Annotated in this window: 50 protein-coding genes (1 of these 50 running past the window's edge); 24 read left to right on the top strand and 26 right to left on the bottom strand. The window is 44.7% G+C overall.

Annotation, left to right across the window (positions count from 1 at the left end):
• The 4 genes in view from QUB37_RS18815 to QUB37_RS18800 are tightly spaced (at most 35 nt apart) and all read right to left on the bottom strand, a layout consistent with a single transcriptional unit that may run on beyond the window.
• Nucleotides 1–1,200: the 5' portion of a SpoIIE family protein phosphatase gene (locus QUB37_RS18815; protein ID WP_333164810.1), read on the bottom strand. Its footprint begins 891 nt before the window's first position; 1,200 of the gene's 2,091 nt are visible here — the first part of the coding sequence; its start codon is at nt 1,198–1,200; its stop codon lies off the left edge, out of view.
• Nucleotides 1,197–2,189 (bottom strand): ABC transporter substrate-binding protein, encoded by a 993-nt coding sequence (locus QUB37_RS18810; protein WP_333164807.1) that lies wholly within the window; start codon nt 2,187–2,189, stop codon nt 1,197–1,199. Before QUB37_RS18810 ends, QUB37_RS18815 begins: the two co-directional genes overlap by 4 nt.
• Entirely contained in the window at nt 2,186–3,178 is a 993-nt protein-coding gene (locus tag QUB37_RS18805) for an ABC transporter substrate-binding protein (RefSeq protein WP_333164804.1), read from the bottom strand. The genes QUB37_RS18810 and QUB37_RS18805 overlap by 4 nt, the downstream gene beginning before the upstream one ends.
• Nucleotides 3,179–3,213: 35 nt before the next feature.
• On the bottom strand, nt 3,214–3,435 hold the full coding sequence (locus tag QUB37_RS18800; protein WP_333164802.1) for a hypothetical protein: 222 nt from the start codon (nt 3,433–3,435) through the stop codon (nt 3,214–3,216).
• A 265-nt stretch (nt 3,436–3,700) separates the two neighbouring features.
• Here QUB37_RS18800 and QUB37_RS18795 point away from each other — a divergent pair, with 265 nt between their 5' ends.
• The 4 genes from QUB37_RS18795 (at nt 3,701) to QUB37_RS18780 (ending at nt 8,199) form a co-directional block, all read left to right on the top strand.
• Nucleotides 3,701–5,272 carry an NAD(P)H-quinone oxidoreductase subunit N gene (locus QUB37_RS18795; protein ID WP_333164818.1) on the top strand — a complete coding sequence of 524 codons (1,572 nt, stop codon included), beginning with the start codon at nt 3,701–3,703 and terminating at the stop codon, nt 5,270–5,272.
• 152 nt (nt 5,273–5,424) lie between these two features.
• Nucleotides 5,425–6,030 carry a Uma2 family endonuclease gene (locus QUB37_RS18790; RefSeq protein ID WP_333164800.1) on the top strand — a complete coding sequence of 202 codons (606 nt, stop codon included), beginning with the start codon at nt 5,425–5,427 and terminating at the stop codon, nt 6,028–6,030.
• 140 nt (nt 6,031–6,170) lie between these two features.
• Entirely contained in the window at nt 6,171–7,781 is a 1,611-nt protein-coding gene (locus tag QUB37_RS18785; RefSeq protein WP_333164798.1) for a cyclic peptide export ABC transporter, read from the top strand.
• On the top strand, nt 7,771–8,199 hold the full coding sequence (locus QUB37_RS18780) for a GNAT family N-acetyltransferase (RefSeq protein ID WP_333164796.1): 429 nt from the start codon (nt 7,771–7,773) through the stop codon (nt 8,197–8,199). The genes QUB37_RS18785 and QUB37_RS18780 overlap by 11 nt, the downstream gene beginning before the upstream one ends.
• A 2-nt stretch (nt 8,200–8,201) precedes the next feature.
• Here QUB37_RS18780 and QUB37_RS18775 read toward each other — a convergent pair whose 3' ends face one another.
• Both QUB37_RS18775 and QUB37_RS18770 read right to left on the bottom strand, forming a co-directional pair.
• Complete coding sequence (locus QUB37_RS18775; RefSeq protein WP_333164794.1) at nt 8,202–8,561, bottom strand: Spx/MgsR family RNA polymerase-binding regulatory protein; 360 nt, start codon at nt 8,559–8,561, stop codon at nt 8,202–8,204.
• Between the two features lie 78 nt (nt 8,562–8,639).
• The gene (locus QUB37_RS18770; protein WP_333164792.1) at nt 8,640–9,083 is read right to left on the bottom strand and encodes a DUF4332 domain-containing protein; all 444 of its coding nucleotides are present in this window, start codon (nt 9,081–9,083) and stop codon (nt 8,640–8,642) included.
• A gap of 396 nt (nt 9,084–9,479) precedes the next feature.
• Here QUB37_RS18770 and QUB37_RS18765 point away from each other — a divergent pair, with 396 nt between their 5' ends.
• From QUB37_RS18765 to QUB37_RS18745, 5 genes are all read left to right on the top strand, one after another.
• On the top strand, nt 9,480–10,868 hold the full coding sequence (locus tag QUB37_RS18765) for an aminopeptidase P family protein (RefSeq protein ID WP_333164789.1): 1,389 nt from the start codon (nt 9,480–9,482) through the stop codon (nt 10,866–10,868).
• A 186-nt stretch (nt 10,869–11,054) separates the two neighbouring features.
• Nucleotides 11,055–12,617, top strand: coding sequence for an adenylate/guanylate cyclase domain-containing protein (locus QUB37_RS18760; RefSeq protein WP_445300037.1), 1,563 nt, complete (start codon nt 11,055–11,057; stop codon nt 12,615–12,617).
• A gap of 208 nt (nt 12,618–12,825) precedes the next feature.
• Nucleotides 12,826–13,812, top strand: a complete 987-nt coding sequence (locus QUB37_RS18755; protein ID WP_172185941.1) for a GntR family transcriptional regulator — start codon at nt 12,826–12,828, stop codon at nt 13,810–13,812.
• Nucleotides 13,813–13,974: 162 nt separating this feature from the next.
• Nucleotides 13,975–14,649 carry a nitroreductase family protein gene (locus tag QUB37_RS18750; protein ID WP_333164784.1) on the top strand — a complete coding sequence of 225 codons (675 nt, stop codon included), beginning with the start codon at nt 13,975–13,977 and terminating at the stop codon, nt 14,647–14,649.
• Between the two features lie 159 nt (nt 14,650–14,808).
• Nucleotides 14,809–16,698 (top strand): hypothetical protein, encoded by a 1,890-nt coding sequence (locus QUB37_RS18745; RefSeq protein ID WP_333164782.1) that lies wholly within the window; start codon nt 14,809–14,811, stop codon nt 16,696–16,698.
• A 59-nt stretch (nt 16,699–16,757) separates the two neighbouring features.
• Here the strand turns inward: QUB37_RS18745 and QUB37_RS18740 are convergent, their stop codons facing one another.
• Together QUB37_RS18740 and QUB37_RS18735 are read right to left on the bottom strand one after the other, a co-directional pair.
• Complete coding sequence (locus QUB37_RS18740) at nt 16,758–17,396, bottom strand: Uma2 family endonuclease (protein ID WP_333164779.1); 639 nt, start codon at nt 17,394–17,396, stop codon at nt 16,758–16,760.
• Between the two features lie 214 nt (nt 17,397–17,610).
• Nucleotides 17,611–18,390: an ABC transporter permease gene (locus tag QUB37_RS18735; protein ID WP_333164777.1), complete on the bottom strand. Its 780-nt coding sequence runs from the start codon at nt 18,388–18,390 to the stop codon at nt 17,611–17,613.
• Between the two features lie 127 nt (nt 18,391–18,517).
• Here QUB37_RS18735 and QUB37_RS18730 point away from each other — a divergent pair, with 127 nt between their 5' ends.
• Nucleotides 18,518–19,675: a DegT/DnrJ/EryC1/StrS family aminotransferase gene (locus tag QUB37_RS18730; protein ID WP_333164775.1), complete on the top strand. Its 1,158-nt coding sequence runs from the start codon at nt 18,518–18,520 to the stop codon at nt 19,673–19,675.
• 424 nt (nt 19,676–20,099) lie between these two features.
• Nucleotides 20,100–21,776, top strand: a complete 1,677-nt coding sequence (locus tag QUB37_RS18725) for an AarF/ABC1/UbiB kinase family protein (protein ID WP_333164773.1) — start codon at nt 20,100–20,102, stop codon at nt 21,774–21,776.
• Here QUB37_RS18725 and QUB37_RS18720 read toward each other — a convergent pair whose 3' ends face one another.
• Nucleotides 21,777–21,968 carry a hypothetical protein gene (locus QUB37_RS18720; protein WP_333164771.1) on the bottom strand — a complete coding sequence of 64 codons (192 nt, stop codon included), beginning with the start codon at nt 21,966–21,968 and terminating at the stop codon, nt 21,777–21,779.
• Nucleotides 21,969–22,004: 36 nt separating this feature from the next.
• On the opposite strand from QUB37_RS18720, the gene QUB37_RS18715 reads away from it, so the two are divergent.
• Nucleotides 22,005–22,379 (top strand): hypothetical protein, encoded by a 375-nt coding sequence (locus QUB37_RS18715; RefSeq protein WP_333041041.1) that lies wholly within the window; start codon nt 22,005–22,007, stop codon nt 22,377–22,379.
• A gap of 191 nt (nt 22,380–22,570) precedes the next feature.
• A complete protein-coding gene (locus QUB37_RS18710; RefSeq protein WP_333164769.1) occupies nt 22,571–23,521 on the top strand; it encodes an NAD-dependent epimerase/dehydratase family protein in 951 nt (316 codons plus the stop codon).
• Nucleotides 23,522–23,648: 127 nt separating this feature from the next.
• On the opposite strand, the gene QUB37_RS18705 is transcribed toward QUB37_RS18710, so the two are convergent.
• The 11 genes from QUB37_RS18705 to galE form a co-directional block, all read right to left on the bottom strand.
• Nucleotides 23,649–25,547, bottom strand: coding sequence for an Npun_R2821/Npun_R2822 family protein (locus QUB37_RS18705; RefSeq protein WP_333164766.1), 1,899 nt, complete (start codon nt 25,545–25,547; stop codon nt 23,649–23,651).
• Nucleotides 25,548–25,773: 226 nt separating this feature from the next.
• A complete protein-coding gene (locus QUB37_RS18700) occupies nt 25,774–26,646 on the bottom strand; it encodes an Npun_R2821/Npun_R2822 family protein (RefSeq protein WP_333164764.1) in 873 nt (290 codons plus the stop codon).
• The gene (locus QUB37_RS18695) at nt 26,643–27,617 is read right to left on the bottom strand and encodes an Npun_R2821/Npun_R2822 family protein (protein ID WP_333164763.1); all 975 of its coding nucleotides are present in this window, start codon (nt 27,615–27,617) and stop codon (nt 26,643–26,645) included. Before QUB37_RS18695 ends, QUB37_RS18700 begins: the two co-directional genes overlap by 4 nt.
• 123 nt (nt 27,618–27,740) lie before the next feature.
• Nucleotides 27,741–28,841: a formylglycine-generating enzyme family protein gene (locus QUB37_RS18690; protein ID WP_333164761.1), complete on the bottom strand. Its 1,101-nt coding sequence runs from the start codon at nt 28,839–28,841 to the stop codon at nt 27,741–27,743.
• 11 nt (nt 28,842–28,852) lie between these two features.
• Nucleotides 28,853–29,803: a glycosyltransferase family 10 domain-containing protein gene (locus QUB37_RS18685; RefSeq protein WP_333164759.1), complete on the bottom strand. Its 951-nt coding sequence runs from the start codon at nt 29,801–29,803 to the stop codon at nt 28,853–28,855.
• Nucleotides 29,804–29,916: 113 nt separating this feature from the next.
• On the bottom strand, nt 29,917–31,116 hold the full coding sequence (locus tag QUB37_RS18680) for a glycosyltransferase family 4 protein (protein ID WP_333164757.1): 1,200 nt from the start codon (nt 31,114–31,116) through the stop codon (nt 29,917–29,919).
• 96 nt (nt 31,117–31,212) lie between these two features.
• Nucleotides 31,213–33,216, bottom strand: a complete 2,004-nt coding sequence (locus QUB37_RS18675; RefSeq protein WP_333164755.1) for an ABC transporter ATP-binding protein — start codon at nt 33,214–33,216, stop codon at nt 31,213–31,215.
• A gap of 92 nt (nt 33,217–33,308) precedes the next feature.
• Entirely contained in the window at nt 33,309–34,460 is a 1,152-nt protein-coding gene (locus QUB37_RS18670; RefSeq protein ID WP_333164752.1) for a glycosyltransferase family 4 protein, read from the bottom strand.
• A 280-nt stretch (nt 34,461–34,740) separates the two neighbouring features.
• Complete coding sequence (locus QUB37_RS18665) at nt 34,741–35,559, bottom strand: hypothetical protein (protein ID WP_333164750.1); 819 nt, start codon at nt 35,557–35,559, stop codon at nt 34,741–34,743.
• 9 nt (nt 35,560–35,568) lie between these two features.
• Complete coding sequence (locus QUB37_RS18660) at nt 35,569–36,444, bottom strand: hypothetical protein (RefSeq protein ID WP_333164748.1); 876 nt, start codon at nt 36,442–36,444, stop codon at nt 35,569–35,571.
• Nucleotides 36,410–37,408 (bottom strand): UDP-glucose 4-epimerase GalE, encoded by a 999-nt coding sequence (gene galE / locus QUB37_RS18655; protein WP_333164746.1) that lies wholly within the window; start codon nt 37,406–37,408, stop codon nt 36,410–36,412. The genes QUB37_RS18660 and galE overlap by 35 nt, the downstream gene beginning before the upstream one ends.
• 661 nt (nt 37,409–38,069) lie before the next feature.
• On the opposite strand from galE, the gene gloB reads away from it, so the two are divergent.
• Entirely contained in the window at nt 38,070–38,843 is a 774-nt protein-coding gene (gloB, locus tag QUB37_RS18650) for a hydroxyacylglutathione hydrolase (protein ID WP_333164743.1), read from the top strand.
• Between the two features lie 2 nt (nt 38,844–38,845).
• Here the strand turns inward: gloB and QUB37_RS18645 are convergent, their stop codons facing one another.
• Nucleotides 38,846–39,685 (bottom strand): glycosyltransferase, encoded by an 840-nt coding sequence (locus tag QUB37_RS18645; RefSeq protein ID WP_333164739.1) that lies wholly within the window; start codon nt 39,683–39,685, stop codon nt 38,846–38,848.
• Between the two features lie 508 nt (nt 39,686–40,193).
• Here QUB37_RS18645 and QUB37_RS18640 point away from each other — a divergent pair.
• From QUB37_RS18640 to QUB37_RS18625, 4 genes are all read left to right on the top strand, one after another.
• Nucleotides 40,194–40,403, top strand: coding sequence for a hypothetical protein (locus QUB37_RS18640; RefSeq protein ID WP_333164736.1), 210 nt, complete (start codon nt 40,194–40,196; stop codon nt 40,401–40,403).
• 21 nt (nt 40,404–40,424) lie between these two features.
• A complete protein-coding gene (locus QUB37_RS18635; protein ID WP_333164733.1) occupies nt 40,425–45,521 on the top strand; it encodes a PAS domain-containing protein in 5,097 nt (1,698 codons plus the stop codon).
• 273 nt (nt 45,522–45,794) lie between these two features.
• Entirely contained in the window at nt 45,795–46,253 is a 459-nt protein-coding gene (gene rplI / locus QUB37_RS18630; RefSeq protein ID WP_333164731.1) for a 50S ribosomal protein L9, read from the top strand.
• 340 nt (nt 46,254–46,593) lie between these two features.
• A complete protein-coding gene (locus tag QUB37_RS18625) occupies nt 46,594–49,206 on the top strand; it encodes a replicative DNA helicase (protein WP_333164729.1) in 2,613 nt (870 codons plus the stop codon).
• Between the two features lie 91 nt (nt 49,207–49,297).
• On the opposite strand, the gene QUB37_RS18620 is transcribed toward QUB37_RS18625, so the two are convergent.
• A complete protein-coding gene (locus QUB37_RS18620) occupies nt 49,298–49,885 on the bottom strand; it encodes an FKBP-type peptidyl-prolyl cis-trans isomerase (RefSeq protein ID WP_333164727.1) in 588 nt (195 codons plus the stop codon).
• Between the two features lie 279 nt (nt 49,886–50,164).
• The gene (locus tag QUB37_RS18615) at nt 50,165–50,491 is read right to left on the bottom strand and encodes a phasin family protein (protein ID WP_242723321.1); all 327 of its coding nucleotides are present in this window, start codon (nt 50,489–50,491) and stop codon (nt 50,165–50,167) included.
• Between the two features lie 215 nt (nt 50,492–50,706).
• Between QUB37_RS18615 and QUB37_RS18610 the strand changes: the two genes are divergently transcribed.
• The 4 genes from QUB37_RS18610 to QUB37_RS18595 all read left to right on the top strand — a co-directional run bounded on the left by QUB37_RS18610 (nt 50,707) and on the right by QUB37_RS18595 (nt 53,641).
• On the top strand, nt 50,707–51,063 hold the full coding sequence (locus QUB37_RS18610; protein ID WP_333164725.1) for a zinc ribbon domain-containing protein: 357 nt from the start codon (nt 50,707–50,709) through the stop codon (nt 51,061–51,063).
• Nucleotides 51,064–51,135: 72 nt separating this feature from the next.
• On the top strand, nt 51,136–52,101 hold the full coding sequence (locus tag QUB37_RS18605; RefSeq protein ID WP_333164723.1) for a BadF/BadG/BcrA/BcrD ATPase family protein: 966 nt from the start codon (nt 51,136–51,138) through the stop codon (nt 52,099–52,101).
• A 378-nt stretch (nt 52,102–52,479) separates the two neighbouring features.
• A complete protein-coding gene (locus tag QUB37_RS18600) occupies nt 52,480–53,136 on the top strand; it encodes a hypothetical protein (protein WP_333164721.1) in 657 nt (218 codons plus the stop codon).
• 103 nt (nt 53,137–53,239) lie between these two features.
• On the top strand, nt 53,240–53,641 hold the full coding sequence (locus tag QUB37_RS18595) for an MgtC/SapB family protein (protein WP_333164719.1): 402 nt from the start codon (nt 53,240–53,242) through the stop codon (nt 53,639–53,641).
• A gap of 724 nt (nt 53,642–54,365) precedes the next feature.
• Here the strand turns inward: QUB37_RS18595 and QUB37_RS18590 are convergent.
• Nucleotides 54,366–54,578: a hypothetical protein gene (locus tag QUB37_RS18590; RefSeq protein ID WP_333164717.1), complete on the bottom strand. Its 213-nt coding sequence runs from the start codon at nt 54,576–54,578 to the stop codon at nt 54,366–54,368.
• Nucleotides 54,579–54,628: 50 nt separating this feature from the next.
• A complete protein-coding gene (locus QUB37_RS18585) occupies nt 54,629–54,859 on the bottom strand; it encodes a hypothetical protein (protein ID WP_333164715.1) in 231 nt (76 codons plus the stop codon).
• A gap of 126 nt (nt 54,860–54,985) precedes the next feature.
• On the opposite strand from QUB37_RS18585, the gene QUB37_RS18580 reads away from it, so the two are divergent.
• Nucleotides 54,986–55,153 (top strand): hypothetical protein, encoded by a 168-nt coding sequence (locus QUB37_RS18580; RefSeq protein WP_333164713.1) that lies wholly within the window; start codon nt 54,986–54,988, stop codon nt 55,151–55,153.
• A gap of 80 nt (nt 55,154–55,233) precedes the next feature.
• Nucleotides 55,234–56,985, top strand: a complete 1,752-nt coding sequence (locus tag QUB37_RS18575) for a hypothetical protein (RefSeq protein ID WP_333164710.1) — start codon at nt 55,234–55,236, stop codon at nt 56,983–56,985.
• Nucleotides 56,986–57,323: 338 nt separating this feature from the next.
• Here the strand turns inward: QUB37_RS18575 and QUB37_RS18570 are convergent, their stop codons facing one another.
• Nucleotides 57,324–57,590 (bottom strand): hypothetical protein, encoded by a 267-nt coding sequence (locus tag QUB37_RS18570; RefSeq protein WP_333164707.1) that lies wholly within the window; start codon nt 57,588–57,590, stop codon nt 57,324–57,326.
• Between the last annotated feature and the right edge of the window lie 81 nt (nt 57,591–57,671).

Here is a 57,671-nt window from a genome sequence, read left to right as displayed (position 1 = left end):
GGTTTCAAAGGATTCTTGGATTTGCCTCGCCATGCTGTTGAAGGATCGTGCCAGCAGACCGATTTCGTCTCGCGATCGCATCTTCACACGCATATCTAAGTTACCCGCCGTAAACTGGGCAACCGCTTGGGTGAGGTAAATCACAGGCTTTGTTAATAGTTGTGCGATCGCAAAAGCGATGATAGTTACAATTGTGGCGATGATTGCTAATAAAAGAAGTGCATCACGTATTTGTTTTTCTACAGGTGCTAGGGCAACGGCAATGGGCTGTGCAAAAAGGACTGACCAAGGTTTATATTTCAGGCGGGCGATCGCTAAGAGGCTCAACTCATTATTACCCGTAGCTGCCAATCGTGTGGTTAAATAGGGCTGTTTAGTGTCTAATGCTTGCTTGAGGTCGGGCAAATTGATTGCAAGTTCTTTCGTTAGAGTTTTAGGCAAACGCCCTTCGCGTTGCAGTTTAGCTACAACATTGGGTGACAAAGGCACAATAGATTTGAAAAGGAGTTCAGGTCTAGTGCTATGTGCCAGATGAATATAGTGCTCATCTAAAAGAACTGCTAAGGATTTCGCACGTGCGTGTTCAGTTCCCCGACTCACCAACTGCTGAACAGATGTGGCATTGTATGTCACCCGCAATACACCCAATATATTTCCATTCGCATCGCGAACAGGACTGCTAAAGAAGAGCGTAACGAGGTTGGGAATTGTCGGCGATTGTCTAATACTAGAAACAAAAGATAGTTGAGTTTTGAGCGGTTCTTGGAAGTAATCTTGACCGGATTCATCTCGTCCAACATCCGGTGTATTTGTATCGAGTACATTCCGTCCCTTTAAGTTGAGCAAGGCATAGGAGATAATATTAAGCATATCTTTGCGACTGAGCCGAATTAAGGTTTCAGTCGCTAACATCTCTTGGGGACTACCATTTCGCCGTTCTGGAGGTAGGCCCAGATAGGCTGCCAAACCTGGTAAAATCGCTTCTACGCGCACGGCATTGAGATTCGCATCGATAAACCCATCTATTCTGTTAGCGGTTTCGTTAGCCTGTGCATATAGGGCTTGTCGTGCGTTGTCGGTCAAGGCATTTTCAGTTGTATGTTTGTCGATAAATGCTAACAGCAGCAATGGAATTAGAGCAACGACGAGAAACGAGACGATTAACTTTGTACGAATGCTGTTGAAAAACGAGCGCTTCATGGTTTCAGACTAGGAGGGGGGGTTAAGAAAGAAGAATTGAACAAGGTTTCTAGATTGGGAAGGCGCGTCACATTGCCAGCGCGAATAAAAAAGTCGGCATATTTCTTGGCGGTTTTGTAGATATAATTAGGACTGTCTGATTGAAAAAACTTTTGATTTTCTGCAAGATCACTGAGGTTTATTCCGTCGAAAGAGATTGTATTGCTGGGAATATTCAACGCTTTGCTCACGAGATCGTTTCCTTCGGGAATATTTGCTTCCCAATATGACAAGGCTTGAAACCAGCCTCGCACAAAGGCGCGAATATCTTCGGGGCGATCGCGTATCGCCTCACCCCGAAACGCGATCAAATCCACAATTAAGCCTGGGGTTTGCTTGCTTGTAAACAAAATTTTTGCCCCTAATTGTAATGCTTCAGAAAGATGCGGTTCCCAAGTGTGCCCTGCTTGGATAGCATTGTTTTGTAAGCGATTGGGAACTTCTAAACCATCAACTTTAACCAGTCTAACATCATCGCTCGTCAGCTTAGAGATTTTCAACATCTCAGTAACGAAGACTTCGCTAAAGCCGCCTAGATTTGCACCAAGCTTTTTTCCTTTCAAGTTAAGAATTTTTTTAATGTTTGATTGCGCGACTACCACATCTGCACCAGTCGATTCATCCACAACCATCACAGCTTGGATATCAGGATTTGTGGCACTCAAGATTATAAAATCTCCCAAGGTTAATCCGATCCCATCATACTTCCCTGCACTGAAATCTGCTTGTTGTAATTGTAAGTAGTCTACATAGCTGAGTTCCACGTCTACCCCTTGCGCTTTGAAGAATCCTTTCTCTTGAGCAATGATGCCAGGTCTATGGCCAACAAAAGAGATAAAACTTACTTTCAGGGGAGGACGTTTTACTTTTAGAGATTGCGGAGAATGACAAGCAAGCAGCAGCCAGCAGGTAATAATAATAAAGATGCTGTTGAAAAAGTATCGCTTCATGGTTTCAGACGAGGAGGGGGGGCTAAGAAAGAAGAATTGAACAAATTTTCTAGATTGGGAAGGCGCGTCACATTGCCAGCGCGAATAAAAAAGTCGGCATATTTCTTGGCTGTTTTGTAGATATAATTAGGACTGTCTGATTGAAAGAATTTTTGATTCTCGGCAAAGTCAGTAAGATTTATTCCGTCGAAAGAGATTGTATTGCTGGGAATATTGAACGCTTTGCTCGCGATCTGGTTTCCTTCGGGAATATTGGCTTCCCAATATGACAAGCCTTGAAGCCAGCCTCGCACAAAGGCGCGAATATCTTCGGGGCGATCGCGTATCACCTCACCCCGAAACGCGATCAAATCCACAATTAAGCCTGGGGTTTGTTTGCTTGTAAACAGGATATGCGCCCCTAATTTTAATGCTTCAGAAAGATGCGGTTCCCAAGTATGTCCTGCTTGGATAGAATTGTTTTGTAAGCGATTGGGAACTTCTAAAGCCTCGACTTTAACCAGCCTAACATCATCGCTCGTCAGTTGAGAGGTTTTCAACATCTCAGTAACGAAAACTTCGCTAAAGCTGCCTAGATGTGTACCAAGCTTTTTTCCTTTCAAGCTAGGGATTGTTTTAATATCCGATTGCGCGACTACCACATCTGCACCTGTCGATTCATCCAAAACCATCACAGCTTGGATATCAGGATTTGTGGCACTCAAGATTATAAAATCGCCCAAAGTCAATCCGATCCCATCATACTTCCCTGCACTGAAATCCGCGTCTTGGAATTGTGAGTAGTCTACATAGCTGAGCTCCACGTCTACCCCTTGCGCTTTGAAAAATCCTTTCTCTTGAGCAATGATGAGAGGTGTATAGCCAACAAAAGGTACACAAGATACTTTCAGGGGAGGGCGTTTTACTTTTAGGGATTCCGGGGAATGACAAGCAAACAGCAGGCAGCCGATAATAATAAATATACAGATGTAATTGAGTAGTTTAGACATACTATGTAAAGCATTCCTGGTGTAGAAAAGGGGACTCATATTTTCTTGAGTCCGATCGACCTAAGTGCATCCTCCGCAATCGCCGCTAAACCTGTTCCGGTGGCGATATCTAGAACAAGCTTAAGCTTGCCCGATCGCACTTTTGCCAACTCTACTAACCGAGTTGCAGCCTGTTTGTGACATTCATTATCGTAGTCGGGGCGGTTGTTGAAGTCATTGAGAATCTGCTGTTTGTAGGCACTTAGCGAGTCAGTCATGCCGAATTACTGGTTTAACTTTCTACATTGTGCCAGTTATGGTCGATCGCGACTCTCGTCGGAGGTGACATCAGTCAGCAATCTCTACAATGCCCGCAAATCTATGCAAAACCGCTACCGAGTATCAACTCTCCGGCAACAAACATCTGTCCAACTGGGATCGCGAAGCTGTAATCCGCTACAATCTGTGTTTGGTAAAGAATTTTTACAAGTTCACAGCCCATTACAGCCTTTGCGGCTTGTACTACCCAACCTGCCTGAAAATATGGATTTTGCTACTCTTGCTGCCCAGCTAAATGCTGGAACTATCTTGCCAGAGGGAATTGTCATCATCACCCTCTTGGTGGTTCTCGTCGGCGATTTAATCGTAGGCCGCAGTTCCTCGGCTTGGACTCCCTACGTTGCCGTTGCGGGTTTGTTGGCCGCCGTCGCTGCCTTGTGTTTGCAGTGGGATAACACGGATACCATCTCGTTTCTGGGCGGTTTTAACAGCGATGCCTTGAGTTTAGTGTTTCGCGGAATTATCGCTTTGAGTACGGCTGTCACTATTTTGATATCCGTCCGCTATGTACTGCAAACGGGTACTGCTTTAGCGGAATTTATCGGCATTTTGCTGACCGCTACTTTGGGGGGAATGTTCCTCAGCGGCGCTGATGAATTGGTGATGATTTTTATTTCGTTGGAAACTCTGAGTATCTCGTCTTATTTGCTGACGGGTTACACAAAACGCGACCCGCGTTCCAATGAAGCTGCTTTGAAATATTTGTTAATTGGGTCGTCTTCTTCGGCGGTGTTTCTCTACGGGCTTTCGCTGCTGTACGGGTTGTCTGGCGGCGAAACTAAGCTGAGTGCGATCGCGGCTAACCTTTCTACGGTGAATGAAGGTCAATCTCTCGGTTTGGTGATTGCTTTGGTTTTTGCGATCGCCGGAATCGCCTTCAAAATCTCTGCGGTTCCTTTCCACCAGTGGACTCCTGACGTTTACGAAGGTTCTCCTACACCCGTTGTTGCCTTTCTTTCTGTCGGTTCCAAAGCAGCCGGTTTTGCCCTAGCAATCCGCTTGTTAACAAGTGCTTTCCCCGCACTTATCGAACAGTGGCAGTTCGTGTTCACGGCCTTAGCCATTCTCAGCATGGTGTTGGGAAATGTGGTTGCCCTCGCCCAGACTAGCATGAAGCGGCTTTTGGCTTATTCGTCGATCGCCCAAGCCGGTTTTGTAATGCTGGGTTTGATTGCAGGAACAGAAGCCGGTTACTCCAGCATGATATTTTATATGTTGGTTTACCTGTTTATGAACTTGGGTGCTTTCGCCTGCATCATCCTGTTCTCGCTGCGGACTGGAACCGACCAAATTAGCGAATACTCAGGTTTGTACCAAAAAGACCCGTTGTTAACTTTAGCTTTAAGTATTTGCCTGCTTTCTCTCGGTGGAATTCCCCCCCTGGCTGGATTTTTCGGCAAAATCTATCTGTTCTGGGCTGGCTGGCAAGCAGGACTTTACGGCTTAGTTATTCTGGGATTAATTACCAGCGTAGTTTCGATTTACTACTACATCCGCGTTGTCAAGATGATGGTAGTAAAAGAACCTCAAGAAATGTCAGACGCGGTAAAAAATTATCCCGAAATTCGCTGGAACCTTCAGGGAATGCGGCCTTTGCAAGTCAGCGTTGTACTCACTTTGGTGGCGACAACATTGGCGGGAATTTTGTCGAACCCTTTGTTTAATTTGGCTAATGATGCTATTACCAAAACTCCCATGTTGCAGTCGGCATTGAGTCATGTGCAACCTGTTGCGGGTGCGAAAATAGAATCGAATTTGTTGTCTCGGCGGGATTAATTTTTCCTGGTTTTGAAATAGTGGAAAACGCCTGACTCTTTGAAGTTGGGCGTTTTTTTGTGTTGTGATATACTGTTAATTATGATTTTTGACCGCAAATATAGGCAGATAAACGCAGATAAACGCAGATAAAAGTTAGTACAGAGGCAACAATGTTAGTACAAAGTAAGGCAAAGTTTTATACTCCAGATGAGTACCGGGAGTTAGAGGAAACTGCTGAGTTTAGAAATGAATACCGCGATGGAGAAATTGTACAAATGAGTGGTGGTAGTATTAATCACAGCCGGATTATCCGAAATTTGAGTAGAGTCTTGGGAAATTTGCTTGAGGGGCAGCCCTATGAGCTTTTTCACAACGATTTGCGGTTGTGGATTCCTCGGTACCGACGGGGAACTTACCCGGATGTGATGGTGATTGAAGGGGAGCCAGTTTTTACCGAGGGACGCAGTGATGAGATCCTCAATCCGATGCTCATCGTGGAAGTGCTTTCTAAGTCTACCAAAGATTTTGATCGAGAGGATAAGTTTCGGTTTTATCGCTCTATCCCGGAATTCCGTGAATATGTGTTAGTCAATCAATCAGAGTTTTTAGTCGCACAATATATTAAAACAGAATCAAATGAATGGTTGTTTCGGGAATATGAGGGAGAGACAGCAACAGTTTCTTTTGCTTCCTTGGGAGTGCAAATGTCGATGAGCGAGATATATGCAAAAGTAGTATTTGAAACCCAGGAAACGGAAGTACAAGAAGAAAATTAATGCTATTGGGGGATGCGAATATCAAGAGACTCGACTGCTGAATCAAATTTATTCAGTAGTAATCGAGATTGTTACCAAGAAGTCGGGGATTTCGTTGGTTTGCACGTGAGTTTCCAAATTTAAATTAAGAGTAAAATTAGATGAATGTAATTTGGTTACTGTTAAAGGCTTCTTGGTTAAATGTTTCCATCGCCATACTCACAGGCTTAATCAGCGGCGGTTGCAGCGCTATGTTAATTTCCCTAATTAATCGTGCAATCAGCGACAATTCCAATGGAAATTTAGTCTGGTATTTTGCGGGATTAGCAATCTTGGCTCTTTTGAGTGGCTTTGTATCCCAATTTTTGTTAATCTACCTTTCTCAAGAAGCTGTTTACAATTTGCGACTGAGTTTGAGCCGTGGCATTTTGTCTACTCCTTTGCGGAACTTGGAAGAGTTGGGTGCTAACCGCTTGCTGGCCACTCTGACTGATGATGTGGGAACGCTTTCTAATACTATATTTTTGATTCCTTTTCTTTGTGTTGATATCGCCGTTGTTGTCGGCTGCTTAACTTATTTAAGCACGATTTCGGGTACGGTTTTTGTTGTTGTATTTGGTTTCCTGGTGCTGATGATTGGCACGGTGCAATTGTTGCTCAGCAAAATGCGAAGATTTTTCGATTTAGCCAGAGAAGAACAAGATATATTGTTTAAGCATTTTCGCAGTATTACTGATGGAATTAAGGAACTAAAACTGCATTCCTTACGCCGCCAAGAGTTTTTTACGGAAGAATTGCAGGTGAGTGCTGATGCTTCCCGCAATTATAACGTGACTGCTTTGAATACTGGTGCAGTTGCGATTGGAGTGGGTCAGTTGCTATTTTTTATGCTGATGGGTTTGCTGCTGTTTGCTTTACCCAAATTTGTGCCAGTTTCTACACCTGTTTTGTCAGCTTATATTCTGACAAGTACCTATTTAATGTCTCCATTTCAGAACATTTTGCAAAGGTTGCCGGCGATTTTTCGTGCTAATACTTCTGTGGAAAAAATAGAGAGAATGGGATTGGCTTTGGCGAGTCAAGCTGAGATAAATTCAACGGTTAAACCGATTAAAACTGCTGAGTGGGATACGCTGGAGTTAAATCAAGTAATTCACAGCTATCCCGGAGAAAAAGAAGACAGCAATTTTATTTTGGGCGAGCTGAATTTGAAGTTTCATCCGGGTCAATTGGTGTTTATAATTGGCGGTAACGGCAGCGGTAAGTCTACTTTAGCTAAGTTGATCACGGGTTTGTACATTCCTGAATCGGGAGAAATTCTCCTAGATGGTCAGCCAATTACTGATGAGAATCGTGAGTGGTACAGGCAGAATTTTTCGGCGATTTTTTCTGAATTTTATCTGTTTGAAAGGCTTTTGGGGATGACTTATCACGATTTGGATAAGCAGGCTGCTGAATATTTGCGAGAGTTTCATTTGGAAAATAAAGTTCAGGTGAAAGATGGAGTTTTGTCAACTACGGCTTTGTCTCAGGGACAGCGAAAGCGGCTGGCTTTGCTGACGGCGTATTTGGAAGATAGACCGATTTATTTGTTTGATGAATGGGCTTCGGATCAAGACCCGTTTTTTCGAGATATTTTTTACAAGCAGTTGCTACCGGAGTTGAAGCGGCGGGGGAAAACGGTTTTTGTAATTAGTCACGACGATCGCTATTTTGATTTAGCCGATCGCGCAATTAAACTAGATTACGGTAAAGTAGAGTATGACCGATAAAATGGATAACTACCGAATTGTCGAAACTTTGACCGAAAGCCAGGTTTCTGACTTGATGGATTTGTACAAAAACGAGTTTTGGAGCGACAAGCGGACGCGGGAGGATGTTGTGAAAATGCTGGCTGCTACTGATGTTATCATTGGTTTTGTCGATGAGAGCGATCGGCTAATTGCTTTTACTCGCGTTATCACCGATTTCGTATACAGAGCGATGATTTTTGATGTCATTATCAAGCCGACGCACAGAAAGATGGGACTGGGTGCGAAGCTGATGGATGCAGTTTTAAATCATCCAGAATTGCAAGCTGTCGAGAACTTTGCTCTTAACTGTTTGCCAAAGATGATGCCGTTTTACGAGCGTTGGGGTTTCACAGATGATGTGGGCGAGATGAAGTTTATGCGGCGAACAACAGGCTGAGCTCAGCCCCTTGAAAGCCCCAATTTTTCTCTAATTACGTCTTCTTTGAAACCTACTAAAACAGCCGTTCCATCTTTAACGAAAAGAGGACGTTTCAGCAGCATCGCATCCTTAGCAAAAGCATCTACCCACTCTTCGCTAGTCCAATTTTTCTTGTCCTCGCCCAAAGCGCGGTAAGATTGACCGGAAGTATTTCGCATGGGTTGAAAACCCAAAGCAGTTACCCAGCTTTGGATTGTTTCGCGAGTCGGCGGCTGTTCTTTTGTGTTAATGAACTCGTAATTAACATCGCTATCTTTGAGCCACTGGAAAGCTTTTTTGCAGGTTCCGCAGTTGGGGATTCCGTAAAGTTGAATTGACATAATAATGATTGTTGACTGTTGACTGTTGACTGTTGACTGTTGACTGTTGGCTAATAACAACTGACAACTAACTAATGACTAATGACTACTGACTAATCTAGCTTGTTGAACCCATTTTTGCACGCGATCGACTGAAGGAGTCAAGTCATTGCGCTGCATTGTCGCTACGTGCAGCCTTAAAACTTGTTGGTGCAATCTCTCCACGGGCATTTGAGCCAATTGAGCCGGAGAAGCAACGCCTGCGTGCAGTAACAGCCCGCAATACTGACACCCTACACTCGGAATTCGAGCCAAATTTGCCATCGCTACCCATTTATTAACATATTGAATGTTAATCTGTAATTGATTGGCTAGCAACACTTTCGCCGCCTGCGTTTTCGTCTGGCGAATTAGTTGTCCGGTTGTGGTGATGCTGCACTCTTCCAGTTGAGATTGGTTTTCCTTGCTCAATCCCGGTAAATGTGCGATCGGCCAGTCGCGTACTTGCACAGAAGTTTGAGGAGCTTTATGAGAAATTTTCATGTTTTTTCTGTTAATTTTACTTATACTTTAAAGTCTCATATATCAAACAGTCAATAGAGGATATCGCTCACGTCACCCAATCAACAAAAACCCGACCAAGGAATTTGACTAATTGCGGGTGTTGTGATATTTATGCTAATTGCCTGCAAAGTAGCACTTTCAGCCTATTTTTTCTGCCTGTGGAGCAGGCTTACTGCTTAACCAAATCATCCAGGCGATGACGACAATGACTATAAAAAATACAGCCTATAAATGCTAGCACAAAAGAAGTTACCGATGAGAATTTTAGCCAAACTGCCTGCCAAGTTTGCAGTCAGAATTTTAGTTATTTAATGCTGAGAATGAAAAAACTTGCGGCTGACTGCAAACCAAACTCAAAATTATAGGTTTTTACCCATGACAATTACACGAGGTTATAATTTGTCAACTAATACTTTACAGCAACGGCGGCAAAAACTGGCCGATTTAATTAATTTTCCGGTAATTCTCTGGTCGGGGCGCAGCATTCCCCGCAATTATCCGGCACTTACTTATCCCTTTCGTGCCAGCAGTCACTTTCTATATTTTGCTGGTTTGCCCTTAGAAAATGCTGCCATTCGCTTAGAATCGGGCAAATTAGAATTGTTCTTAGATGACGCACCTGCTAGTAGCACTCTTTGGCACGGAGAAATGCCGAAAAGAGCAGAAATTGCCGAACTAATTGGGGCTGATGCTGCTTTCCCAATGGCCGAATTGAAATCGCGATCTACAAATGCAGCAACGATCGCAATTCAGGATTCTTGGACTCAGTTGCAACAGTCTCAAATTCTCGCTCGCCCTCTGACACCGCCCAAATCCCCAACCGGAATCGATCTAGAATTAACTAAGGCGATTATATCTCTTCGCCTGAGCCACGATGCAGGCAGTTTGGCCGAATTGCGTCAAGCTGCCGCTGTCACTGTAGAAGCTCATAAAGCGGGAATGGCGGCAACCCGAAATGCTCAAATTGAAGCCGGGGTGCGGGCTGCAATGGAAAGTGTCATCATCTCGGAAAATATGACCTATGCCTATCCTAGTATCGTGACTGTGCATGGAGAAGTTCTGCACAGCGAACATTATCACAATTCCCTACAAGCAGGAGATTTGTTATTAGCAGATGTTGGTGCGGAAACATCAACGGGATGGGCGGCTGATGTGACTCGCACTTGGCCTGTTTCTGGAAAGTTTTCTCCGACTCAAAGAGCGATTTATGATGTAGTTTTGGCAGCACACGATACTTGTATTGATAAAATTAGTCCGGGGGTGGAATATCAAGATATTCACCTGTTAGCTGCTAGAATTATGGCGGAAGGATTGGTTGAGTTAGGTATCTTGCGGGGCAATGTTGAAGATTTGGTAGAAATGGATGCTCATGCGCTATTTTTTGTACATGGTATCGGACATCTAATTGGTTTAGATGTTCACGATATGGAAGATTTAGGAGATTTGGCTGGCTATGAAGAAGGAAGAACGAGAAGCAGCCGGTTTGGGTTGGGGTTTTTGCGGCTGAATCGAGTTTTGCGTGCGGGAATGCTGGTATCGATCGAACCGGGATTTTATCAAGTTCCGGCTATCTTAAATAACCCAGAAAACCGCGCCAAATATGAAGATTTCGTAAACTGGGAAGAGTTGGAAAAATTTGCCGATGTGCGAGGGATACGCATAGAAGATGATATACTTGTCATCGATGAGGGTAGAGAAGTATTGACAGGGAAATTGCCCACACAAGCTCCGGAGATTGAGGAGTTAGTTGCGGTAAATACGTAAGTTGAGCCGAGTTCGATCGCACATACGCAGTTTTATCAGGTGTGAAAAAAGATAAAGATGAATAAAGGTTGGCCAAGAAATCTTTCGATAGTAGTTAAAAAACTGCTCTCGCAAGTCAGAAAATTCGTAGCACTGATACTTCCACGTCCACGCATTGTTCGCAAACCTGTATCCTCGCCGCCGCCGATGCAAGCTGCACCTTTGCCCAGCGACGAAGAAGAGAGGCTAGAAGCACTTCACCGCTACAACGTTCTCGACACAGAAGCCGAAGCAGCTTTTGATGACCTAACAGCTTTAGCATCTTATATTTGTGGCACTCCTATTGCTTTAGTAAGCTTAATAGATTCTAACCGACAGTGGTTTAAATCCAAAGTCGGTCTGGAAGCGCCAGAAACTCCGAGAGAGTTAGCTTTTTGCGCCCACGCTATTTTAAATCCCAACGAATTGCTAGTTGTACCCAATGCTCTAGATGACAATCGCTTTGTCGGCAATCCGCTAGTAACTTCCGATCCCAATATTCGGTTTTATGCTGGAGCCCCGCTAGTAACTCCTGACGGTTATCCGATCGGCACTTTGTGCGCGATAGATACAGTTCCTCGTAATCTCACCCCAGAACAGCTAGAAGCGCTGCGGACTTTAGGACGGCAAATTATTAACCAAATGGAGTTGCGAATCAATCTGACTAAATTAAAGCGCGCACAGATCAAGAACAAACAAGTAGAAGAAAAACTGCGTTCTACCGACGAGCAAATTGTCAATTTTTTAGAAGGAATGAGCGATGCTTTTTTTGCTTTCGACACCCAGTGGCGATTTACTTACATCAATTACAAAGCATCGCAATTTTTGAAGCGATCGCAGGAAGAACTTTATGGTAAAAATTTTTGGGAAGAGTTTCCCGAATTCAGAAATTCTGATTTTTATAAAGAGTATCATGAAGCTGTAGCCAAACAAATTGGAGTGGCTTTTGAAAAATATTATCGTCCCTTAAAAGTGTGGTTGGAAGTCCGGGTTTTTCCTTCTCACGACGGCATTTCTGTGTTTTTTCATGACATAACTAAGCGCAGGCAGATGGAATCTGCACTCAGGAAAGAACAGAAAAAAACTGAAAGTTTACTGCTAAATATTTTGCCAGAACCGATCGCCGACAGGTTGAAGTACAAACCGGGAGTGATTGCAGACAAGTTTGAAAAAGCAACAATTCTTTTTGCTGACTTGGTGAATTTTACCCAGATTTCTACCACCATGTCCGCAACTAAATTAGTGTACTTGCTGAATGAAATTTTCTCGGTTTTTGACCAACTGAGTGAGAAGCACGGCTTAGAAAAAATCAAGACGATCGGGGATGCTTACATGGTAGCAGCGGGTATTCCCATTGAACGTCCAGACCACGCAGAGGCGATCGCCGAAATGGGGCTGGATATGCTAGCAGCAATTAAGGAATTAAATGTGAAGCTAGACGCCAAATTTGACCTCCGCATCGGGATTAATAGCGGCCCGGTGGTAGCGGGGGTAATCGGAACTAAAAAATTCATTTACGATTTGTGGGGAAATGCCGTGAATACAGCCAGCCGCATGGAATCTCACGGCATAACAGGTCGCATTCAAGTCAGCCACTATACTTATGAGCTGCTGCAGGATAAATATGAATTTGAAGATCGTGGGGAGATCGAGATTAAAGGTAAAGGGCCAATGCAGACTTATTTGCTGAGTGGGAGAAAAACAGTAAGCGATCTCAAAATTGCAGAGTAAATAAAGCTAAGAGTTGAAAGTACCTGATTGTTGAGGAAATGCCGGAGGCTGCGATCGATTGCCTCGAAGGCGCGATCGTCCTGTGGCAGAACGGCTGCTCTAGATCAACCAAATAAGATTATGCTATAGACAGAGATATCGGAGCAATCCTAGGCGCGGTACTCGACGTTATAAAAATACTAAGTTGAAGTCGTCGGAGCCTTTAATAATGGTTCAATTTCATATTCAAACCGATAGCGATATTCCAGCATCCACCCAACTATTCAATCAAATCAGGTTTGCGATCGCCTCGCGACAATTTCCGCCCGGACACCGCTTGCCCAGCACCAGACAGCTAGCCATGCAGACGGGTTTGCACCGCAACACCATCAGCAAAGTATACCGCCAGCTCGAAAATACCGGACTCGTAGAAGCCCAAGCAGGATCGGGCATTTACGTCCGCGCCCAAGGCAACGAAGTTGTAGGCAACAAACTCAAATCTCCGATCCTCGAAGAATATCCCCTTGCCAACAAAATAGTGCAAGGAAGTATCGATCAACTGCTGGAACAGGGCTGTACGCTCAACCAAGCGAGGGAATTATTTTTGGCCGAAATTGACTGGCGGCTCAGGTGCAGCGCCCGAGTGGTCGTCACAGCCCCCACCGAAGACATCGGCGTGGGTGAACTAATGGCGAAAGAACTCGAACAAGCTCTCCGCATTCCTATACAGTTAGTGCCGATGGAACAGCTAGGTACTTTTTTGGATCAAATCTCTTCGGGAACTGTGATCACGAGTCGGTATTTTATCGGAGAAGCAGAATCGATTTCGGCACCACGTTCGGTGCGAGTTATTCCCGTAGACATCTACGACTACAGCCAGGAAATTCAGTTAGTCGGGGGTTTGCCGAAAGACAGTTATTTGGGTCTCGTTAGCCTGAGTCCGGGAATGCTACGATCGACCGAAGTCATCATCCACAGCATCCGGGGAGAGGATTTGCTGGTGATGACGGCCTTGGTGTCAGACGAGTACAAGATTAACTCGATCGTGCGATCGGCCAGAACAATTTTTTGCGACCAACCGAGTTTTGCTACAGTAAAAGCTGCCATCAATGCGGCTAGAGAAGATATTATTCGTCCCCCGCAACTGATATGCTCCGAAAATTACATCGGCTCTAAGTCGATTAATTTGCTCAAGCGCGAGTTGGGCTTGGGATGACGAGGGAAGAAGGAAGAAGGAAGAGGGAAGAAGGAAGAAGGAAGAAAAACAATTCAACTTTTTTAAGTTACCAATCCCAATCCCAATGCCAAAGGCCTTAATCCCAATGCCCAATGCCCAATGCCCAATGCCCAATGCCCAATTACCAATTACCAATTATCCATGACAATTGAAATCCAACCTTCAATTAATGTTAAAACGGCGATCGAAAGCCGGCGGGCCGCGCGCAGCTTCCAACCAGATCAGATTCCCCCAGCAATATTGGCAGAGATTTTGCGATTGGGAGTGCGATCGCCCTCTGGTTACAACTTGCAGCCTTGGCGGTTTATCGTACTTCAAGACCCAGCCAGCAAAGAAAAATTAAAAGCTTGCGCCTTTGATCAGCGCCAAGTGGTAGAAGCCCCAGTAGTATTAATCTGTTGTGGCGATCGGCGCGCAGGCAGGCCCGAAAACACCGAAGCCGTCATCGAATTGGGCAAAACCACAGGGGCAATGAATGACAATTTAGCCGGTTATATGCGACAAGCAATCCCGCAATTGTTCGAGAACCGTCCCTGCTTCGACTCCCTAGAAGCTTGGACAAACAGACATACAATGCTCGCAGTAGCTCACTTAATGATTGCAGCTAAAAGTTTTGGGGTAGACAGTTGTCCAATGGAAGGTTTTGTCAGCGCTAAGGTGAAAGAAGCCTTTCAAATTCCCGAAGAAGTAGATGTTTGCTGTTTGCTGCCACTTGGTTATGCAGCAGCACCTTTCAAACAATATGGCGGGCGTTTTGACGTGACTCAAGTTTATTACAGCGAAAGTTATGGACAGGCTTTGCAAGCTGAGATTTGAGAGTTAAGATTTTGTTGCAAATTGAATTTTAAGAGTTAAGATTTGGAATGAATCGGTGCAAAAGTTCAAACTAATCAAAAATCCCGACAATTCTGCAATCTAAAATCTAAAATTCAAAATCTAAAATCGAAAGTGGTGAGATTAGACAGAGGAGAAAATATGACAGTAGCAACGCGACAAAGCAACGCACAAATTCTCGAAGTAAAGTTGCAGCAGCACTTGCAAGCAGCCGGATTTAAAAAATTACCGCTTTATATTAGTTGCGATTTTCGAGATGAATCTTTAACGGTTGTGGGAGAACACCCGCGCAGTTTAGTTCTCAAAGCAAAACCGACTTTTGCGGTGCTAGAAGCAGCAATTCTCGAAATAGAACCAGAATCTATTCAACAGATTGGACTTTGCCTAAAAATTACCGGGCAAAAACAGCCTTATGCTTTCCATTCTTTTACCATGCACAACCCTGTTTTGTCAAGACCAAAAACAGTGCAGTTGTTCAAAAAAACAGAGCATCCCCCCGCAGAAGAAACCGGGATAGTCTTAACAGAAAATGTAGCCCAGACGGCGGATGTAGAGGAGGAGATACCGTTAGAAACGGATGAGAAAGATGCGTGGGATGAAGAATATTTCCCCAATTTTTCTGAGAGTTCCAGCAATTCCGATCCGATCGCCTTTAGGGTAGCTGCAATCCCGGCAGATATTGGAGACAATCCCTTCAATCCGCTGGATATGGAAGCGGTAACAGTTGCCCAAAAACCCAAGCGTTCACCGTTTGCGATGCTGGCTGCAGCAGGAATCATCAGTGTCGCCGCGCTAGTTTTGGCAGGCGGTTATTATATGCTGAGCCGCCCCTGCGTCATCGGAGAATGTAGTGCTTTAGCTAAGGCCAAACAGTTGAGCGAGAATTCGACGAAGACACTGAAAACGTCAAAAGTTGCCAACAGCCCCCAAGAAGCGCAACGACAGTTAAAACAGGCGATCGTCCTTTTGGAACCGATTCCCTCCTGGTCAATTCATCGCGGTGAAGCTCAAAGCGCTCTGGAAAGCTACCGTTCGCAAAATCAGAATTTAAACTCTGCGATCGATGGAGCGCGCCTCGCACAGTCAGCAGCTCAGAAAACCCAAAATCCGCCTTATTCTGCCGAGAACGGGCAGGAAGCACAAGCTCTGTGGCAAAGTGCGATCGCCGAACTCGGAGAAATCCCCACAGACAGTCCAGTTTATCCGTTTGCTCAGAAAAAAAAGCAGGAATACCGGAAGAATTTAGCAACTGGAAATCGGCAATTAAGCACAGAGAAAAAAGCCGAAAAAACGCTGCTCGATGCCAAAAGTATAGCCCAAATAGCAGAAGCTCGCGAAGCCGTAGCTCAGACAGCCGAGACTTGGGCTCAAGTGCAATCAGGTTGGGAAGAATCCCTCGACATCCTATCAGAAATTCCCACGGGCACGACATCTTACCAACAAGCTAAACTGTTAGTTCCCAAATACGAAACCAAACTTTCAGAAGCTCGCGAGCGCAAAAATGTCGAAGGAATTTCGGAAAATGCGTATACTCAAGCTGTGACTTTAGCAGCGGAAGCTCAAATTTTTGAGGGCAAAAACGCCTGGTTTAAAGCATCAGAATCCTGGCGAAGAGCTTTGAGTTACGCCGAGCAAGTGCCTGCGGCAACTGCCTATTCTCAGAAAGCCCAACCGCTGATGGCTTCTTACAAAGCTTCATTGCAGCAAGCAGAAGTAAGGTTGCAGGAAGAAAGGAATCTGCAAAAAGCCCGCACGGATTTAGATAGAACTTGCAAAGGCAACCCCAAGATTTGCGACTATACTGTTAGCAAAGATTTGATTGCGGTGCAGATGACTCCAGGTTACGTGCAGAAATTGCAACAAACTTTCATTCAAGCAAACAACAACAATGCTGTGAAGTCTCGCCAAGCTGTAGAAAACCACGTTCAAACGTTGCAAAAAGCTTTGGAGGCGATCGCCGAAAACGCCAAAATCCCGATGCAGGTGTACGATGGCGAAGGCAAGCGGATTGGGAGTCACGAACCAAAGTAGTTGTAGCTGTAGGGTGCGTGAGGGCGAAAAATCTGTCAGAGCGATCGGCATATTTACACTCACGCATCGCCAGCAATTTCACCTGCGGTCAATCCAGCTTGAAAAACTTGTTTAGCCGTCAAATTCAACTCAGGAAAAGTGGGCGACTCTATTGTCTCATCTCCCCGAAATAGACTAACTTCATACTCACCATCAACCAACTGATAAACCGATATCGTTGGTTGCTTGGGATTGCCAATAAACCTGCGGCCGCCCAAACCAAGATAATCCACAATCCAATATTCAGGAATCCCGATTAGTTCGTATTCGCCTACTTTTTTGATGTAGTCATCTTGCCAATTCGTGCTAACTACTTCAATAACCAGCGGAATTGATGCCCCTTGAGTCACAGTGGAGAAATTTTCCCACAGAGGTTCTGATGCTAAATTTGGGCGATTTAAGATTAGAATATCGGGGGAATAAGCTGATTCGCTTTCTGATGGCTTAACTAATGCTTGTTTTGGGATTAGGTACGGAAGGTTTAGCCTGACAAATTCAAGAGTTAATTCCGAGGCTAAGAAACCGATAACTTCTTCATGTTTTCCCGGTGGCTGGGCTATTTCAATAATCCCTCCGTTGTGCAGTTCGTAACGTCGGTTTTCTGGTTTCCATTCGACAAATTCTTCAAAGGTTACTGGTGGATTGGGAGTTGGAATCATGGCTATTCTCCTTAGTGATGGCTAGGGCGGAATCTTCGGGCCACCCCACAATAAAACTCACTCTTTGTGAAACAGGCATCTTGCCTGTTCATAAAAATAGTGCAAAATGTAAGTTCCTACCTACATTATATTACCAATTATCAATGCCCAATGCCCAATGCCCAATTACCAATTACCAATTACCAATTCCCAATTCCCAATTACCAATTAACAATTACCATTTTATTAATTGTGCATCTTGATTGAAAAACTTCCGCGACAATCCCTCAGTCAACAGCAGAGTTGCAATTACAGTTGCCAGCGCTAACACAAACATAATCAAAATCTGGTAAGATGCTGCATCGAGAGGACTGACACCGCTCAGCATTTGACCTGTCATCATTCCTGGTAAAGTTACGATTCCTACCACCGTCATTGTATTTAAGAGCGGGATTAATCCAGCTTTAATCGCGTCTTTGCGGTACTGTTTTACTGCTTGCTGCGGTGTAGATCCTAAACTTAAATGGGTTTCTATTTCTAACTGGCTGCTATTAACTGTACTCACAAGTCTTTCGCCGGCGATCGCCCCGGAGTTCATGGCATTGCCCAAAATCATACCCGCTAAAGGAATCAGGTATTGCGGTTCGTACCAAGGGTCAGGTTGCAAAATTAGCAAGTTTGTATAGGCGAGAGTCAAGGCCGTACTGATAAAAATTGAACCCCAAACTAAGGGCAGTAAGTTCTTGATTTTTTTGCTGATGCGGTTGCTGGCCACCATGCTAGCTGTTGTCAGCATGATTGCTAAAACTGCTAAAACCAGCCAAGGATTTTTCCCCTCCGGGTCAAAGATGACTGCGAGCACGTACCCGACTAAGATTAGCTGGATCAGGGTGCGCCCCGCCGCGATCGCGATCGCCCCCTCCAATCCCAATCCCTGCCACGCCGAAAGCCCGATCGCGATCGCCACCATCCCCAAAGCCCAACCCAAATCTGTAAAATCTAGCAGAATTAACACCGGCCCACCCTTTCGATAATGTGATTGTTTGCCTGTCCAAATATAAGATATTGCAATAAAGGTTTCTGGAAAACAGTTTTGCTGCAAGAATTTGCTTTGATAATGGTTGAAATTTATGGTGTGAAGAGTGAATAATGTTCCCCCCCTCGACTTAACCCGCCAATACGCCCAGATTGGCGACGAGATAACCGCTGCGGTGCAAAAAGTGCTAGCCTCTGGCGGCTACGTAGGCGGCCCGGCCGTGAAGAGTTTTGAACGAGAGTTCGCCGACTACATCGGCGTTTCCGAGTGCGTTGGCTGCAACTCCGGCACCGATGCCCTGATTTTGGCGTTGCGAGCTCTCAAAATTGGCCCCGGCGATGAAGTGATTACCACTCCTTTTACCTTTTTTGCTTCGGCTGAGACAATTAGCGCCGTCGGTGCGACTCCAGTATTTGTCGATATTGACAGCGAGACTTTTAATCTGGATGTCGAACTCCTCGAAGCGGCAATTACCGACAAAACCAAGGCAATTATGCCCGTCCACATCTTCGGCCAACCGATAGACATGACTCGGTTGATGGAAATTGCGACTCGGCACAATTTAGCCGTAATTGAAGATTGCGCCCAATCTGTCGGGGCCCAGTGGCAGTCTCGAAAAGTCGGCAGCATTGGTCATATTGGCTGCTTCAGTTTTTATCCGACCAAAAACTTAGGCGCTTGCGGTGACGGTGGGGCGGTGACGACAAATGATCCAGCCCTCGCAGCTTCGATGCGAGTGCTCAAAGAACACGGACAGTCTTCTAGATATTTCTACGAAGAAATCGGGTACAACAGCCGTTTAGATGCCCTGCAAGCGGTGATTCTCAGCATTAAATTGCGGTATCTCGACAGTTGGAACGCCCAGCGGCAGGAGAAAGCGGCACTTTACAGCGAATTTCTCTCCCGCGTGCCCGGAGTTGCCGTCCCCAAAGAATTGCCGGAAGCAAAAGGAGTTTGGAATCAATACACGATCAGGCTGACAAGTCCAGAAGACGCGCAAAATCCCTCTAGCAATTTCCGGGACTTGGTGCGGGCTCAGTTGCAGGAAGCTGGCATCGGTTCGATGGTTTACTATCCGTTACCTTTGCACCTGCAACCTGTTTACAAATCTTTGGGCTATGTTGTCGGTCAATTGCCACAGGCTGAGCAAGTTTGTCGCGAAGTCTTGTCTTTGCCGATGTTCCCGGAACTGTCGAGGGATCAACAAGAGCGGACGATTTATGGTCTGAAAGATTGCTTGGCAAAGGCCGATCGCATCCGGTAGCTTTGGTGCGATGGCATCAGCGAGGGAAATGCAGGAGGAGAAAAGAATTGCAGGGTTGCATTGCTGTGAGAATGTGCAGGGTTCAGGGAGAGCTGTTAAGTATTTTGACCGATCACTTGTACTTTTATGTACTATATTTAATGAAAAGAAACAAATTTAGGCTAGCAATCCGCCTCGAACGGGTGCATTTTCCGCTCGCCTAAACCTTGCAGTGCGATCGGTCAATGATGAAGAAGGAAGAAGGAAGAGGGAAGAGGGAAGAACGAAGAACGAAGAACGAAGAATAAATAATAAATAATATTTGAACTTTCGACTTCCAATCCCCGATGCCCGATGCCTGATGCCTAATGCCCGATGCCCGATGGCCGATGCCCAATTCTCAATTTAACCTGTAATTTTCAGAAGATAAGAGGAAAATAAACGAGTGCCTCAGTATCAATTCACTCAGGCTAGACGCTACGATCCACAAGCGATCGCTCAGTATTACCGCAAACGTCCTTGGAAAGCAATTTGGCGCGCAATTACCGTTATTTGGTCTTTTGCGGGCTTTGTTCTGGGGATGCTGTGGGACAGTTGGCAGCACGAAGTCGCAGCACACCAGCCGGAACGGGCCACCCACCTGCGACAAATACTCACTCGCTTGGGCCCCACTTTCATTAAAGTCGGCCAAGCCCTTTCTACCAGACCGGATTTGATCCGCAAAGACTTTCTCGAAGAATTGATCAAACTTCAGGATCAATTGCCGCCCTTTGACTCCGTGCGCGCTTTCGAGATTATTGAAGCGGAACTCGATCGCAAAATTAGCGAAACCTATAGCGAAATCTCTCCCGAACCTGTCGCTGCGGCAAGTCTCGGTCAAGTCTACCGAGCTCGCCTCCTCACCGGGGAAGCAGTAGCAGTCAAGGTTCAGCGACCGAATTTGCTGCCAGTCTTGAGCCTGGATCTTTATTTAATGCGCTGGGCCGCTGGATGGTTGGGCCCCTTGTTGCCGCTGAATCTCGGTCACGACCTTTGTTTGATCGTCGATGAATTCGGTATCAAATTGTTCGAGGAAATTGATTATATCAATGAAGGCCGCAACGCCGAGAAATTTGCGACAAATTTTGCCGACGACCCGACAGTAAAAGTTCCGAGCATTTACTGGCGTTATACTTCAAATTGCGTTCTGACTCTTGAATGGATTGACGGCATCAAGCTGACAGATATGGAAAGTGTTAAAGCCGCAGGTTTGGATACCGATAGTTTAATTGAAGTCGGAGTCCGCAGCGGTTTGCGGCAGTTGCTGGAACACGGATTTTTTCACGCTGACCCCCATCCGGGAAATCTGTTTGCCTTAGCGGACGGCCGCATGGCTTACATTGATTTTGGGATGATGGATCAGATGGAAGAAACAACTAAAGAAACTTTGGTTGATTCTGTCGTTCATTTGATCAACAAAGATTACTTACAATTAGCGAAGGATTTTGTCAAACTTGGCTTTTTGACTCCAGATACAGATATTATGCCGATCGTCCCGGCGTTGGAATCTGTACTGGGTGATATCGTCGGCGAAAAGGTGTCAGATTTTAACTTCAAAACGATTACAGACCAGTTTTCGGAGTTGATGTACGATTATCCTTTCCGGGTGCCGGCGAAATTTGCCTTAATTATTCGCTCTCTGGTGACAGAAGAAGGCTTAGCCCTGACGCTGAATCCCGATTTCAAGATAGTCGAGGTGGCGTATCCTTATGTAGCGCGGCGTTTGTTGAACGGAGAATCTCCGGCACTGCGGCGGCGTCTGATTGAGGTATTATTCAAAGATGGCAAATTCCAGTGGAACAGGTTAGAGGACATGATCGCGATCGCCCGATCGGATCGCAGTTTCGACTTGCTCCCCACAGCACAACTAGGCTTGCAATTTTTGCTGTCAGAGGAAGGGTCGTTTTTGAGACGCCAGCTAATGTTAGCTTTGATTGAGGACGATCGAATCCACACCGAAGAAGTTCGCAGCCTGTGGAACTTAGTCAAGGAAGATTTGCAGCCCGGTCGCCTGTTCAACGTTGCTCTAGGCGCTTTGACGGACTTTTCCACAGCAGGAGCAGCCGCGCTAACTCGATTTTAATTAGAAGGAAGAAGGAAGTTCGGCAACGGATTCTGTAACGGATGTAACGGATGTAACGGATGTCAGGAAGAAGGAAGAGGGAAGAAGGCAGAAGGCAGAAGGAAGAAAAATAATTCTACTCTTGCCCATTCCCAATTCCCAATTCCCAATTCCCAATTCCCCATTCCCCATTCCCAATTCCCCATTCCCCATTCCCAAATTCCAATTACCAAAATTAAGGAATTATTCGTGTATTATTTTCCAGAACCTCCCTATTTTTTAATGTCGGCTGGATTACTAGCAGGTATGGCCTCCGGCGTAGCATTTGAAGCAACTCTCAAACAATCCGTACAACAGTGGTCTAAAAATCGTTCTACTCGCACTTTGGCTAACCTGCCAAGGCTGCAATTGGTCATACCTTTTCTGGGAATGGCGGGCGGTATTTGCGTATTTTTAGCTTCTGGGATGGAGATTTTTGGCTTCCCAAAACTACTTTCTTATGCCCTAGCTTTGCCGCTGACGGTACTCACGGGCTGGCTAGTTTGGACTCAGCTAGGTAAGCTTTTGATCGAGTTAGAACGCGGAGGTTCCCAAGCGCTGGATCTGGATTCTTTTGAACAATGAAAGTTAACTATCAACCTCTTTTGTTGTGAAAAGCGAAGGGGTTGATAGTTCTCTAAGATCATCCTATTTGATACTTTTTGAACCGCAGAGAACGCAGAGAACGCAGAGGAAGAGAAAAAAGATGATGATGACAACTTAGGAAATAACTTGTGTAAAAAGTTTTAAATCTAAAATCTAAAATCTAAAATCGAATGAGTATTTTAATTGTTACGGGTGCGGCGGGATTTATTGGTTCTAACTTAGTAGAAACTCTTTTAAATCGAGGGGAGACGGTGATCGGTGTTGATGAGTTCAACGATTATTACGATCCGGGTCTCAAGCGCAAGAATATTGCACGATTTGAAAAGTATCCGGGTTTTGAATTGGTGGAAGGGGATATTTTGTCTCTAAATTGGCGAGGTCTTTTATCAGATGTTAAGGTAATATTTCATCAGGCGGCGCAAGCAGGAGTTCGTGCTAGCTGGGGCGACGGTTTTCGCAGCTATACCGAACGAAATATTAACAGCACTCAAGTATTGTTAGAAGCGGCAAAAGATGCGCCCAGATTGCAAAAGTTTGTCTATGCTTCTTCTTCTTCAATTTACGGAAATGCTGAAGCTTTCCCGACGAGTGAAAATGCTTGTCCGCAGCCGGTTTCTCCCTACGGAATTACGAAATTAGCCGGTGAACGTTTGTGCGGGCTTTATTACAAAAATTTTGGCCTTCCGACTACTTCGCTGCGCTATTTTACTGTTTACGGGCCGAGACAGCGCCCCGATATGGCTTTTCACAAGTTTTTTAAGTCGATTTTGTTTGACGAGGCGATTTCTATTTTCGGGGACGGATTGCAAACGCGGGATTTTACGTTTATCAGCGATTGTGTTGCTGCGAATTTAGCGGCGGCTGAGGTTCCAGAAGCTGCGGGAGAAGTTTTTAATATTGGTGGGGGAAGTCGGGTAGTTTTAAAAGAAGTTATTGATACAATAGAGAGAATTGTCGATCGACCTATTCGGATAGATTTTACTGAAGCTGCGAGGGGAGACGCGCGGCACACTAGCGCGGATGTGTCTAAAGCCAAGAAAATCTTAGGTTATCAGCCGCAGGTTGCTTTAGAAGAAGGTTTAAGGCGCGAATGGGAGTGGATTCAGTCTTTGTACAGTTAGAGTACAGTTAGATGCTATCTATCCCTGAAATTCCGCAACTTAAATTGAACATTATTAACTTTTTGAATTCCCCAACTTTTGAGATTTCTCTGCAAGCGAAATGCTGCAATCCTACCATTATTTTTTATTATAAAAAATCGCACTTTTTGTGATTAGTAATGGCTTCGATAATTTTATTCAAAACTTTTTTAGAATCCGTCATTGTACTGAGCCAATAACTGCCTGAATGTTGCCGATGATAATAACTTAAATTACTCACCGCATACAAGCTGCCGCCACTTTTTAACCACAAATAATTGAAAGCGGCGACATCGGAAGCTTGCACGCAAATATCTTGATGCTCCTCGGCACAATCAAGGTATTTATGTACATTGACGAAGTAGTTGCCGTCATTAATAAAATTGCGAAATAATTTAGGATTGGGATTACTTAGAATTAATTCTCGTGCTTTTTCAATATTAATTTCTATGTCCGAGAATAATTTAAAATTAAAGTAGGGATTGGCAGATGTCGGACAATAAATTAGCTTAGGATTCCATGCAGTTATGTGGTAGATTCTATCGACATAAGTTTCGCTCAAGGCATTGTCAGAGTCAAGAATAATTGCCCAGTCATTTTTGCAGTGGGAAATAGCCCTAATTTTGCTTTTATACGCACCAAAATTTTGCTCACCTCTGCGGATAGAAATCTTAGGTGACAAGTTTGCTATATTTGCTTGCATCCTAGAAAACTCTTCCGGGGAGGAAGCATCATCGTAAATAATAATATCATCAATCCGATCGTCATACAAAGCATTGCACAATGCACCTACAACCAAACTAGAACGGTTAAAATGGGTAATAGCTAGAGATATTTTACTTCTGTTAGCCACAGACGGGCGCCGAATTGAAATTAAGCGAACGCCTAGAGGGCTTGTCCGCAAGTCCATCAGAATTTTGTAATACTGTTGATAAACTTTATTTCCGAGTTGTAAACTGCTAATTTTTCGGGCAGCTTTTCGCAAAATATTCATTTCTGTATTTGCCAATCTATACCTAAAGTTGATATTTTTTTGCCTGACAAAGGTTTTGGCATTTCTGTATCCGCGCACTAGCCAACTTGGGGATTTGAGTTTGGGGCATTTTTCCGGCGACTTCAAATAACGGTAATGCAGAAATACATCTCGGTAGGGAATCTCCACATCTTCACCAGCGCACAATTGATTAATTTTGGTAGCCGAAATACTCATGTAGTGCAAGTAAGTCAACCGTCGTCCTTTATCATATAGAACATAATCTCTCACATCAAATTCAGAAGACCAATGATTCCCCGTCACCTGTTCGGGTTGAGCATATGCAAAGTTGTAAAAAGAGATTTTGCTGCGGGCGACTAAATAGTTAAGTAAAGATTGGTCAGCGCCCCGCACAGACATAATTTCCGCTTCTCCTGATGTTAATTTATCTATAAATTGAGAGCAATTATTTCGATTGAAAACCCCGGCTTTTGACGCAAACCAACCCGCACAAAAAGTATGAGATTGCAGTTTGTCAATATTTAAAATTTGAGGTAATTTTGGGGAGGACAAATCAAATATATAATTGAGGTCGGATTTGTATTGAAAATCGTTTGCTACCCAATCAAAATCATCAAGCTTTTGATAAATATAATCTAGAGAACCCATTAACAGAGTGTCTGCGTCAAAATAGATAAATTTATCAAAAGGGCCGTCGAAACAACATAATTTTCGGTGCATTTCCAAACATTGAACAGGTTTCAAACCTTGAGATTGCCAAACTTTTTGAGCTTTTGCATGAGTTTTCCAAACTTGAGTCGCAAAGTCTTCCCAGAAAATGATTGAATCGGTATTTTCAAACAGGGTGACATGAGGACGAGTTGCAATTTCTACTTGCACTTTTTTCAGTCGATTATCATAGGGAATGATACAAACAGGAATGTTTTTTGCCCCGTTGACTTCGAGACTGTTTAATAAAGCGACTAAGTGGTCGAACACAACATCGTTTGCTAGAATATAAATGCCATCAGTCATAGTTTTTTAGTTAATAAGTAACCCAGCGCATATATATTTCTTTTTAGGTGCGGGCAAGATGCCCACACCACAAGAAATAAAATTTATTGATGGTGGAACAGGCATCTTGCCTGTTCTTCAAAGCTTGTTTGGTGTCAAAAACACAACAAAATTTATGAATTGTGGAACAGGCATCTTGCCTGTTCTTCAAAGCTTGTTGATAATGATACAACATATGAGCTTATCCTCACCTACTGAAAGCCCGAAATATTTTTTGCACTAAATTTGGTTTTTCCTCATTGAGATAACGATAATGTTTCCAAAGTTTCCAATAAGGACTACCCGATTTAATTGGTATTCCAGCCCAGTGAATATATTTTAACCTTTTGCCTTTGTCATAAAGAACATAATCTCTTTCTTGAAAATGCTTGGAACCAGCCCAGCTTCCAGGTTCGGTTGCTGAATCTTTAACAAGATTGCAGCGCTTGGGAATCAGTTTAAGAATGATATAATTTAGTATAGGTTGGTCTGTGACATTTTGAGTAAAGTCAAAATATTCTCGATGCTGCGAACATTCTAGCAAAATTTCATACATTTGCGCTTCTGTAATAGTTCCTTTTCGGGAAGCCAAAAAACCGCTGTTGAATACATCTTGAAGCTGTGAGTCTGTAAAAATATTTTGTTCTTTTACAAGTGGTGAAAATATATTTCGCAGTTTTTCGCTGAGGTGGTGGTAGTCGCAGCACAAAAAGTCTACTTCTGATAGTTTGTTTAAGTTGGCTGCGATGTCTTCAAAGACGATGATATCGGTATCGATGTACAGAAATTCGTCCAGGGGGCCAAACCAGGCGGCGAGTTTTCGCATTTTGTTGGGGAGGGCTAAAAAGTTACGATCGAACGTTTGGCCAATTTCTCTGGTAAACTGTTCCACAAACTCCAGATTTGGGAACAATCGCACCCCGTGGAGACGGCTGAGTGCGGCTGCCACTTGCTGATAATTGTCGTCGAAGGGAATCAGAAAAATTGGTACTTGACAATTATACAGACGTATGCTGTTTAAAAGGGCGATCGCACTTTCGATCACCTTATCATTCGCAACAATATAAATACCGCGACTCATACATTTATCCTCAACCTTCTCAACACTCTTTTTAACAAATTCGCCCCAGAAACCTCAGTATAAGACTTTAGCGGTTGGGAAAAAACCGGGCGCTTGGAGGGTTCGCGGAGATAGCGGTAATGCAGGAACAAATCGCGATAGGGAAACTCAATATTTTCGCCCGCACAAACTCTCCGAATTAAATCCGGCTGCACACCAATATAATGAATGTAAGTAAGTCGGTTTCCCTTGTCGTACAAAATCTGATCTTGCTCTTCAAAATGTTTAGAAGTGACGCTACACCCAGTTTTTTCGCCATCCGGGAGGCTATAAGCAAAATTATAGCTATTCATCCCCGTTTTCATCACCATATAATTGAGCAACGGCTGTTCTCCCGCACCTTCATAGAGAATTTCCGCCTCGCCCGATTGCAGTTGAGCTAACAGCCATTCTCTAGTATATTGCTCAAACAATCCTTGCTTACTGCCGTAAAATCCCGAACAAAATATTTCCGACTCGATCCGATTTTGCTCAAAAATTTCGAGGAGTTTTGGTGACTGAATATTGTATACTTTAGTTGGGTCGCGCAATTGAAAATCATAAACCACAAAATCCGATTCCTCTAACTTCTGAAAAACCGCATCAAGGGAATTCATCACCAAAGTATCCGCATCCATATAGATAAACTTTTCAAACGGGCCGTCGAAAGCGCAAAAGCGCCGATGTGCGCCGTAAAGCCGGAATTTTTTGCGGTTCAAACGCTCTGGCGCGGCTGCTTGCATGAATTTATCCCATCGCTGAATAGATGCGCTATCTTCATAAATAAAGACGTTGGGACGGTTAACAATTTCAGCTTGGATTTGCTGTATCTGCTCGTCGAAAGGATAAATACAGACAGGAGTATTTGAGCCTAAGATCACTTCAATACTGTTGAGCAAGGCAATTAGTTGGTCGTAAACTGTATCGTTGGCTAGCGTGCAAATTCCATTCATATCTATAGTCTCGCGAAGGCGGACTTTGTTTGTGTCGTTGCGGTTTCAACCGCCGAATCATTTAGTAAAATGGTAGAGAAGGGCGAGCCCGGGTGACTACAGCACAGAACCGAAAACCGGAGACTACGCCAGATCCACAGCTAGGCGAAAACCGATCTTCCTGCGGCGACCGCCCGCCGAAAGCCAGTTACGATCGGCACTGCGACAATTGACCGCATAGTTGTCCCAGGAACCGCCACGCAGCATACGGTATTCAGATGTGCCCGTTTCCCAGCAACTTCCGTCAGTTGGTGCGCCGTTATAGTTTTCGTGCCACCTATCGCTGCACCATTCCCAAACATTGCCGTGCATATCGTACAGTCCAAAGGCATTGGGGGGAAATCTTCCGACATTGGTTGTTTCTTTGCGGGAAAGTCCTTTGGGAGCGTTTGCGTAGGGATAGTATCCGTGATAATTTACTAAATCCGGGGTAATGTTTTCTCCAAAATGAAATTCGGTTGTGGTTTTCGCACGACAGGCGTATTCCCATTCTGCTTCACTCAGGAGGCGATATTTTTTCCCGTTTTTTTGCGAGACTTTGGCACAGAATTCGACGACCTGATCCCACGATACATTTTCTACACAACGTTTTTCACCTTTGAAACCCGATGGGTTGTTTCCCATTACTGCTTCCCACTGTGCTTGGGTGATGGGGTATTTGCCTGCAAAAAAAGTTGGTACCGTGACTAGATGCTGCGGATTTTCGTAATCATATCGTCCTTCTTCACTTTTAGGCGAACCCATCATAAATGTGCCTCCGGGAATATAAACCATTTCCAGCACAACTCCATTCCCTAAGTCTTCGGCGAAGAAGTGAGCATAATAACGGCAGCGACTGTTTTCTTTTCCTTTAGCATTTACTGTTATCGCATCAAAGTCAAAAGTAGGAAAATATTTTTGTAACTGCTGTTTTATATTTGGTTCATCTCTATCCTTCAGCACCAAAAAGGCTGCCAACTTCACCTGCCACGATTCATCTTGCAGTGCTCCAACGATCAAATCTAAACCAACATCTCCATATCTGATTGCTTCAGACAGTGCAGCAATTTTCACCTCGACAATCGGTGAATCCAAACGACTCTTAACGCCGGGAATGCCGCCTAAAACAGCCGCACCCAATGGCACTTGAGATTCACCGCCCTTGACGGCATCGTATTCTCTCGGTTGATTTTGGTTTTCTGTCATTGCGCTATTTCCTAAGATACAAAGTTAGACAGCCAATTGAGCAGGTTCAATTCGTGGAGAATGATTTGTCTAGCTTCAGCAATTTTATCCCTCGCTTCATGCCAATAATCCGCAGTAGCTACAACCTCTTTAATAAATTCTACTCCTTTCTCATCCAGACTGGGAAGCCGCAGAAAACTCCCCGCCGGCAACAACTTATCCGCCGCCGAACCGCCGTAATAAATTGGCAAACACCAAGCTAACAAAGCATCCCAAAGCTTCTCGCTGACATACCAATCGTTTTCCGCATAATTTTCAATAGCTAAGTTGTAATAGTATGGTGCGACGGCGTGCCATTTATTGTTCACAGTGCCGTTTCCATTCGCCCAAGTTGGCAAGTTTCGCCCGTAAAGGTCAAAATTTAATTCTCGTTCTTGCAGCAATTTGATAAAGTCTAATCTGTGGCGGTGATTGGAGGTGCGGCTAACACCTGAAGTAATCCAAGAACAGGATTTAGTTTTCGGCGGCGCAGGCATTTCATCTAGTTCTCGAAAGGAGTTAGAGTGATACCAAATCGCGGGCATATAATCGGGTTTTGGTGCGAAGTCGTCGGGCCCGGAAACGTAACCGCAATAAAGTTTGGCTTGTTCGTAGTTGGCTTTGGTAATCTCAATAACTTCTGGTAATGGTGGCTCGCGGATTAGGTAAATTATGCGTTCCTTGGGGACACCGCGCAATTTTTCTTGAATGTTGTTTTCTTGGTTTTGATGTCTGTAGTGGCGGATTTTATCGACCCACGATAGTTTTTTTGGCGGTTGGGGAAAGTCGAATTGATACATGAGTAAAAAGTCTGGTTCTGGGTGGTTGGCTAGCATTTGAATGTTTCCCCAGTCTCCGAAGTTCTGGGGGGTTTGTTGCCACAGCCAGTCGCTTTGATTCATCCCTGGATAGGTGGTGATTGTGCCGATAATTTTTTGGTTCATATCTAATAATAAATCTGATTTTTGCGTGTGGGCTGGTTTATGAGATTATTAATTTTAGGCGATGATTGTTGGTAAAACCCGCCCCGGAGGATTTTAAAATTATCGGATGAGGATTAATGAATGATTTGCGATCGCACTTTGTCATCCACATAACTCAAAATTTTCTCTATCCTATTTTCCCACGAAAACTGCTTGACAAAATTCAATGTTTCTGCATAACCTTCGCTTTTCCTCGGATATTTGGTTAAACTATCTCGAATGCTTTGCGCGAACTGGTGCGGGTTATCCGGTTCGCACCAAGTTGCTGCTATATTTCCCGATTTAAATTCCATTAAAGAGGCAATCTCCGTCGCTACAATCGGAGTTCCTGATGCCATGTAATCAAAGAATTTTAAAGGAGATGTGAATGTCGCGGCTTCTGTCAAACAGTGCGGGTGAGTCAAAACATCGGCTGCTTGCAGCAAGCTAGCCAGTTGATTTTGAGGCAGGTAGCCGAGAAATTTAATGTTGTTAACTTGCTTGGATTTGGCTAACTGCTGGTATGCTGTTACTTGGGATGAATCACCGCCCGCGATCGCAAATTGAACCAGCGGCAATTCCTTAGCCACATCCACCAACATATCGACACCTTTAAACGGGTAAAGTCCGCCTGCATAAACTGCTAAATGCTGTCTGTCATCTTCTAATAATTGCTGTCGCCAATTCTGGGCTGCTTCTGTTTGTCTCGCGAGAAACAAATGGTTAAAACCGTTGTGCAGCGTAATTACTTTTTCCGGCGGCATCCCATTCAAAATCATGCTGTCTCGCACTGTATCGGCCACAGTTACGGAAATCTGAAACAGAGGATTGCGGACAATTTCTGATTCAAATTGCTTGTTTTCATGGTGATGCTGTTCGTAGATAGCGGGAATTCCATTTTTAACTGCTGCTTTGACAAAGTTCCAGTCCCGGCTATGGACAATTTTAGTTGATTTAAGCAGGTGAATCGGTAAATAGTATTTTGATACTATGGTACTCGCACTCGTCCACTTGCTGTCCCAAAGGTCGATCGGCCACGGCATCGGTAAATCTGCTACTTTTAATTTATCTTGAATATTGTAAATTTTGGCAAGTTTGTCATCGGGTTTCCTGGGTTGAAAAGGAAAAAGCCAATCAACCGGATTCAAAGCACTCCAGCCTTTACGGAGGTATACCAAAACTGCTGGATAACCGAGATTTGCTGTGGCATTGGCAGAGTGTGCAACTTGAACTAAGCTTGCTACATTGGGTTGCGGCAAGATATTTCGGGTAAAAAATACATAATATTTGGACATGGTAATTGGTAGTTAGTAATTAGTAATTGTTGACTGTTGACTGTTGACTGTTGACTAATGACTAATGACTAATGACTACTGCCAACTGCCAAATGACTACTTTTTAACGGCCTGACGCTTAATAGTATTTTCTATAAATTCTAAAGTCGTGAAAATATTAGCAGCCGAGTGAAATGATTCTCTGATTAACTCGTCTCTTTCTTCAGGAGAGTCTACCATTTCATCTACTAGCATTTTGAGATAAGCTATCATGGGAGTCAGGCGAGTGCGAATTTCGTAAGAACCTCTAATTAGAGCTTCATCGCGAGCGGTTTCTTCAGCAAATTGCACTGAATACAAGCGAGTGTAGTAACCTCCTTTTGCTAGCAATTCTTCGTGGGAACCAATTTCTACTACTTGTCCGCGATCGATCACGGCGATTTTGTGGGCTTTTTGGACTGTGGAGAGGCGGTGGGCTATTACCAACGTTGTGCGATCGTAGCTCAATTTCTCAATCGCCGCTTGCACGTACCTTTCCGAAACCGTATCCAGCGAACTCGTTGCCTCATCTAAAATTAAGATTTCCGGGTTTTGCAGCAGGGCTCTAGCAATTGAAATTCTCTGACGCTGCCCTCCCGATAAGATCACGCCCCGATCGCCAATTTGAGTATTTAACCCCTCCGGCAATAGTTGGATAAACTCGTAAGCATTCGCTCCCTTCGCCGCTTCCACAATTTCTTCATCAGTCGCTTCGGGCCTAGCGTAAGCAATATTTTCGCGCACTGAAGCATTAAACAAAAACGTATCTTGGCTAACAATACCCATCGCTTGTCTGAGACTTTTCAGATCAAAGTCGCGCAAATTCGTGCCATCGATCGAGATATGACCTTCAGTAGGATCGTAAAATCTCGGCAGTAAATCTGCCAAAGTTGACTTACCAGAACCCGAAGTTCCTACCAAAGCCAAAGTAGTGCCGTGAGGTAGAAATAAATCAATTCCTTGCAAAACTAAATTTTTGTGGTTAGGATAACTAAAAGATATTTTATTAAAATGAATTCCCGATCGCAAATGAGTGTACGGCACTTCACCGTTCACCATAAATGGCTTGTCGTCAGTCCTCAAAAAATTATTAACCACCTCTACACTAGCCGACGTATTAGCAAATTGACTGCGGCCGCTATTTAACTGAGAAATTAAAGGAATCAACCTAAAAAGTACCAATAAGTAGGTTAATAAAATTGTAGCAATAGACTCTATCTCATTCGCAAATATTGTGCGACCTATAAATACAATCAAAATTATAACTATCAAATTAACAACTTCGTTAATTGGGGCGATCGCCGCATAATTTACCTGAGCCTGAAAATCCGCTTGTTCTCGCCTTTGAATTAAATGCTTGATCCGCTGATACTCCCTTTCCTCGTTCCCCGTTGACTTGACCAGCCGAATCCCAGTAATGGTTTCCAGCACCCTAACCGAATAATCTTTCGACATTTCAGAAAGTAGGTGGCCAAAATGCTTGGAACGGTTAATAATATATTGATTTGCCCAAGCAACTAACGCCAGCAAAACTGTAGCTGTCACCGTCAGTTTCCACGAGATAGAAAGTAGCAGACCCACAAAAACCAAAACCGTGATTGAGGTAGTAAACATTCCAATGGCCGTACCAACTGCACTAGCAGTCCGACCAATCTCTCCGCCCAATCTATTAATTAAATCCCCGACTTTAGTTTTAGAGTAAAAATCTAAATCTACTTCTAACAACAACTGCAAGCCGGCTTCTCGCAAATCAAAAGTCAGAGATCGCGTCAGAGAAGTAGCTACTAAAGTATTGATATAACTCGCAACATTTTTAAAAAAAATTGCCAGCACAACCGCCCCGGTCATCAACATTAAACGCTGATTTCCCGGCATTCCCTCAAAGGGATACATCAAAGTTTTAATTAGAGGTGGAGCACCACGCAGCTCGATCGCTTCCTCTAAAAAACTCAAAAGCACTGGTACAATCAGAGTAGTGCTGATACCGTTGAATAAAGCGCCAGAAAAACCCAGCATCACAGTTAATAGAATCCTGCCGGGATATCGTCTGGCAAATTTTAGGAGTAGCTTATTGGCAGACATGAAGCATTCCCAGCTAAACAGTACGGCATCTCAAAATATTCTTGAATAACAGCCAGTTTTTCTTCCTCCATTGAGTAGTTTTAAAATAACATTTACATACCTGCAATTATATCGGAAAGTAGCGGTTTCATTGCTTGAATGCTATATTCTTTTACACATCTTTCACGAGCTTTCATTCCTTGTAAATTAGCCACTGTAAAATTTTGAAATATCCATTGAATTTTTTGTGAAATTTGAGCGGGAGAACTCGGATCGACTAAATAACCCGTTCCCCCTAAAATTGCTGGAATATCCCCCACTCGCGTAGACAAAACAGGCTTAGCCATTGCCATGCCATCTGTCAGCTTAAGCGGAAACTGAGCCACGGCTGTGAGAGTTTCTCGCTGAGGAACAACGACAACATGAGCCGCCGCTACAACGGACGGCATCGTCTCGACTGGAAACCTTGGCAGTTTAACAATCCAACGCCCCCATTGTTTCACAAGTTTATCATCATAATCATCATAAGGACTCCCGCCGACGATCGCTAATCTTAAATCGGGCTCATTTAAATGTTCGAGGGCCATCAAAACATCCTCCACGCCTTTATGAGGTCGCGGTGCCCCCGGAAACATCAAAACTCTATACCCGGACAAGCCGTAACACTGTCTGCTCAATTCAGGATTGTATTTAGCAGGGTCGAACATTGCAGTATCCTTACCATTAGGCAAATATACACCACCAAAACGCTGTTTTAAAAACTCAGTATCAACAGTGACTGCATCAGCATTGTGAATGAGACTTTCCATCCACTTGAGATAGAGGGGATTATCTGGTTCTCTTAATTGACCGTTGTGTTTAAAAATATCTCTATAAAGTTGTTTGAAAGAGGGGCGGTATTTCCATTCATCTCCGCCGTACCAGCTCAGTTCCCAGTCGTCTATATCTAAAATTATAAAGTGGCGAGTCGCCAGTTTTTTTAGCAGTGATAACCCAAAGCTTGTAGGTTTAGGTTTGACTGCATAAATAATATCCCCATCTATTTTTTTCCAAAGTTTTTGAGCATCCATTAAAAACCCCGGATAATTTTTACCCGGTATCGCACATACCGGGATATCTCTGGGAGGAGTAGCATACAATTCCTTGCCAAACTGAAATCCAACAACTTCTACATCACATTTAAGCTCTATCAAGACTTGAGCTAATAAAAAAGCACGAATTGCACCTCCTCCTGACAAATCGCTCACTACTAATGAAACTTTCACTGAGTATTTTGTTTAAAACATTTGTTTAATTTTCCTGCTTAACCGAGCTTTTGTCAAGGCGACGGGGACCCACGCACTCCCGACCACAGCAACCAGGTTTTTAACCAGGGCAAAGGGCAGCAACGCGTCTTTTGGTAAAAAAAACACAATAATGAACCCAAGACTGTTATTCCAGCCAGCAATAATTATTCTAGGTAAATTTTCGGATATGTTGAGGCTAATTTTTTTAATTTGGGGCTGAATTTTGTGGCTTTTGATCCAGTTTGCCAACACACTTTAATTATTTTAAACGCCAGGGATTGTTAAGTTGATTTGGTAAAAATATTTTAGCCGTGCGATCGACTATTCTAGTAAAGAGCGATCGCGTCACGTTCTTGGCGTACTGAGGGCGGTAAGGATAAGTGCAGTGCATTACTTTGATGGGTTTGTCGATCGTATAAACATCTTTCCACTTATCCAAGTAGTTGTAAACCGGGGACAAAGTTGTCATTTTCGGTTTCACTGATTCAACAGCAGCCGCAAATGCGCCCTGGTCTTTTAACAGTAGCACATTTTGATGCGCCACTACCATCTCGAAATATTTCTTAAAGTTTGTGAACAATTCCTGAGTTTTACTGCTTTTCGTAAAAGCGATAAATCCGCCATTGTATTGAATGCTATTTTCATGTAGCGGCAACCCGACCGACTGCAAAGTTGACAGAATATCCTGCTTGACTCTTAATAAATTTGCCGCTTTAGCAATCGCAGGCTGCACATCTTCCGTCACCAACAAATCCACCCCGTCAAGGAAATCAAAAACCTCATCTATTGGCGACAGCAAACAAATATCGCAATCCATATAAATAGTTTTCTCAAACAGAGATTCCTGGTACAAAGCCAGCTTAGCTAGCCGCGACGCTAAAACAGGATTTTCGTGTTTCGGTGCGGCCTGCAATCTCACATTTCCAAACACCAAAAGTAAGGGATATAAAAATCGCGGTACTCTATCTATTAAAATAATAATTGGTTCGCGGTGAAACTTCCTTACTGAAGCTAGAAAATGTATGCAGTCTTGAAATGAATACAATCCAATTAAAATGGTGATAAATCCTCTATCCATATCTTTTCTCTAGCGATAGTAAAATTTGAAATTTAATAAAGCAATTAACTGTGTTTTTAATAACCGATAGAGATATTGCCAATGCTCAAACTGCAATTTATCCCCAACTTTATCCCAAAAGGTTCTTACTTGATTTTTTGGCCAGTCCCAATGAGCAAAAGAATGCTCCATAATTTGAGCGAGTTCCTGCCACCCGTCATTACGAATATTCCACCCAACTTTAGCAGTTGCTAACCCAATGGGATTACCGTCTTTTGTTTTGACTTTTTGCACTTCAAAAAATCTTCCAATCTTTCCCCATTCTTGAATAAACTGAATTTCTTTCCCATTGTCTCTCGCAACTACGAACAAATTTTCTTGAATAAAGCTTACATTATTCACTGAAATTTTTAGCTTTTTTGCTAATTTATGAATTGCCTCTTTTCTCCCCGGCAATGATTGATTTGGTGGATGTTCTAGAATGGGAACAAACCCTTTACAAGTAATTCCTGACATCCATTCTATCTCCGGCACTTTTCCTATGATTCTTGTATCTGCATCCACAAAGATTGTCACTCGGCATAATTCTAAGGCTTTTTTTAGTGCAAATCGTTTATCGTTATAACAATAATCTACACCTTCGCGACTTTTTTTAAAGGCGAAAACATTCGTCAAATTTTGAAAGTCCTTTGGGTAGTCAGTACAAACAACTAGCATCGTCCCTAGAGAATAAGTTTCTAAGTCTGCTGCTAGCTGTTTGGCTAATTCGCGATACTTTTCCCCAAAAGCTAAGGTGCAAAAACAAAAATCTTTGTGACTGTTTAACATTATTTTTGATTCAATTTTTGCACTTGCTTTATTTGAGTTTATGCTAACTGTGGCGTTTTTGGTGCCACTGCCAAGCATGGGAGATAATATCTTTGATGTCTGGATATTCAGGAGACCAACCCAAGGTTTCGATCGCCTTTTTGCTGCTACCAACTAAAGCAGGAGGGTCGCCCGGACGCCGATCGCACTCAACAGCCTTAATCTCTTTTCCCGTCACTTGGCGAGCCGCTTCTATCACCTCTTTCACCGAAAACCCGCCGCCATTGCCCAAATTAAAGAAATCAGATTTGCCACCATTTAGCAAATATTCTAATCCTAAAATATGAGCCGATGCCAAATCGTTAACGTGAATGTAATCCCGGATGCAAGTACCGTCAGGAGTATCGTAATCCGTGCCAAAAATCGTGATCGAATCTCGTTTACCCAAAGCAGCGAACAATACCAGCGGGATTAGGTGAGTTTCTGGATTGTGATCCTCTCCTAACAACCCGTTAGGGTCAGCCCCAGCCGCGTTAAAATAGCGGAAACAAACAGACTTGAAATCATACGCAGCGTCAAAATCCGACAAAATCCGTTCTACCATTAACTTAGTAGCACCGTAGGGATTGATCGGGTTTTGTGGGTGGTCTTCTGTGAGCGGAATTTTCTGCGGTACGCCGTAAGTCGCGCAAGTAGAAGAAAACACAAATTTCTTCACGTCAGCAGCGATCATTGCTTCCAAAAGCGTAATAGTGCCGATGACATTGTTGCGATAATATTTAGCTGGGTCGGTAACAGATTCGCCCACGTAAGCGTATGCAGAAAAGTGCATTACCGCATCAATTTTGTGCGTAGCAAACAGGTTATCGAGAAGAGTGCGATCGTTCGTATCGCCAACTACTAACTCCACCTGCAAAGCCTGATCTACTAAATCTCTGTGACCGTAAACTAAATTATCCAAAATCACCACACCGTAACCGGCGTTTTTCAGCGCTAATACCGCGTGAGAGCCAATATATCCAGCTCCGCCCGTCACCAAAATAGTTGGTTTTTCTGCACTCATTTTATTCTGCCTGTTTTTGTAGCTGGGATTGCCAAGAGCCTTGTTAATTTGAGACTTCCACAACTGACGCTTTCACACTCCGCGTGAGCCGGAGAATTAAAGCGAAATATATAGGCTTTGCTGTGCGGAACGGGACGATCGCACTCCTAAAAAACGCTTTTTACACTCCAGATAGATGCTGAATGTGCAAGTCTTTGTGTTCAATCGATAAACTTGAGGCGACCAATTAGGATATAATCAAATATTCGATTAATCTGATGTCGATCCTCTTCTGAAATTTTATCATCTGACAGGATAGCCGAAGTCAAAACTAAATGTTCCCTGCGAGTGATCTTGCCAGACGCTACAATCCGATCGACTTTTTGAGAAATTGTTAAGTTCGATTTGTTGTGAGATGTTCGCATTTATTCGATCGCTTTTATGCCAAAATAGTTAAAGCCGATTGCAGTTCTTGACTCAAAAATTATGCGTACCCGACCGCACATCAATTTGCTCAACAGCAGAAATAACGTATTAGAAACGTATTAGAAACGTATTAGAAACGTATCAGAGTTTTACTTCCCAAGATAGATATGCAGACTTAATAAATCTGCAATCAGCCTTCGGATAGCGTTCAGACTAAATTAATTATATAATATTTTTCCGAGAGAGGCACTTTTCTATGCACGTTTATCGGCTTCCGGTACTGTCCGACAATTACATTTTCTTGCTACACGACCCCGATAGCCACACAGCAGCCGTGGTCGATCCAGCACGATCGCAGCCAGTATTAGAGCAACTGCAAGCACTCGGAGCCGAATTAACCGCAATTTTCAATACCCACCACCACAACGACCACATAGGCGGCAATCAGGAACTGATCGATCGCTTTCCCCAAATTAAAGTTTACGGTGGTGCAGAAGACCGAGGCAGAATTCCCGGACAGCAAGTATTTTTACAAGCGGGCGATCGAGTTTCTTTCGCCAACAGAACCGCCGAAGTCTTCTTCCTACCCGGCCACACAAAAGCTCACATCGCCTACTATTTCCCCCCCAGCAACCCCAGCGAAATCGGCGAATTGTTCTGCGGCGACACCTTATTTGCTGGAGGCTGCGGCAGGCTGAAAGAAGGCACTCCCGCCCAAATGTTAGCCTCTCTGGGGCAACTGCGAAACTTGCCCGATAGTACGAGAGTCTGGTGCGCCCACGAATACACGCTGAACAACCTGCAATTTGCCTTGAGTGTGGATGGCGACAATCCCGATTTACAGCAGCGCTTCGCCGAAGTCAAGGAAGCGCGCAGTCGATCGCAACCTACAATACCATCATCGATCGGCCTCGAAAAAAGCACAAACCCATTTTTGCGCTGGGATTTTCCCAAGATCCAATCAGCCACCAACACCCGCGATCCAGTGCAAACCTTCGCTCGATTGCGCGGCATGAAAGACCAATTTTGATCTTAACGTTTTTGTTGTTTCAGGTAACTCTTAAACTTGAGTATCGGTTCGCTCAACCACCTGTCAAGTCTTTGGTATTTCATGTGAAAGCTCGACAGCCCCTTAAACTTATTTGGAATTTTTTCCAGTTCGTCCTTAAACGGTGTCTGAGACAACATATCAAGCCATAATTGATTGGGAGCGGAGCTTTCCCACGGTTTCGGTCTTGACATAAAGTGCATCACTTTACTTGACATATCATCAGTCTTGTGGTTGTTCCATATTTGCTCTAATTGCTTCCACCTTCCCACTAAAACTGAATTTAATGCACCTTGATCGCGATCGCCCCAAACGTGGGTTCTAGCATTTTGGAGCAATTTTTCCGACAGTTGCTCTTCCTCCCAAAGCTTCATGTTGTAAACTAAAACACCACTATTGAAATAAGGGTTTAGATCTTGATAATTGTTGGGATTTCCCCAGAAGTTGGCTGCGGCTGCTATCGGCAGAGTTTGAAAATCTAGGTTCCACAGCGGCTTTAAGCTGTCCAGAACGAGCGTATCGCTGTCGAGCCAAATCAGCCTTTCTGTTTCTTTAGTATATTTTCGCGGCTCCAATTTAACGTAAGGAAGTTTAGAACCTGATACCGAAAGAAGTTGGTCGTAATTAGATTGCAATTCTTGCCATTCAATCTGGTATTTGCAGCAATTCTGTAACTGTTCCTTTTGCGGTGAATATATCCTGGTAGATACAACACTAATTTTGACCTGCTCCTCCCCTGATTGGCTAACATTGAGATCTACAGACTTGAGAAGTGCTGCTAACCCAAGAATATAGGTGCGATCGGCGGCTGTGAATATGTGCATAGGATTAAGTTTGTGAGATGAACGGCAAAGGTGGCACAAACATTAGGACTGGAGGAAGCAGGCGACCCTGTATTGAGGTAAATGCGATCGCCCATTTACCGTTGAGACCAACAAAATCTTGCCTAAATTTCCGGTTACATTTACACAAACAAACGGGGTTCCTAAGTAGGTAGGCGCAAATAAAGTTTACAATGTAACAGAATGTAAGGCGGGCGTAACAAGAGCGATTGCTTCGTTTCACTTGCTGCGAGAGAGGAGTTATGTATTTTCGGCGTTGCTTAATGAGGGTATGAAAAAAATAAGTTAAAAATCCATAAGCTTTGTAGATACTGGTTTCTAGGATTTGCATATTTAGTCTTTCATACCGTAAATCAGCAACGCCGTATTTTCAAGCTTCATCTACTTATTTATCTGTGTGCAAGTACCATCTGTTCGCACCCGAAAACGAGCAACAGCCATTGGTAATATACAGCAACACGAAAAATAATGAGAGGGACTAACCTGGCATTTGAAACAGCCAGAAAATTCCTCGTCGCCTGTGCTGAATCCCGCAACTGGTTCAGACGTAGGACTCTACGATAAAATAAATTGTCTAGATATCGATATTACCGCAGAACGATCGACATCCATCTTAGGTTTGAAGTGTCACCCGGCTCAAATCAAAAGTTCCTCTGGTTATTTCCCTATTATTGATCGCGATTTGCTTTGCCAAAAGTAAAATGAGCGTTGTTAGAAACCGATGCAAAACCCACGCAATACTGAACCCCAAGCAAAAATCGACCCCTCTGTTTCAACGGATTCTAACAAAGCGTTCTACCCAGCCGCGCCTTTGCCAACTGATGTAGGGATGGTTCTGCAATTGGCAGATGGTAGCATTCAGGGGTGCAATTCTCACGCCCAGGATCTGTTGGGGATGACAGCACAACAGATGCTCTTATGCACTTCAATCAATAGTCGGTGGCAGACTCTGCGTGAAGATGGCTCGGATTTTCCCGGCGAGACACATCCGGCGATGGTGGCGTTGCAAACCGGGCAACCATGCTCAAATGTCATCATGGGCTTTGATCGGCCACAGGGAGAATTGATTTGGTTGACGCTCAATTCTCAACCTTTATTTCAGGGAGATCGATCGACTCCCTATGCAGTAGTAACAACCTTCACTCCTATCGCTCAACCTCAGCCCGAACCAGTCTGTAACGCGCCCGCGCCACAACTGTCAGACACCCTCGAAAGTATTTCGGACGGGTTCTTTGCTTTGGATCGAGACTGGCGATTTACCTACGTCAATTTGCAAGCGGCGCGGTGGCTGAACCGAGCCTCGAAAGATTTGATTGGCAACAGCATTTGGGAAGAGTTTCCCGAAGCTGTGGGCAGTTTGTTTGAACAAGAATATCGCCACGCCACCACCTTCCAAGTTACAGTTAGTTTTGAATCTTTTTATCCGCCGCTCAATGCTTGGTATGCGGTACGAGCCTATCCGATCCCATCGGGGCTTGCCGTTTATTTTCAAGATGTGACTCAGCAGAAGGCGGATCGGGCTGCTTTTATTCAACAAGCGCAAACGGCACACCAACAACTAGCAGAAATCGAGGCGATTTATGCTAGTGCACCGATCGGACTTTGCTTCCTCGATACTGAGTTGCGGTTTGTCCGCATCAACGATCGGCTAGCAGAAATTAACGGAGTTCCAGCCGCCGCCCACATTGGCAAAACATTGCGCGAAATTTTGCCAGAAATGGCAGATGATTTAGAGCCACTTTACCGACAAGTTATTGAAACTAAAGTTCCACTTCAACAGCTCGAACTTCGCAGGACAAACTCAGCACAGCCGGGACTCGAACAGGATTGGCTGTTAAGTCTCTATCCGCTGAAAGCCGAGGACGATCGCGTTTTGGGCGTGAATGTGACGGTGCAGGAAATTACCGATCGCAAAGCTACCCAAAAAGAAATTCGACGGCTCAACCAGGAATTAGAGCGACGAGTCAATGAACTCGAATCGATACTTGATGCTGTACCCGTCGGTATTACGATCGCCCACGACCCCCAGTGTAAAGTAATTCGCGCTAACCGATTTGCCCAGTCGATGTTGATAGTGCCACCCGATACCAATGTTTCTGGAACCGGAGAGCAAGCCGCAGCCCTTCCGTTTAGACGATTCCGCAACGGAGAAGAAATTCCGGGAGAACAACTGCCCATGCAACTAGCCGTGGCTTCGGGCGTCGAAGTGCGAGATGTGGAAATTCAAATGGTGCGATCGGACGGGGTAGCCTTTGATTGGTTGGTGAATGCGGTGCCGTTATTTGACGAGCAGGGTACCGTTCGTGGTTGTGTGGCAGCCTTTATGGATATTAGCGATCGCAAACAAGCTCTTGCTGCTTTGCACCGCTCTGAGGAACGCTATCGCACTTTGTTTGATTGCTTGGACGAAGGCTTTTGCATCATCGAAATGCTGTTTGACGCCAACGAAAAGCCGATCGATTACCGCTTTTTGGAAGTCAATCCTGCCTTTGTGAAACAAACCGGACTCGAACAAGCTACAGGTAAAACGATGCGACAGCTCCTTCCAAATCACGAAAATTATTGGTTTGAGATGTACGGCAAAGTCGCGCTCACGGGGGAGTCCTTGCGCTTTGAGCATGGCTCGGAAGCCATGAACCGCTGGTTTGAGGTTTCGGCGTTCCGCACTCCTGAGCCGCACAGCCGACAAGTCGCCATACTTTTCCAAGAAATCACTGATCGCAAACAATCCGAGAATCGGCTGCGGCAACAGGAAGAGCAACTGCGACTGTTCGTCAAACATTCGCCTGCAGGGGTGGCGATGTTTGACCGCCAGATGCGCTATATGCTGGTGAGCGACCGCTGGCTGTCAATTTACGGGCTCGGCACTCAAAACATTGTGGGCCGATCGCACTACGACATCTTTCCCAATTTGCCCGATCGTTGGAGACAAGTCCACCAGCGCTGTCTGGCGGGAGCAGTTGAAATCTGCCAAGAAGATCAGTTTCCCCGCCCTGATGGCTTAATCGACTGGGTGCGCTGGGAAATTCACCCTTGGCGAACCAACACCAATGAGATTGGCGGCATCATGATTTTTTGCGAAATCATCACCGAGCGCAAAAACGCTGAACTCGCGTTGCAAGCGGCCAACCAACAAGTCAGCAATATTATAGAAAGTATTACCGATGCCTTTATCGCGATCGATTCACAATGGTGCTATACCTACGTTAATTCCACTGCTGAAAAACTGCTTTCTCGATCAAGAGCCGAGTTGTTAGGTCGAGCAATTTGGGAGCTATTCCCCGCCGAGAAAGAATCCAATTCGAGGGTATATCAAGAATTTAATCGAGTCGTTAACGAGCAAGTTTCTGTCAAGTTTGAAGAGTTCTCACCCTCGCTCCAGATATATATAGAAGTGAGCGCCTATCCAGCGGCCGAAGGACTTACGGCTTATTGGAGCGATATTAGCGATCGCAAACGCACTGAAGAAGAACTGCGGCAAAAAAATGCGATTTTGAACGTGATTAACCAGTCAGCACCCACGCCAATTTTTGTCAAAAATCGAGAAGGACGGATTATTTATGCCAATCCAGCCACGCTGGAAATAATGGGCAAATCTGCTTCGGAAGTAATTGGTGGTCGCGATCTGGATTTATACCCAGTAACAGAACTTGCAGTCACAGTCACGGAAAACGATCGGCGTATTATGGAATCCGGCCAAACAGAAGTCCTCGAAGAATCTCACGATGGCATTCGGACATTTCTGGTAATGAAAGCTCCCTACCGCAATCAGGCGGGAGAAGTCATCGGCCTGATTGGCATCTCCAGCGAAATCACAAATCGCAAACGAGCAGAAGTCGCCATGCAAGAACAAACTAAGTTACTGCAAGTCATCATTGACAGCATTGGCGATGGTTTAATTTTGGCAAACCAACAAGGGGAGTTTGTGTTGTTTAACCGAGCCGCCGTAGGAATATTCGGTCAGCTATCGAATGAAAAATCTTGTGAGGAATGGTCGAGCACCTACGGGCTGTTTTTGGCAGACAAAAAAACCCTCTTCCCCGACGATGAACTACCTCTAGCCAGAGCAATCAAAGGTGAATATGTCAATGATGTAGAGGTATTTGTCCGCCGCGAAGATGCCGAAGGTCGCTGGATCAGTATCAGCGGTTATCCGGTAGTTGATACTAGCAGCGAAATCAAAGGCGGAGTGATTGTCTGTCGGGATATCACAGAACGCAAACAAGCCGAAGCCGCGCTGCAAGAAAGCGAAGAACGATTCCGCAATATGGCTAACAATGCTCCTTTTATGGTCTGGGTAACAAACTCCACAGGCTATTGCACTTTCTTGAGCGAAACCTGGTATGACTTCACAGGTCAAAGTGAGGAAACAGGTTTGGGACTGGGTTGGATAAACGCGTTGCATCCAGAAGACCGAGAACAGGTCAAAAACGCCTTTTTGACCGCCAACGAACGCCACGAACTGTACAGCGTGGAATATCGCGTCGGGCGTAAGGATGGCGGATATTCTTGGGCGATGGATGCGGCTGTTCCCAGATTTAGCGAAAGCGGACAATTTGAGGGTTATATCGGCTCTGTAATCGACATTACAGAGCGCAAACAAGTGGAAACCGAGCGCGATATGGTTCTGCAATTAGAACAAACTGCCCGCGCGGAAGCCGAGCGAGCTAACCGGATTAAAGACGAGTTTCTTGCCGTGCTTTCTCACGAATTGCGATCGCCCCTGAATCCGATTTTAGGCTGGTCGCAACTGCTCGTCGGCGGCAAGCTGAACGCGAGTCAAACTGCCAAGGCTTTTGAGACGATCGAGCGCAACGCCAGACTGCAATCTCAATTAATCGAAGACTTGCTTGACGTGTCTCGGATTCTGCAAGGAAAACTCAGATTGAATGTTGCTCCGGTGAATCTGGCAACCATTATCCCGTGTGCCGTGGAAACCGTACAATTAGCAGCCGAAGCTAAAAAAATTCAAATCCAAACAATCTTAAATCCCGATGTCGGGCAAGTTGTCGGCGATACAAGTCGCTTGCAACAAGTTGTCTGGAATTTGCTGTCAAACGCGGTGAAATTCACGCCCGAAGGTGGCAAAGTAGAAGTTCGATTAGGGCAAATCGAACGCCAAGCTCAAATTCAAGTCACAGACACTGGTAAAGGCATTCTTCCCGAGTTCTTGCCTTATGTTTTTGACCATTTCCGACAAGAAGATGGCGCTACAACTCGCAAATTTGGCGGCTTGGGATTGGGATTGGCGATCGTCCGCCAACTGATCGAACTTCACGGCGGGACAGTGTTTGCAGAAAGCGCCGGAGAAGGTCAAGGAGCGACATTTACGGTGAGATTACCGCTATTAAATGATGATTCTAGAAGGCAGGAGGAGCAAGAACGTCATGGGGCTGCTAGTTCCGATCTGTCATCCTTGCCGCTAGCTGGATTGAGAATTTTGGTGGTAGATGATGAGCCTGACTCGCGAGATTTTGTCGCTTTCGTGCTTGAGGAAGCGGGTGCAGAGGTGATTTCCCTGTCATCTGCTGCTGAGGCGCTAGAGTCGATCGAACAAACTGCACCGGATTTGCTCGTCAGCGACATTGGAATGCCCGAAATGGACGGATATATGTTGATCGAGCGTATCCGCACTCAGCTTGCGCCTGAGTATCGGCAGTTGTTGGCGATCGCCTTAACGGCCTATGCTGGAGAAGCGAACGAGCGCCAAGTTTTGCAAGCCGGATTTGACAAACACTTAGCCAAGCCGATCAATCCGACCCAGTTAGTTGCTACAGTAGCGAGATCGATCGCCCAGCGCCTTGAAAATAAAGCCTGAGTTCTCGGTAAGACATTGCACTGTAGTTGATTTTGCTCATTACAGCACCCCGGTTTTGCGTAATTTCAAACAGAATTTGCCCGTTAAAAATATTATCCCTGTTTCTTCCCTCGAACCTCGAATCTCGAACCTCCTATCTCCAATCCGTTACATCCGTTACATCCGTTACATCCGCTACATCCGCTACATAATCCGTTGCCGAACTTCCTTGCGATCGCCCCTCAAACTTCGCTATTATAAAAAGTTGCAGTTAAAACCCCACAACCCACGATCATGGCTAAGCGCGTTCAATTAGTTTTAAATAAAGATGTCAGCAAACTCGGCAAAGCTGGCGACGTAGTAGAAGTAGCCCCAGGCTACGCCCGCAACTACCTAGTACCCCAAGGAATGGGATTTAGAGCCACTCCGGGCATTCTCAAGCAAGCAGAGCGCCGCCGTGAAGAAGAAAGACTGCGCCAGCTAGAACTCAAGCAGCAAGCTGAAGTCCGCAAAACCGCCCTCGAAGCGGCTGGGCCTTTCATCATTTCCAAGCAAGTTGGCGAAGCAGACGCGATTTTTGGTACTGTCACCAACCAAGAAGTAGCAGAACTGATTTTCAACTCTACCAGTCAAGAAGTCGATCGGCGCGGCATCACCCTACCCGAAATTCGTCAAACTGGTACATACAAAGCTGAAATCAAACTACACGCAGAAGTTATCGCTGAAGTTGATATTCAAGTTGTTCCGATGTAATTAAAAGTCATCAGTCATCAGTCATTAGTTGTTAGTCATTAGTCATCAGTCATTAGTTGTTAGTCATTAGTCATTAGTCATTAGCTAAGAACTGAGTACGGCTAACTAAGAAGTGAGTAACGCTAACTAAGGACTGAGGACTGCTAACTTGCAGATTTAAAACTGAGGACTAATCACTGGCAACTAATAACTATAGGATTTACGCAAAAAATGGTTTAAGGCGCTATAGGTAGGAATAAGCTGCGCCCATAAGCAGCCTACAGATAGAGTTGGTGCGTAAGTCCTAAACTAATGACTAATAACTAATGACTAATGACTAATGACTGAGGACTATTGACTAATGAGCGATTTGATGCCGACAAATATAGAGGCAGAAGAAGCAATTTTGGGCGGGATTTTAATTGACCCCGAAGCTATTTCCCGAATTGCCGAACTGCTGCGACCTGAGTTTTTTGCCATCACCGCTCATCAAGTCATTTATCGATCGGCATTAGGCCTATTTTTACAGGGTCAACCTACCGATTTAATGACGGTAACAACTGCGCTAACCGACCGCAACCAGTTAGAGCAAGTAGGAGGACTAACTAAATTAGCACAATTAGTCGATCGCACAGTTTCCGCAGTCAACATCGACCAATATGCAGTTTTAGTTGAAGACAAATATCAGCGTCGCAAATTAATCGAAGCTGGCAACAACATAGTACAATTAGGTTACGAGACGGCAACACCACTAGAAACAGTCTTAGACCGCGCCGAACAAGAAATTTTCAGCATAACTCAAGAACGTCCGCAACAGGATTTAGTATCGATCGGCGAAACATTAAACCAAACATTTCAAGACCTAGAAAATCGCAATGAAGGCCTGACACTTCCCGGTATTCCGTGCGGTTTCTATGACTTAGATGCCATGACAGGAGGCTTTCAGCGATCGGATTTAATCATCGTTGCAGCCAGGCCGGCGATGGGCAAAACCGCCTTCTGTACCAACATCGCCCACCACATCGCCGCTGGACAGCAAAAATTGCCGGTTGCCGTTTTCAGCTTAGAAATGTCGAAAGAACAGCTAGTGCAGCGTATCCTGTCCAGCGAAGCCAAAATAGAAAGCAACAGGTTGCGATCGGGTAGAATTAGTCAAAACGAATGGGAACCAATTAGTACAGCCATTGGCAATTTATCAGAACTACCACTATTTATTGACGATACTCCCAATATTACCGTCACAGAAATACGATCGAAAGTCCGCCGCCTCCAAGCAGAACAAGGCGGAACCCTAGGATTAGTCTTGCTAGATTACCTGCAATTAATGGAAGGTACCAGCGACAACCGCGTGCAAGAACTATCTCGAATTACCAGAAGTCTTAAAGGTTTAGCCCGCGAACTCAACGTGCCGATTATTGCCTTATCTCAGTTGAGTCGGGGTGTGGAAGCGAGGACAAACAAGCGGCCGATGATGTCTGATTTGAGAGAAAGTGGCTGCTTAACAGGTGATAGTTTAGTAATGCTAGCAGATACTGGTGTGCGCGTACCAATTCGTGAATTAGTAGGAAAATCTGGCTTCACAGTTTGGGCGCTCAATGAAGCCACCATGCAGTTAGAAAAAGCCGTTGTTAGCAATGCCTTTGCTACAGGTGTGAAGCCTGTACTACGACTGCAAACTCGTTTGGGACGAGCAATTAGAGCCACTGGCAATCATAAGTTCTTAACCATTCACGGCTGGCGGCGATTGGACGAGTTAAAAATAGGCGATCGCATTGCCCTACCTAGGTACGTATCAAGTTCCTTCATCCAATCGATGGACAATGCCGAAATAGCCTTGCTAGGACACATGATTGGAGACGGATGTACTCTACCTCGACACGTTATTCAATACACTACTAGAGAGGAAGATTTAGCCAATACAGTTGCAAATCTTGCAATAGAACTCTTTGGAGAGCGAATCATACCTCGTATTTGTAAAGAACGTGATTGGTATCAAGTTTATCTTCCTGCCGCCTATCATCTCACACATAATGTGAGGAATCCTGTAACTGAATGGCTAGAGGCTTTAGGTGTTTTTGGTCTGCGTTCTCACCAGAAGTTTGTCCCTAATCAAATATTTGAGCAGCCTCAAGAAGCAATAGCTTTATTTTTACGCCATCTTTGGTGTACTGATGGTTGCATAAAAACAGGTAGGGGTAAATGTCATTACCCTAGTGTTTACTATGCTTCCAGTAGTGAAAAATTGGCAAGAGATGTTCAGTCACTCTTACTCAGACTTGGTATCAATGCCCGCTTATTTTTAAGCCGCCAGCCAGGGAAAGGGCGAGATCAACATCAAGTTTGGGTTACTGGAAGACCTGATTTAGATAAGTTTATTCATTTGATTGGTGCAGTAGGTAATTACAAACAGCAAGCTCTGACAGAAATTGCAGAATACATTGAACTTCGTTCTAGCAATACTAATAGAGATGTCATACCGCGTGATGTGTGGAAAATGTATGCTGTTCCTGCTATGCAGCAATTTGGTTTAACTACACGCCAGATGCAAGCACAGCTTGGCAACTTATATTGTGGTACAACCCTTTACAAACACAACCTTGGTCGGGAACGAGCATTCAGATTAGCTACAATTGTTAAATCTGATGAACTTGCCCTCTTATCTAAGAGCGATATTTACTGGGATGAAATCGCCTCAATAGAAGTTGATGGCGAAGCTGAGGTTTACGATTTAACAGTGCCTGCACTGCATAATTTTGTCGCTAATGACATCATAGTTCACAACTCGATCGAGCAAGACGCGGATTTAGTAATTATGCTCTACCGCGATGAATATTACAACCCTGATTCGCCCGATCGCGGAATTGCAGAAGTAATTATTACCAAACACAGAAACGGGCCCACAGGAATCATCAAACTATTATTTGACGCCCAATATACCTGCTTTCGCAATCTGGCATCTCCGAAGCGATCGTAAATCAACCAGAACATACACAAAAACCCGGTTTCTTAAAAAAACCGGGTTTCTAAACAGCGTAAAAGTTTTACGTTGAATTAGATTGAGCTACCTAACCAGCGATTTTCAACAATTCCACATCAAAAATCAGCGTAGCATTAGGAGGAATCACCCCGCCCGCACCGCGAGCGCCGTAACCGAGTTCAGGGGGAATAATCAACTTGCGGCGCTCTCCAACTTTCATCGTACCGACGCCTTCATCCCAACCCTTAATTACTTGACCCACGCCAATTTTGAACTGAAAAGGAGAATTGCGATCGCGCGAACTGTCAAACTTCGTGCCATCCTCCAAAGTTCCAGTGTAGTGCACGACAACAGTCTGCCCGGTTTTTGGAGTCGCCCCATCACCCTCTTTCAATTCAACATATTTCAGACCTGAATCTGTGGTGACAGTTTTCTCAGTATTATCAGTCATGTTATTGCCAGCGATAGTAGCTGGTACCTCCGGTAAAGTAGCATCAGCTACTAGCAAGTTATTTTCATTCAAAGACTGCGCTGACAATTTCTCAATAGCAGTCTCTGGTAAAAGATTGTTCAATTCGGCTGCAACTGCTTGGGACCCAGAACCGCCCATTTGAGCGACTATCAAAAACAAAAAGCAAACCAGCATTACTCCCAAGCTGACTAGAACTCCTCGCAAAATTAATCCTCCTGATACTTTTAACCGCGATATCTCAGATATCTAAGACATCTAGTACAACAAGAACTACCAAATGTTATCTGAATTTTTCCACCAAAAAACGGCAGGTACCAGATAATTTTAAAGGCAAAAGTATGAAGTCAGAATGTGTGTAATTCTACATAAATGGCTTCTACATAAGTGCCTTTTTTAGCCTTCTGCCTTCGGATGACAATCTTATCACAAGATAGCAGCGAACTCCTCGCGGGCGTTAGCGAAGCTTGCAGAAGAGGATCGAACTCAGCGCCAGTTACGGTTTTCTAAATCCCGCATCTGACGTTCCAAACGATCGAGCCTTCCCCGCAACTCATCCATTTCCGACTGTCGGGGAACTCCCATATCTTGCAGCATATTCCGTAGTTGCCGCTGCAACTGCGTATCCCAATTGCCCTGTTCAGACTTGAGGTGCTCGGTCATGTCATCGACAAAGGTTTTGGCTTGCTCAGGATTGATTTTGCCATCTTTGACCCATTGCTCGCTGACTTCCTGCAATTTCTCTGCCACCAGGGAAGTAGTACCAATGCCGAGCATTACCAGTTGTTTGAGTAAGTTGCTATTGTTATCCATAGATTTTTCCTAATGTTTGCCCTTTCATACCCGATCGGCTCAGGTCGCCTGCTGTCGCTGCGAAACCATCTGTAAACTTAAAGTTACATCAGCGCACACCTACCTTTCTATTTTGGAGTATCCAGCCGCCTGATGGCGAGCCGATCGCGCTAATCGGCGTTCGGAAAACCCGCTAATGAGCCTACCCACCACATTACCCCATAACCCTGTTGTCTATGCCTGCTTGCCCCCGCTGTCACCAACCTGTAGAGGCCCAAGCGCTCGCCTGTCCGCATTGCAAAATCCCCCTCAAAGCTTTCGGTCATCCGGGTATCCCTCTTTATCGATCGAAACCCGAAGAATTTCTGTGCACTACCTGTATTTATCACGCAGACGACACTTGCAACTACCCGCAGCGTCCCTTTGCCAAAGAATGCACGCTTTATCACAATCAATCTGAGCCACTTGTGCCACAGACCCTCCCTTACAGCAGCGGCGACGGGCTGCAATCGATCAAAAATTGGTGTCAGCGCCATCTGGTTTGGTTAGCATTATTAGGTTTAATTATTATTAGCATTGCTCTCTCGATTTAATCGGATTGTACAAAGCGTAGAATAGAGATATATCTGTTAATCTGGGTTGCTCTATTATTCTCTAAATTATTCATGAGCTACGTATTCGGCATCGACGGCGGCGGCACTAAAACTATCTGCCTTTTAATGGATGACAACCTCCTTGTTTTAGGAAGGGGTGAAGCAGGGCCGTCAAATTATCAAACCCTGGGAATTGAGACAGCAAAACAATCCATCCAATTGGCGATCGAACGAGCAGTTCTGTCCGCTCAGGTCGAGGCTGTAGGCAATCTCAACATAGAAGCAATTGGTCTGGGACTAGCAGGCGTCGGTCGTCCAAAAGATCGTGAAATAGTGCAATTTGTAGTGCAGAACTTGCAGTTGACGAATACTTTACCAGTAACCAGATCGTTCCTGCCCAGGAATATAGTAATTTGCAGCGACTGCGCGATCGCACTTGCTGGCGGCACGGGCCATCCAGTGGGTATCGCCGTTATTTCAGGAACCGGTTCGATTGTTTTCGGGCAAAACCGTCAAGGGAAAACTAAACGAGTCGGCGGTTGGGGATATATTTTAGGCGATGAAGGCAGCGGGTATAACATCGCCCTTCAGGGTTTGCAAGCTGCTTTGAAGTTCTATGACGGACGCGAAAATTTTACCGTGCTTGCGGAAAAATTTCAAAAGCATTTAGGCCTCAATAACCTAGAAGAATTGGTAGAAGTCGTTTACGGGCGGGGTTGGGGAGTCAAAGAAATTGCAGCTTTAGCGCCGATTGTCGAGGGGGCAGCAGCAGAGGGCGATCGCGTCGCTGACTGCATTATCAATAATGCTGTGGCAGAATTAACCTATTCCACAAAAATAGCCATTTCAGCGCTATTTAACGAAACAGAAGAATTTGAAATTGTGATCGTAGGAGGTGTGTGGGGTGGAGAGGCAAATTGCCGAGTTCGGTTTGAAACTGCCATAAGTGCGATCGCCCCAAAAGCTAAGGTAATTTCGCCCCGATACGAACCAGCTTTCGGTGCTGGATTGCTAGCCTTAAACGCTCTCAACAATTAATTGTTGACTGTTAACTGTTGACTGTTGACTGTTGACTGTTGACTGTTGACTGTTGACTGTTGACTGTTGACAAGCGAAATATTTTACAGCTACTTTCCAGCTTCCCGATCCATCTGTGGAGTCAAATCTAAAATCTAAAATCTACAATCGACTGGCTGTTGACTGTTGACTATCTTCCTTATCTTCCCGATCGCCCCTGTCTTGCGGATTTTCTCGATTTTTCCAAATTTTCAACTTCTGGATTATCGACCTTATCTTCCCAACTTCTAGAATTCCAGCCTGCCATAATCAAAACATCAGATGAATGCGAAACCAGAAACAAATTTAGCAGTAGTGCGTTCCTAAGTAAACCAAAACCGAAGCAAGGAGACAATTTATATGATTACTTCTCAAAAATGGCGTTCAGCAACAGCAGCAATCCTCGCACTGGGCATTACAGTGGGAACCAGCGCGCCGCTGGTGGTAGCTACTCCCGCAGAAGCCCAACAACGAATTTCCCAATTTGATAGCATCCGAATTCCGTCGGGCAGTGTAATTCCAGTTAGCTATGAAAAAGACAAAATAGTTGTCACCCGCGAAGAAACTGCACCTTTAACTTTAACAGTAGCGCAAGACATCCGCACACCTCAAGGCAGAGTATTAATCCCCAGAGGCAGCCAGATAGTCGGGGCACTGCAACCTGTCAGAAGAGGCAATCAAAGTGGTACTCAATTTGTTGCCAGAGAGTTAGTTATCAGCCGCCGCCAACGCTATCGGATTGACGGAAATTCAGGAATTATTACCAGAACCGAAAGAGTCCAAAAAGGTGCTGGCACAGGTTCAGTAGCGCAAGGTGCAGCCTTGGGTGCAGCAGCAGCAGCAGCACTAGCAGGCATTACCGGCGACAAAGCGATCGCGACTGAAGAAGTATTAGGAGGCGCTGGGATCGGCGCTTTAGCTGGAGTATTGTTGGGGCGGCGCAGCGTTGACGTGCTCGTGATTCGCCCAGAACAAGATTTGGCAGTGAGATTGCGATCGGACATCGTACTCCGCTAATATTGGAATCTTCGGATTAATTATTTGCAGTAAAACATTGTCGATCGCTAACTTGTGGTCTCCCGATCATTGGCTAGGCATACTGTTAAGGTTGTGCCTAGCCATGTTTGTTGGCGGAATTATTGGATGGGAGCGCCAACTCAGAAACAAACCAGCGGGATTGAGAACTCATATGCTAGTTAGTATGGGTTCTGCACTATTTGTTTTAATGCCGCTGGCAATGGGTAAAAATGAAAACGGAGGAGATGCTGTAGCGCGGGTAATTCAAGGCATTGCTGCCGGGATTGGGTTTTTGGGCGGCGGAGAAATCCTGCGGCAAAATCACCAGGAAAGAGGCAAAGTTGAAGTTCACGGGCTCACCTCTGCCGCCGCTATTTGGGTATCAGCAGCTTTAGGAACTGCTGCCGGATGCGGGTTGTGGCAACTAGCATTAATTGGCGCTTTAATGTCGCTTTTTGTTCTGAGAGTAATTAAAGAGTTAGAGCGTCGGAGTCGTAGGAAATAGTCTTAATAAGGATATAAAATCGGGTATTATAACCGTTATAACCTTTGTAGTGACGGGAAGTACGAGCGAGTTTTAGGAGAGTTAAAGTCCTCACTACTAACTAATTTTATTGCGACCGATTGAGGGGAAATAATATTAGCTGTTTCATACCAAGTCCAGTTAATCATTGAGCATAAATTGTTGGCCTTCATCCCAGCCATACCTCTCAAGAAGGTGAAAAAGGGGCCTTACACAATTTGAGGATGATTATTGTGGGCATTGGTGTCAACAAACACGTTAAACCCTCATTCCGGCAGGGGTTTCAACAAGAGTCTCAAAGCCAAAGTCCTCGCTATGATGACTAATGAGTTCTTCAGTCCTCTTTGAGAGGACTTTCGCTATGAGACAGGGAATTCATTCCCTGGCGGACTTCCGGGTGAGCGGGAGGACTGGCGGACTAAAAGCTTAACTTGACACTAATATATTGTGGAGTGTTCCGCCTGCTGTGAAAATACACGCCTTCGGGCTACGAGAGCCCATCCCACAAAAAAACAATCAAAATCCACTTAAATATTCATTTAAATATTTATGTCAATTTTAGTAAAATTCCTCAACACCCTTGAACCAAAATACCAATATTCTTTCAATTAATTAATTAGTATATAAATCATCAAAATAATTATACGTTACCAGCATCTTTTGAATATAAGAATTAATATTTATTTTGCCAGATAACTGAAAAAAATTAATTCCTATCTGGAAAAACTGGCATTTTCATCAATTCTAAAGACTCTTGCCTCACGCGACCCGCCATCGCAGCTAACTGCAAGCTCATAAAAGCATTCAAATCTTCCAAATCACACTTGGCTGAGGAAAAAATCTTCTGCATTTCATTTTCTGCTTCCAAACTCAGATATCCAGCGGCAATAGCTTGTTTTACAACTTCACGAATCTGCACGTTAGAAATTTCCCTTACTAAATTTTAACTAATCAAAAGTCAACTAATTACTAACAAGAAGTTTCGGAAACCGTCTCGCCAAAGATTTCAAATTTTTTCATCTCGCGAGACTCTTGTTTGACTCCTCCGGACATAGCTGCTAGTTGCAAAGCCATAAAAGCATTTAAGTCTTCCAAGTCATATTTGGTGGTAGTTAACATCCGCCGCAGTTGATTTTCGGCTTCAAGGGTTAGATAGCCTAGAGCCAGAGCTTGCTGGGCGAGATCGCGAATTAGTACCATAGCACTTCGGGATTTTATTGGTTCAAGCCTCAGTATCAACTGTTTTCAAAGAATCAGCAGTGACGGCTATTGCTCGATAGGTGTGACATTGTTACGGGCTACTCGTGACAGCCGGAGTCGTAGAGTGTGACTAAGTATTTGCACGGTTGTGACGAAGATCACGCGGGGGATGCCACAGGAGGATTGGGAGAGTGGGGAGTCGGAGAGTGCCCGGGTGTCTGGGTGGGGGAGTCGGAAAGTGTCCGAGTGGGGAAGTCGGAGAGTGGCAGCATTTTTCTTCTTCCCTGGAACTAATGACTGATGACTACTGCCTTCTACCTTCAGAAGACGCTCAACGTCTATAATCAGCAAGTTAAATATTTACGGCAAGACATATGGAACTAGCTCATAAAGATTTGCTACAACAAATAGCCCGACTATCGGAAACTTATGCTAATTTGGCCGATCGCCTATCCCAAGCAGCAAAACAACTGCAAGAGTCCGGCCTTCCTCCCTCTGACAGCTTGCTGCAAGAAGTAGCCACCTACAGCCGCAACTTTGCTGCAGTCCAAAAACAAGCTCTCGAACTCAACAAATCCACGATCGCACCGGGGGAAATTGCTTCCCTCAAAGACATTCAAAACTTAGTCGAGACTGCCGCAGCTTCTGAAGGTAAAGCAGAAATTCGCGATGCAGCATTGAAAGTGATCGATCGAGTATTGGCGATCGCCCACCGCGAACAAAGCGACTTCGCACCCTTACAATCAGTTCATGCCAAAGCCCGCGAACTGCAACGCGCGATTTCCGAATCAACCCCAACTCAACTGCATTCTGACGCAGAATCCTTAGTCAGTGGCAAACACCCAGTTTCAGCAGTGCTCGCCCTGGTGGAACAGCAAGACAAATTAGATGACGAACAGTGGGTCATTCTCGAAGAAACAGTCAGCGCCGCTTTTGGCAAACAAATAGCCGTAGCCATTTCCAGAGGCAAATTAACCATTGCTGAGATGGTAAAAGCAGCACCTGCAAAAGTCGAACCCGCATTTAAAGCAGCGCCAGAACAAAAAATCAGTGCCGAACCTTTGCCAGAAGTGATTGTCATCCCGTCAGGAAATGTGGCACCGAAACAAGTTACAGTTGCGCCACAGATCCAGATTTTGGAATCCCCCGCACCTTCTGCCCCCATGCACGAAGTAATTATTGTTCCCAGCGTGGAAGTACCTAAGTCTCTTCAGACAACCGGTTCCGGGAACATTGTTTTTGGCGCACCCCGCAACATTCAACAACCGGTGGCAGTAGAGGGCGGTTTGGGAATCAAAGTTTTGGTGCACATTCAGGGAATTGGCGATCGAACTTTCGGCGCTCAAGAATACGCGGGTTCTAAGGGTCAAGGGCGGCGCGTCGAAGGATTTCAAATTAATATTGATCCGCCAATTCCCGGCTTAAATGTCGAGTACATGGCTCACGTCGAAGGTGTTGGCGATACTCCTTGGCTCAGCGAAGGAGAATTGGCGGGTTTTCGCGGTCAAGCGAAACGAATTGAAGGATTTGCAGTGCGATTGAGCGGGCCACAAGCTGATAAGTACGACGTATTTTATAGCGCTCACATTCAGAATATGGGCGACACCGACGTGTCCTCCAACGGCGAATATTGTGGCACTCGCGGCAAAGCTTTGAGAATAGAGGGTATCAAAGTTTGGATCGCGCCGTCTGCAAGTGCCCAAAAAGCGGCGCCTGTGGGTTTAAAAGTGTTGGCGCATATTCAAGGAATTGGCGATCGAACTTTTAGCGATCGAGAATACGCGGGTACTAAAGCTCAAGGCCGCCGCGTGGAAGGATTTCAAATTAAAATAGAGCCTCCCGTTGCCGGTTTAAATTTGCAGTACATGGCTCACGTTGAAGGAGTTGGCGATACTGCTTGGATCTCGGAAGGGGAGTTAGCTGGATTCCGGGGCAAAGCCAAGCGCATTGAGGGATTTGCCACGCGACTGACAGGGCCACAAGCTGATAAGTATGACGTATTTTATACGGCTCACATTCAGAATGTGGGCGATACTCCTGTTACTGCTAATGGTCAATATTGCGGCACTCGCGGCAAAGGTTTGAGGGTTGAGGGGATGACGGTTTGGGTTGAGCCGAAAGCGTAAGAATAGAGAATGAATGGAAACTTAGCAGTGGCATTTTCCATTCATTTTGTGTTGTTATATTAGGTTTGATTGGTTGGTTTTTGATAATTTGCGGGATAATAGGGGCGGGTTTTACCAAGCATCTACGCCAAAAACTAATAATCCCATAAACCCGCCCCCTCTCTCAACGGTAAACGTCAATGTACATTTTTTCCCTTCGATAAAAGTCAAGGTTGATATAGGTTATTAGTTGTGGGGGGCGGGTTTATGAGATTGTTTGTGTGCGTCAAAGATTATTGGTAAAACCAGCCCCTACAGCATCAAAAACACTTGCACAACTTACGCTAGCAGACACGATATTAATGGTGTAGCACGTGCAACAAGCCTTCTACCACATGACCGATCGCACTTGGAGCAGATTCGCCAGTCGCAGCTTCGGCGGCGCAGTGGCCGGCGTGGAGTGTGTTTCCGACAGCCTGACTCCCTCCCTCCAGCGCATCGGCACTAAATTGACCGCGATATGTTTCTTTGACCATTTCAGCTTGAATTTTGCTGGTAGTTTCTTCGGGATTCGTTTCCCAATTGCGGATTGTTTGGACAATCTCGAAGCCAGCCCAAATTAACATTCCGAGCAGGGTAAACGCATCTTAACTTTAACGCAAAATATGCTACAGTTAAATCCGACTAAATTTTAGTGTAGTTTATTC

Source organism: Microcoleus sp. AT3-A2 (assembly GCF_036705685.1).
Classification (GTDB): Bacteria; Cyanobacteriota; Cyanobacteriia; order Cyanobacteriales; family Microcoleaceae; genus Microcoleus.
Note: the sequence above shows the minus strand (reverse complement) of the source record. Positions and strands in the feature narration are given on the sequence as shown.

Bases quoted from the DNA above. Each gene is read 5' to 3' on its own strand.
- QUB37_RS18810 (WP_333164807.1), bottom strand. From the start codon at position 2,189: ATGAAGCGATACTTTTTCAACAGCATCTTTATTATTATTACCTGCTGG.
- QUB37_RS18805 (WP_333164804.1), bottom strand. From the start codon at position 3,178: ATGTCTAAACTACTCAATTACATCTGTATATTTATTATTATCGGCTGC.
- QUB37_RS18800 (WP_333164802.1), bottom strand. From the start codon at position 3,435: ATGACTGACTCGCTAAGTGCCTACAAACAGCAGATTCTCAATGACTTC.
- QUB37_RS18795 (WP_333164818.1), top strand. From the start codon at position 3,701: ATGGATTTTGCTACTCTTGCTGCCCAGCTAAATGCTGGAACTATCTTG.
- QUB37_RS18790 (WP_333164800.1), top strand. From the start codon at position 5,425: ATGTTAGTACAAAGTAAGGCAAAGTTTTATACTCCAGATGAGTACCGG.
- QUB37_RS18785 (WP_333164798.1), top strand. From the start codon at position 6,171: ATGAATGTAATTTGGTTACTGTTAAAGGCTTCTTGGTTAAATGTTTCC.
- QUB37_RS18780 (WP_333164796.1), top strand. From the start codon at position 7,771: ATGACCGATAAAATGGATAACTACCGAATTGTCGAAACTTTGACCGAA.
- QUB37_RS18775 (WP_333164794.1), bottom strand. From the start codon at position 8,561: ATGTCAATTCAACTTTACGGAATCCCCAACTGCGGAACCTGCAAAAAA.
- QUB37_RS18770 (WP_333164792.1), bottom strand. From the start codon at position 9,083: ATGAAAATTTCTCATAAAGCTCCTCAAACTTCTGTGCAAGTACGCGAC.
- QUB37_RS18765 (WP_333164789.1), top strand. From the start codon at position 9,480: ATGACAATTACACGAGGTTATAATTTGTCAACTAATACTTTACAGCAA.
- QUB37_RS18760 (WP_445300037.1), top strand. From the start codon at position 11,055: ATGCAAGCTGCACCTTTGCCCAGCGACGAAGAAGAGAGGCTAGAAGCA.
- QUB37_RS18755 (WP_172185941.1), top strand. From the start codon at position 12,826: ATGGTTCAATTTCATATTCAAACCGATAGCGATATTCCAGCATCCACC.
- QUB37_RS18750 (WP_333164784.1), top strand. From the start codon at position 13,975: ATGACAATTGAAATCCAACCTTCAATTAATGTTAAAACGGCGATCGAA.
- QUB37_RS18745 (WP_333164782.1), top strand. From the start codon at position 14,809: ATGACAGTAGCAACGCGACAAAGCAACGCACAAATTCTCGAAGTAAAG.
- QUB37_RS18740 (WP_333164779.1), bottom strand. From the start codon at position 17,396: ATGATTCCAACTCCCAATCCACCAGTAACCTTTGAAGAATTTGTCGAA.
- QUB37_RS18720 (WP_333164771.1), bottom strand. From the start codon at position 21,968: ATGGGGAATGGGGAATTGGGAATGGGGAATGGGGAATTGGGAATTGGG.
- QUB37_RS18710 (WP_333164769.1), top strand. From the start codon at position 22,571: ATGAGTATTTTAATTGTTACGGGTGCGGCGGGATTTATTGGTTCTAAC.
- QUB37_RS18705 (WP_333164766.1), bottom strand. From the start codon at position 25,547: ATGACTGATGGCATTTATATTCTAGCAAACGATGTTGTGTTCGACCAC.
- QUB37_RS18700 (WP_333164764.1), bottom strand. From the start codon at position 26,646: ATGAGTCGCGGTATTTATATTGTTGCGAATGATAAGGTGATCGAAAGT.
- QUB37_RS18695 (WP_333164763.1), bottom strand. From the start codon at position 27,617: ATGAATGGAATTTGCACGCTAGCCAACGATACAGTTTACGACCAACTA.
- QUB37_RS18690 (WP_333164761.1), bottom strand. From the start codon at position 28,841: ATGACAGAAAACCAAAATCAACCGAGAGAATACGATGCCGTCAAGGGC.
- QUB37_RS18685 (WP_333164759.1), bottom strand. From the start codon at position 29,803: ATGAACCAAAAAATTATCGGCACAATCACCACCTATCCAGGGATGAAT.
- QUB37_RS18680 (WP_333164757.1), bottom strand. From the start codon at position 31,116: ATGTCCAAATATTATGTATTTTTTACCCGAAATATCTTGCCGCAACCC.
- QUB37_RS18675 (WP_333164755.1), bottom strand. From the start codon at position 33,216: ATGTCTGCCAATAAGCTACTCCTAAAATTTGCCAGACGATATCCCGGC.
- QUB37_RS18665 (WP_333164750.1), bottom strand. From the start codon at position 35,559: ATGGATAGAGGATTTATCACCATTTTAATTGGATTGTATTCATTTCAA.
- QUB37_RS18660 (WP_333164748.1), bottom strand. From the start codon at position 36,444: ATGCTTGGCAGTGGCACCAAAAACGCCACAGTTAGCATAAACTCAAAT.
- galE (WP_333164746.1), bottom strand. From the start codon at position 37,408: ATGAGTGCAGAAAAACCAACTATTTTGGTGACGGGCGGAGCTGGATAT.
- gloB (WP_333164743.1), top strand. From the start codon at position 38,070: ATGCACGTTTATCGGCTTCCGGTACTGTCCGACAATTACATTTTCTTG.
- QUB37_RS18645 (WP_333164739.1), bottom strand. From the start codon at position 39,685: ATGCACATATTCACAGCCGCCGATCGCACCTATATTCTTGGGTTAGCA.
- QUB37_RS18635 (WP_333164733.1), top strand. From the start codon at position 40,425: ATGCAAAACCCACGCAATACTGAACCCCAAGCAAAAATCGACCCCTCT.
- rplI (WP_333164731.1), top strand. From the start codon at position 45,795: ATGGCTAAGCGCGTTCAATTAGTTTTAAATAAAGATGTCAGCAAACTC.
- QUB37_RS18625 (WP_333164729.1), top strand. From the start codon at position 46,594: ATGAGCGATTTGATGCCGACAAATATAGAGGCAGAAGAAGCAATTTTG.
- QUB37_RS18615 (WP_242723321.1), bottom strand. From the start codon at position 50,491: ATGGATAACAATAGCAACTTACTCAAACAACTGGTAATGCTCGGCATT.
- QUB37_RS18610 (WP_333164725.1), top strand. From the start codon at position 50,707: ATGCCTGCTTGCCCCCGCTGTCACCAACCTGTAGAGGCCCAAGCGCTC.
- QUB37_RS18605 (WP_333164723.1), top strand. From the start codon at position 51,136: ATGAGCTACGTATTCGGCATCGACGGCGGCGGCACTAAAACTATCTGC.
- QUB37_RS18600 (WP_333164721.1), top strand. From the start codon at position 52,480: ATGATTACTTCTCAAAAATGGCGTTCAGCAACAGCAGCAATCCTCGCA.
- QUB37_RS18595 (WP_333164719.1), top strand. From the start codon at position 53,240: ATGTTTGTTGGCGGAATTATTGGATGGGAGCGCCAACTCAGAAACAAA.
- QUB37_RS18585 (WP_333164715.1), bottom strand. From the start codon at position 54,859: ATGGTACTAATTCGCGATCTCGCCCAGCAAGCTCTGGCTCTAGGCTAT.
- QUB37_RS18575 (WP_333164710.1), top strand. From the start codon at position 55,234: ATGGAACTAGCTCATAAAGATTTGCTACAACAAATAGCCCGACTATCG.
- QUB37_RS18570 (WP_333164707.1), bottom strand. From the start codon at position 57,590: ATGTTAATTTGGGCTGGCTTCGAGATTGTCCAAACAATCCGCAATTGG.